This window comes from Yeosuana marina (assembly GCF_011762485.1).
GTDB classification, from domain to species: domain Bacteria; phylum Bacteroidota; class Bacteroidia; order Flavobacteriales; family Flavobacteriaceae; genus Yeosuana; species Yeosuana marina.
In genome coordinates this window covers 58,022-115,692 of the sequence record NZ_JAAKGI010000025.1, presented here as the reverse complement: position 1 = coordinate 115,692, position 57,671 = coordinate 58,022, and the positions used below count along the sequence as shown (strand labels likewise).

Genomic DNA, 57,671 nt, shown 5'->3' with positions numbered 1-57,671 from the left:
AGGTGAAGTAGCGCCCTCTAATACCAGAGAATACGGTAGAGCGAAGTTGTCTTTCATAAAAAAAGAAGAGCTATTTTTTAAAGGTATTCACGAAGGTAGTCAGGTTTGGATGAGTCATAGCGATACCATAAAACATTTACCAACCAATGGAGTCCTTTTAGCAAGTACACACGATGTAGAAAATGCCGCTTATAAAATTGAAGGTGAAGAAACCTATGCAATTCAATTTCATCCTGAAGTTTATCACACTACAGATGGTAAACAGTTATTAGAGAATTTTTTAGTTCATATAGCTGGAGTTCATCAGGATTGGACACCACAATCTTTTGTTGAAGAAACGGTTGAAGAACTTCAAAATAAAATCGGAAATGATAAAGTAGTTTTAGGCCTTTCAGGTGGTGTTGATTCTTCGGTAGCGGCAGTTTTACTTCATAAAGCCATAGGAAAAAATTTGTATTGCATCTTTGTAAACAACGGTTTACTTCGTAAAAATGAATTCGAAAGTGTTTTACAACAATACGAAGGCATGGGGCTTAATGTAAAAGGGGTTGATGCTTCCAAACGATTTTTAGATGCTTTGGCTGGAATTGAAGATCCTGAGAAAAAGCGAAAAGCCATTGGAAATTCTTTTATCGAGGTATTTGATGATGAAGCACACCAAATTGAAGATGTTACCTGGTTAGCACAAGGCACTATTTATCCCGATGTTATTGAAAGTGTGTCCGCTACCGGTGGACCATCAGCAACCATAAAAAGTCATCATAATGTTGGCGGATTGCCAGACTACATGAAACTTAAAATTGTAGAACCACTAAAATCGTTGTTTAAGGATGAGGTTAGACGAGTTGGAGCTACTTTGGGTATAGATCCTTTGCTTTTGGGTCGTCATCCGTTTCCTGGACCTGGTTTAGGGATTCGTATTTTAGGAGATATTACCGCTGAAAAAGTGCGTATTCTCCAAGAAGTTGATGATATTTTTATTAATGGTCTGCGAGAATGGGGCTTATATGATAAAGTATGGCAAGCAGGCGCCATGTTACTGCCAGTCAATAGTGTTGGTGTGATGGGCGATGAACGTACTTATGAAAAATGTGTCGCGCTAAGGGCTGTAGAAAGTACAGATGGTATGACTGCAGATTGGGTAAACTTACCGTATGAGTTTTTACAAAAAACATCAAACGACATAATAAATAAAGTAAAAGGCGTTAATAGAGTAGTGTATGATATAAGTTCAAAACCCCCTGCTACCATTGAGTGGGAATAAATTTTGGATACCAATACCATAATTTAAAACTATATTTATATTATTTTAGGTATCTAAATCAAGTAAAATTCACGTATATTATTATGATGAATTGAAAAATAGAAATAAGATGTGTTTACTTTTTTTGGCATGCTATATGCATGTATAGAAAAGAAAAACATTAGCATATTCTAAGTGTTTTTGTAAGGTTACACCCTAACACCATTAAAAAAATAGATTACATGATTAAATTCTTTTCCGTTGTATGTTTAGCATTTCTTTTTAGTATAAATACTGCTAACGCACAAAACTACAAGACCCATAAAGTTAAAGAAGGAGAGACTATTGAAAGTATTTCTAAACAGTATTTAGTGACCCCTTTCGATATTTATAAATTAAATCCAGATGCTAAAAAAGGATTAAAACCTAATACACTTTTAATAATTCCTAAGTCTAAAGTTCCTGAACCTAAAGTTACTATTACTAAAGAGTTGCAAGGGTTTAAAACGCATAAAACTAGAAGAAAAGAAACGCTTTATAGTTTAGCCAAAGAATATAATATCACAGAAGACGATATTAAAAAATACAATACGTATTTATACTCAAATACTTTAGGAAAAGGAGATAAACTTCAAATTCCGATATTTAAAACTACCAGAACTGTCGAAACTGTTGAGCTAACCATGCCTTATACTGTATTGCCAAAGGAAGGTAAATGGCGTATTGCTTATAAGTTTGGTATTTCGGTAGCTGAATTAGAAGCATTAAACCCAGAAATGAACGACGTTTTACAGGAAGGTGAAGTTATTAATGTGCCTAATATTCATAAAGATGAACAAAAGCAATTTGATGACCAATACAGTTATTATAAGGTATTGCCTAAAGAGGGGTTTTATCGCTTAAAACTTAAATTAGGTTTAGATCAAGATCAACTTGAAGCTTTAAATCCAGGGTTGAAAGAAAGTGGTTTAAAAATGGGTATGATTTTAAAAATCCCATATAATGAAGCAATTGGTTCTGGTGAAGAGCTTGCAAATGCTATTGATTTAACTGACAGTATCAGCGATTTTAAAACAAAGCATATTGCTGTCATGTTACCATTTCGTTTAAATCGTGTTAATTACGATTCTATTTCTGGTACCAAGCTAAGTATAAAAAATGACCCTTATTTAAATGTGTCTTTAGATTTTCATTCAGGAATTTTAATGGCCATTGATTCATTAAAAACATTAGGTATTTCGCTTAAGGTTGATGTATATGATACTAAATATCAAGTAAGTGAAGTAGCCGACATTATTAGAAATCATGATTTTGAACATATGGATGCTGTGATTGGGCCATTAACACCTAATAATTTTGAAAAAGCCTCGTCAGAATTGCGATTATATAATGTTCCAATTATTTCTCCAATTGGAGAAAATCTTCAATTGTATGATAATGTATTTGAATCGCGACCTTCTGCCTCCATATTAAAAGATAAAACGATAGCCTATATAAAAACAGTACCAGATGTGAATAATACCATTATTATTTCTGATAGTAAAAATGCTACGATAGCTAATGAACTTCAGCAAGATTTTCCTCATGCACGACACTTATATTCAAAACAAAACAAAGACGGTGTTGATGAAAATTATGTTTTGATTGATGACGTGGCTCATATGTTGAAACCAGGGCTAAATATGGTGTTTTTAGAAACTCAAGACAATGGTTTTGCTTCTAATGTAACTAGTATTTTAAATTCTTTAATTCAAAAGGAAGACTTAGAAGAGAAAAAGCCGGAGATTAAAATTATGCTAACGACAACTAATGAAAATCCAGCTTTTAAAGGCGATGAGGTGTCTAATGAGCATTTGTCAAATTTACAGTTTACATACGCTTCCATGTCAAAAACTCAAAATGCTGATGATAATAATTCATTTGTTGAAAAATATAAAAAACTATATAATACACCTCCTAACAAATACGCCATTCGTGGGTTTGATTTAACGATGGATGTTGTGTTACGTCTGGTATCCTCAGAGAATTTATATAAATCTGTAAACGAAAGTCCTTTAACAGAATATGTGGAAAACAAATTTGAATACAAAAAGAAATTATTTGGAGGGTATTATAATGATTCTGTGTATTTGGTAAAGTATCAAGATTTACGAATTGTTGAAGTTAACCCTGTTAATGAAAGTGTTTCAGCAGAAGCCATAGGAGGTTTTTAAGCAGGTGTTATTGAAACCATATGTTTTCGTGTGATTTTTTCAAATAAAATCACTTAAATAATTTTATTTTTTAAATCGATGCACGAACTAACTCCTGACAAAAATTTCTTGATTACTTTGGCGCATACCAAAATGCCTTTTGGTAAATATAAAGATAGATACTTAATTGATTTGCCTGAATACTATGTGGTTTGGTATCATAATAAAGGATTTCCTAAAGGTAAATTAGGAGATATGCTACAAATGGTTTACGAACTTAAACTAAATGGCTTAGAAGATTTAATTAGGAATATTAAAAAACGGTATCCTAAATAAGTGTTTTTTGATTTTTGTTTAACTTAATAATATGCAATCGGTTTATTAAGTTATATCATAGGTTAAAGAATTTAAAAAATATTCTTACAAAGTCAATATGCATCAATGATTTTAAATAAAATGAGTTGTTTATAAAACATTTTTAAATAACCAAAACAATACTTTAATTACTGGTTTAATTTTGTAAATTTGCCTGCGTTTATAGGCGCAATATGGTAAAAAAAACAAAATATATATTTGTAACAGGTGGGGTTACCTCATCTCTTGGAAAAGGGATTATAGGAGCATCTCTAGCAAAATTACTTCAAGCACAAGGTTACAGAGTAACCATTCAAAAATTAGACCCTTACATTAACGTCGATCCGGGAACTTTAAATCCTTACGAACATGGCGAATGCTATGTGACTGCTGATGGTGCTGAAACCGATTTAGATTTAGGTCATTATGAACGTTTTTTAAACGTCCCTACAAGTCAGGCAAATAATGTAACGACTGGAAGGATTTATCAAAGCGTAATTGAAAAAGAACGACGTGGTGAGTTTTTAGGTAAAACAGTACAGGTAGTGCCTCACATTACCGATGAGATAAAAGACAGAATTCAAATTTTAGGTAATTCTGGAGATTATGATATTGTAATTACCGAAATAGGTGGAACAGTTGGTGATATTGAGTCCTTGCCATATATTGAAGCAGTAAGACAATTGCGTTGGGATCTTGGTGAGCACAACGGTATTGTTATTCACTTAACATTAGTTCCATATTTGTCAGCTGCAGGAGAGCTTAAAACCAAACCAACACAACACAGTGTAAAAACATTGATGGAAAGCGGAATCCAAGCTGATGTATTAGTTTGTAGAACCGAACATGATTTACCTGTTGAGTTGAGAAAAAAATTAGCGCTGTTTTGTAATGTTCGTGAAGAAGCGGTCATTCAGTCTATTGATGCCTCTACAATTTACGATGTACCAAATTTAATGTTACAACAAGGCTTAGATAAGGTTGTTCTTAAAAAATTAGATTTACCAAGTGTAGAGCCAGAAATGACAAAATGGAATCAGTTTTTAAAGAAACTTAAAAATCCAAAAACTGAAGTTACTATTGGTTTAATTGGTAAATACGTAGAATTACAGGATTCGTATAAGTCAATTTTAGAATCCTTTATTCATGCCGGCGCAGAAAATGAAGTTAAAGTTAATTTAGAATCGATACATTCTGAATATTTAAATGATGATAATATCAAATTAAAATTATCTCATTTAGATGGTATTTTAGTTGCACCAGGTTTTGGTGAGCGAGGTATCGAGGGAAAAATTGTAGCTGTACGCTATGTTCGTGAAAATAATATGCCATTTTTCGGAATTTGTTTAGGAATGCAAATGGCAGTTATAGAATTTGCACGTCATGTATTACATATACCTGATGCAGATTCTACTGAAATGAATCCGAATACAAAAAATCCGGTCATTGATTTGATGGAAGAACAAAAGTCGATTACAGATAAAGGTGGAACTATGCGTTTAGGTGCTTGGGATTGCGATTTAAAACTAGGTAGTAAGGTTAGTGAAATTTATAAAGCAAAAACTATTAAGGAGCGCCATAGGCATCGTTACGAATTTAATAGTGATTATAAAGAGCAAATTGAAGCAGCAGGAATGCTCGCTACTGGATTAAATCCAGATACAGGATTAGTTGAAATTATTGAAATACCAACACATCCATTTTTTGTAGGTGTTCAATATCATCCAGAATATAGCAGTACTGTTGCAAATCCACATCCGTTGTTTGTGGCATTTGTAAAAGCAGCGTTAAAATTTAAAAATAATAAGTAAGGTGCCAGTGTGTCATAAAATGAAAATTGGATAGTTTTTTGATTAGAACAGTTCTCCTCGCTAGAAAGTAGGAATAATTTATAACAGATGGAAGAAAAAAAATTAGATATTAATTCGGTAATAGGCTTTGTGCTTATTTTCGGCATATTAATGTATATGCTTTGGCAAAATCAACCAACGCCAGAGGAACTTAAAGCGCAAGAAAAAGCTAAGCAAAAAGAGGTTGTTAAAGAACAAAAAGATACAGAAGAAGCTCAGACAAAAGAAACTACTGCTGAAGATTATTCGGCTGTTGCTGCCACAGATTCTGTTCAAGTGGCTGGTCTTAAAAACAAGCTAGGAGCTTTTGCATATTCATCTACGTTACCTTCAGCTTCAGATAAAGAAACAGTTGTTGAAAGTGATCTTTTAAAATTAACCTTCAGTAATAAAGGCGGTTTTTTATCAGAAATAAAACTGAAAAAATTTGTTGATTACGACTCCATTCCTATTTACTTGGTAAAAGATAATAACAGTGGTTTTAATATTAATTTTGGAACTACTGATAGTAGAATATTAAATACCAAAGATTTATATTTTGAGCCCACAGTTACTAAAAACGGCGATAATACCATAGTTTCAATGAAGCTAAAAGTATCTGAAACTAAGTTTTTAGAATATAGATATGAGATTAAGAAAGATGACTATATGCTTGGGTTTTCTATTAAATCTCAAGGCTTAAATGATGTAATTAATAGCTCGCAAGACATTAATTTAGATTGGAAAATAAAGACCTATCGTCATGCAAAAAGTATTTCGTATGAAAATAGGTATACCGATTTAATTTATGAATATGAAGGGGGCAAAGACAATAATCTTGGTCAGCGTTCTGATTCTGACAAAGAGGTTGATGATGTTACCTATATAGCTTTTAAACAACATTTTTTCACATCTATTTTACTAGCAGATACACCTTTTAAAACAGCGTCTTTAAAATCTAAAAATCTTGTTAAAGATGAGGAAGTAGATACAGTTTTTACCAAGTATTTTGAGGCGAAGTTGCCTTTAGAAATGACAGGTGGTGAGATTAATAAAAATATGAATTGGTATTTCGGACCAACAGATTATAAAGTATTAAATGCTTATGATAGAAATTTAGATGAGGTTGTTCCATTAGGTTGGGGTATTTTTGGTTGGATAAACCGATATGTATTTATTCCTTTATTCGGATTTTTGAGCTCATTCTTACCCTATGGATTTGCTATTGTTTTTATGACTATTATGGTGCGAATTGTAATGTCTCCAGTGACATACAAATCCTATGTATCTCAGGCTAAAATGAAGGTATTGAAACCAGAAATTGCTGAGATTAATGAAAAGTATAAAGACAATGCCATGAAAAAGCAACAGGAAACTATGGCACTGTATAGCAAAGCAGGTGCGAGCCCCATGGCTGGTTGTTTGCCGGCATTGGTGCAGTTGCCGGTGTTCTATGCGCTCTTTCAATTTTTTCCATCCGCATTTGATTTGCGTCAGAAAAGTTTCTTGTGGGCAGAAGATTTATCATCTTATGATGTCATAGCAAAATTGCCGTTTCATGTGCCGCTTTATGGTGATCATGTAAGCTTGTTCCCTATATTGGCATCTGTAGCTATTTTCTTTTATATGCAAATGACTACGGGGCAGCAAATGGCATCGCAACCTACACAAGAAGGAATGCCAGATATGAGTAAAATGATGAAATACATGATGTATTTTTCACCATTGATGATGTTATTCTTCTTTAATAATTATGCGTCAGGATTGAGTTTGTATTACTTTGTTTCAAACTTGATTACCATTGGTATTATGTTAGTTATTAAAAACTATATTATTGATGAAGATAAGATTCATGCCAAAATTCAAGAGAATAAAAAGAAACCTAAAAAACAAAATAAGTTTCAGAAAAAAATGAAAGAGATGATGGAAGAGGCTGAAAAACAAAAAAAGGCAAAAAAATAAATAAATATTAAAGTCACCGATTAAGGTGGCTTTTTTGTTACATGCAATTTCAAATTAAAGAATACGTTATTGCATTATCAAATGCCTAATGTTGATTTATTCTCAAAAAGAAAGCATGTATTGAAGGTATTGTTATATAAGATTTATAAAAAAAATTAATACTAAAATGAAAACAACTATAGTAACCCTTTTTATGTTTATAGCACATTTAGTTATCGCTCAAACTATAAATCAATTTGATGCTGACGGCAAGCGTGATGGTGTATGGAAAAAATATTTTGATGATACCAAGATATTACGGTATGAGGGAGCGTTTAGTCACGGGAAAGAAATTGGATTGTTTAAATTTTATAAAAATATTGATAATAAGGCATCATTAACAGCTACAAAACAATTTAACAGTACAGACAATAAAGCGTATGTAACCTTTTATACCTCTATGGGGAAAGTGATTAGCGAAGGTGAAATGGATGGAAAAACTCATATAGGGGGATGGAAATATTATCAAAAAAATTCTAAAAAATTATTAACTCTTGAGAATTATGATAACGCTGGCAATCTTGATGGTGATCGCTTTGTATATTATAATAATGGTCAAATTGCAGAAAAACAGCATTATGAACATGGAAAATTAAATGGTACATCTGTTTGGTATTCACCCAATAACACTATTTTAAAAGAATTTATATATGTTAATGGAGAATTGGATGGGGTTTCAAAGTATTACGATTCAAAAGGTAATTTAATTATCGAAGGAAGCTATAAAAATGGTAAAAAACACGGTATTTGGAACTATTATGAAGATGGTAAGCTAGTTGAAAAGAAAGACTTTACTCATATACAACGCGACTCCAAAAAAGATTAAATAAGCTAAAATTAAAAAAGGCTCTTTAAATTTTAAAGAGCCTTTTACTATTTAGACTATTATCGTCTAAACCAAACAAACCAAACTAAAACTAATTTATTATGATGAAGGTAGTAATACCTTATTTATTACATGAATAACACCGTTGCCAGCTTGAACATTAACTTTGATAATTCCAATATCAGTATTTCCAGCACCATCTGTCATGTCAGCAATGTTTCCACCTGTACCTGGTAAGGTAATTGTTATATTATCTCCTTGTAATGTTGGAACCGTTGTATCGCCAGATTGATTTAAATCACCTGATTGATAATTTCCAGATACTACATGATGTAACAACACTTGAGTTAATACTGGCTCTGCAGGAGGTGTGCCTAAGGCATCAAAAGCAGCATTAGTAGGAGCAAATACGGTAAAAGGACCAGTGCCGCTTAAAGTAGCTACAAAATCTGTATTAGGTGTAAGTGTTGTTAAGGCTGAAACCAGAGTTGAAAAATTAGGATCTGCCGTGGCAAAAGTAACGACTGTTGGAATTGGGATTACAGCATCAACAGCATGAATAATTCCGTTAGATGTTACAATATCTGCTTTACTCACTGACGATACGTCATTAAACTTAACACCATCAGTTGTGTTGTAGTATAAACTTAATTTATTATCATTAGGACCAACAGCAAGTGTATTCGTGTATCCTGCTTCCTCAGAAACTAAATCAGTAGAGGTTACAACACCACTAATAACATGATTTAGTAAAAGGTTAGCTAAGGCGTCTGTAGGAACATCTCCTAAAGCAGCACCATGTAAATATGTTGCAAAAGCATCATTATCTGGAGCCAATACAGTAAAAGGACCTTCACCACCTAATACAGTAACTAAATCTCCATCTGCTGCACCTAGGGCAGCAACAAGACTGCTAAAATTAGGATTAGCTACTGCTTGATCTACAACAGTTGGTAAACCAATTACTTTGTTAACTATGTGAATCACACCATTGGTAACTTCAATATCAGGAGTTGTTACTGATGAAATACCATTGAATTTAACGCCGTCTGATGTGTTAAAGTATATACTCATTGGATTACCGCCTGCACCAGTTGCACTTGTAGAGGCATAACCTGCACCTGCATCTACTAAATCAGTTGACATAACTTTTCCTGAAATAACGTGATTTAATAGTATTTGAGATAATACATCTGTAGGAACATCAGCCAAACTTGCAAATCCATTGTCAGATAAAAAGGCGGTAAAAGCATCATTGTCTGGAGCTAGTACGGTAAATGGTCCAGGTCCATTAAGAACGTCAACTAAATTTCCATCAGCAGCTTGTAACGCTTCAACTAATATACTAAGAGAAGGTGTGTCTAGTGCTTTACCTACTATATTTGGAGGTAATTTTGGAAGTAAAACTTTATCAATAACATGTATAACACCATTAGCCGCTTGAACGTCAGTAAATGTAATGTTACTAACTCTACCATTAGAATCTGTTAAAGTAGCACCACCTGTTACATTGGCTGTAATATCACCTCCAAGAGTAGTAACAGTCATATCATCAGAAAGACCTGCGGCAAGAACATTGGCTCCAGCTACAGCGTGCAGATCTAATGCAGCTTTCAAAGTAGGTTCATCAATATCATCTAATGAAGTAACTCCTAGTTCAGTAAGTAAACTAGCAAATGCATCGTTGGTAGGTGCAAACACTGTGAATGGAGCTGGATCAGTTCCGTTAGGAGTGCTTAAAGCAGATACATAATCAAATGTTAAATCAGCTCTTGTTAAAGCAGATGTTAATGTTGAAAAATTACTATCGGCCAAAGCGAAGTCAACAACAGTAGGAAGTCCTATTACTGCATCCACTATATGTATAACACCATTTGTAGCATTTATATCTGGTGTCGTAACATCAGAGATACCATTAATTTTAACTCCAGAAGATGCATCTAAGTACATACTTAACTTAGAACCATCCACAGGACCGTCTGCTAAAGTCTTAACGTAACCAGTTTGAATTTGGTTAGATTTTACTTCACCTAAAATAACATGATTTAGAAGTATCTGTGTCAAAACATCTACAGGTACGTCGTCTACCGAACTAAAACCGTTATCAGCTAAAAAGGTGGTAAAAGCTGCGTTTGTTGGAGCAAATACAGTGAAAGGACCTGCACCGTTTAATGTAGTTGCTAAATCTGCTTTTTGTAAAGCCGCAACAAGATTACTTAAATCTGGAGTAGCTACAGCTAATTCAGTAATTGTTTCTGGATAATCAATCGGTTTAGGATCGTCATCCTTGTTACACGAGAAAGCAACGAATGCAATTAACGCTAAAATTGTAAGTTTTTTTAAATGTGACATAATTTTTTGTATTGAGTTATTTAATTCTGTTTAACAAATATACAAAATAATTAAACAAAATAAAATAAATGTTTAATAGATTTATTAAATAGTTAAACAGTAATTTCTTATGGAGAGTAATTTATGTATGTATCTTTTTAAAACATTACTATCATTAATTGTATCTTTGTGCCCTATAAAATATATTATGAAACGTGTTATTGTTGGACTCTCAGGAGGTGTTGATTCTAGTGTTGCTGCTTATTTGTTAAAGCAACAAGGCTACGAGGTTATTGGTTTGTTTATGAAAAACTGGCATGATGATTCTGTGACAATTTCAGATGAATGTCCTTGGTTAGATGATAGTAATGATGCTATGTTGGTTGCAGATAAGCTTGGTATTCCTTTTCAAACGGTTGATTTAAGCGAACAATATAAGGAGCGTATTGTTGATTATATGTTTAAAGAATATGAAAACGGAAGAACACCAAATCCAGATGTCCTTTGTAATAGAGAGATAAAGTTCGATGTGTTTATGAAAATAGCTATGGAACTTGGTGCGGATTATGTTGCTACTGGGCATTATTGTAGAAAAAGTATAATTAATAAAGACGGCAAAGAGATTTATCAATTGCTTGCAGGAGTAGACCCTAATAAAGATCAATCATACTTTTTATGTCAATTATCACAATCACAATTGGCAAAATCTTTGTTTCCTATTGGTGAACTAACGAAACCTGAAGTCAGAAAAATAGCTTTAGAATTAGATTTAGTAACAGCAGAAAAGAAAGATTCTCAAGGATTATGTTTTATAGGAAAAGTTAAGTTGCCAGATTTTTTACAGCAACAATTAAAACCTAAGGAAGGTCACATAGTTGAAGTTTGTAAAGAGAATGAAATGTATGACAGGCAAGCACCTAATTTTACAAACGATGAGGAGCGCCTAGAATTTTTATCCAGAAAATTAGATTATCATTTAGAAGACGGTAAAATTATTGGCAAGCACCAAGGTGCTCATTATTTTACAAAAGGACAGCGCAAAGGCTTGGCTGTAGGTGGTCATGTAGAACCTTTATTTGTTATTGATACCGATGTGGTTGAGAATATAATTTATACAGGTGAAGGAAAACAACATCCAGGCTTATACAAAAGGGCATTGTTTGTAAAAAATGATGAATTGCACTGGATTCGTGAAGATTTAGCCTTATCTACCAATGAAACCATGGAGGTTATGGCTAGAATTAGATATCGTCAACCATTACAAAAGGCAACGCTTTATAAAGTAGTTTCCGGACTTTATGTTGAGTTTGAAAACCCGCAGTCTGCTATTACAGAAGGTCAGTTTGTTGCGTGGTATATTAAAGATGAATTAGTAGGTTCAGGAGTAATTTGCTAAATTGCAATACCTTATTGTGTTGCTATGAAACTAAATCTGTTACTATTTATTGGTCTCTGCCTCTCACTTTCTTGTTTTTCTCAAGATCAAGATGCATGGGTATATTTTACAGACAAACAAACTAATGTCTATTCAGTAACAAATCCCACAACATTTCTTTCGCAAAAAGCTATTGATAGAAAAATTGCCCATGGTGTTAGTGTAGATGAGAGCGATATACCTGTTAACGAAACCTATATTTCTCAGTTAAAAACAGAAACAGGGATTACTGTATTGGCAAAATCTAAGTGGTTTAATGCAGTTCATGTAAGGGGAACTGAAACTAATATCAACTTCCTTTCAGTATTATCCTTTGTAAGTTCTATAGAATTTGCGGATAAAAGTTTAAATACTTTAAAGACAAAACAGACGAAGAGGAGTTCAAAATTTCAAGAAACGTTTACAACATATAATTATGGTAGTGCAGCGAATCAAATTCAAATGTTTAAGGGAGACCAATTACATTTGGCAGGCTATACAGGTACAGGTATGACAGTGGCTGTTCTTGATGCCGGATTTCCAAACGTTAATACGATGTCATCATTTCAGCATTTAAGAGTAACAGGACAAATTTTGGGTAATTACGATTTTGTAAATAGAAATGAAGATGTTTATACCAATACACCCAGTAATCATGGAACTTTAGTGTTGAGCACGATGGCTGGTTATGTTGAAAATCAATATGTCGGTACGGCACCTGATGCGTCTTATTATTTGTTTATTACAGAAGATACTAGGCTAACTGGAGGAATAGAAAATGAGAATCCTTTAGAAGAAAGTTTATGGGTAGAAGCAGCAGAAAGAGCCGATAGTTTAGGGGTTGATGTTATTAATACCTCACTAGGTTATAAAGATTTTAATAATACAAATTATAGCTATTCAAATTCAGATTTAGATGGTTATACAGCCTACATAACAAAAGGAGCCAATATTGCTTTTCAAAAAGGGATGCTTTTAGTAAATTCAGCCGGTAATGAGGGGAATAATGGTGTAAATGCACCAGCAGATTCACCTAACGTTTTTTCAATTGGAGCAGTTGCTTCAAATGGTGATTATGCCTATTTTAGTTCTATAGGAAGTGTTTATCAGCCTACTCAGAAGCCAGATGTTGTAGCACAAGGCTTAGCAAGTGCCGTTATTAATCAATTTGATACTATAGGAACGTCCGATGGAACGTCTTTTAGTTCTCCCATTATGGCTGGAGGGCTAGTTTGTTTATGGCAAGCGTTGCCAAACAAAACAAATGCAGAAATTATGCAATTAGTAAGAGAATCGGCATCTCAATATACCAATCCAGATTATAAATTAGGTTATGGTATTCCTGATTTGCAACTTGCACTTAATAAAGCTTTATCAACTGATACTTTTCAAGTTGACAATTTAGATTTAAAAATATATCCAAACCCCGCAAGGAGTATGATATATTTTGATTTACCTTCAACAGAAACAGAACTAACCATTCAACTGTATACAATTTTAGGAAAACATGTCAATGATTTTTACGTAAATCATACGAACAAAGGAATTGATATTTCACATCTTTCAACTGGCATGTATATTGCCAAGTTTCAATCAAAAGGAGTTTCAAAATCATTTAAAATTATAAAAGCCTAAATGCAAAATAAAATAACATCACTTTTTAAAATCGAATACCCTATCATACAAGCGGGTATGGTTTGGAATAGTGGTTGGAAATTGGCTTCAGCTTGTAGCAATTCAGGAATTTTAGGATTAATTGGTGCGGGGTCTATGTATCCTGAGGTGTTGCGTGAACATATTCAGAAATGCAAAAAAGCCACCGATAAACCGTTCGGAGTAAACGTTCCTATGTTGTATCCTAACATTCAAGAAATTATGCATATTATAGTTGAGGAGGATGTAAAAATTGTATTTACCTCTGCAGGTAACCCAAAAACATGGACGTCATGGTTAAAAGAACAAGGTGTTACTGTTGTTCATGTTGTTAGTAGTTTAAAGTTTGCGCTCAAAGCTCAAGAAGCTGGAGTAGATGCTATTGTTGCCGAAGGTTTCGAAGCTGGTGGACATAATGGTAGAGATGAAACTACTACGTTAACACTCATTCCAATGGTTAAAGAGCACATTAAAATTCCGTTAATAGCAGCTGGCGGTATTGCCACAGGTAATGCTATGTTAGCGGCTATGGTTTTAGGAGCCGATGGTGTTCAAGTGGGAAGTCGTTTTGTCGCCAGTGAGGAGTCCTCTGCTCATGAAGCATTTAAAAAAGCCGTGGTTAATGCTAATGAAGGAGATACTCAATTAACCTTAAAAGAGTTAGCTCCAGTTCGATTGATTAAGAATAAATTTTATGCAGAGGTTCAAGAGTTATATAAAACAACACCAACAATTGAAGAACTAAAAGCATTATTAGGAAGAGGAAGAGCTAAAAAAGGGATGTTTGAAGGTGATTTATATGAAGGCGAATTGGAAATAGGACAAATTTCTGGATTAATTCATGATATAAAACCAGTCCATCAAATTGTAAACGATATGATTTTGGAGTTTGAAGAAGCTAAGACACAAGTTTCTAATTACAACATATAAGAATAAGAAATATAGAGTATAAAAAAAGGGGAAATGCTATTTCCCCTTTTTAATATTGAAACCTTATGCTTGTAATTATTTTTAATCCCTTAAAATAACAGCTAAATGTTTCTATAATATCTTGATGCTATTAAAATAAATTCTAAGGGTCAATCAAAAATAATGAAAATTGATTTCCAGAGCTTTAAAAGTTATTTTTACTTATTAACAATTAATTATTTAGCTTTTAAATAGTTGTTAATTCTATATTCTAAAATTCGTAAAAACAATAGCTAAAGATTACTTTTGCCTGATGCAATTAAAAAATTATACTAAAGAATTTAAATATAACTGGCAATTAGCAGCACCAGTGATGTTAGGTATGTTGGGGCATTCTTTTGTGGGGTTTGCCGATAATGTTATGGTTGGCCAGTTGGGAACTGCTGAGTTGGCAGCCGTGTCTTTAGGAAACAGTTTTATGTTTATAGCAATGTCTCTCGGGATAGGGTTTTCAACAGCTATTACACCTTTAACAGCAGAAGCTGATGCTGAACAAAATTTTGTTAAAGGGAAATCTGCATTTAAACATGGTCTATTTTTATGTACGGTTTTAGGTATCTCGCTCTTTTTACTGGTGTTTTTCGCAAAACCATTGATGCATTTAATGAAACAACCTACTGAAGTAGTTGATTTAGCGTCTCCTTATTTGGACTTGGTTGCATTTTCATTAATTCCTCTAATTGTTTTTCAAGCGTTCAAACAATTTAGTGATGGGTTGTCAATGACCAGATTTCCTATGTATGCGACGTTATTAGGAAATGTTGTTAATGTTGGTTTAAACTATTTGCTGATTTTTGGAAAATTTGGATTTCCTGAATTAGGTATTGTTGGTGCAGCTTATGGCACGTTAGCTTCCAGGTTTATCATGGTAGCTTATCTTTGGTATTTGCTTAAAGGAAAAGAAAAATCAAAAGCCTTTGTAACTAATATCAAGTTTTTTGTTTTAGATACTTTCATGCTTAGGAAAATAATGAATTTAGGCACTCCAAGTGCGATGCAAATGTTTTTTGAAGTCGCTATTTTTACAGTAGCTATTTGGTTAAGCGGTACTCTAGGTAAAAACCCTCAAGCAGCCAATCAAATTGCGCTTAACTTGTCGTCAATGACTTTTATGGTAGCAACGGGATTAAGTGTTGCAGCGATGGTGAGGGTGGGAAATCAAAAAGGACAACAAAATTATTTTGAATTAAGACGTATAGCCTTTTCAATATTTTTATTTGGCCTTTTATTTGCTGTAAGTTTTGCCTTTATTTTCTTTGTATTTAATAATCAGTTGCCAAAATTATATGTAGACTTTAATGATACCAAAAACCTATTAGATAATACAGAGGTTATTGACATAGCATCGAAACTTTTAATAGCTGCTGCAATATTTCAAATAAGTGATAGTATACAAGTTATCTTTTTAGGAGCCTTGCGAGGCCTTCAAGATGTTAAAATTCCAACATTAATAACTTTTGTGTCTTACTGGATAGTGGGCTTTCCAGTAAGTTGGTTTTTAGGAAAAGAAACTGCTTATGGTAGTTTTGGTATCTGGTTGGGTTTGCTTGCTGGATTATCAACAGCGGCAATTTTATTGTATCTTAGATTTAATTATCTAACTAAAAGGTTAATTTTGTCTAACAATTAAAGAAGACATATAATGCAACTACCAAAGTTTATATTGGGTGATAATACAGATTATCCGAATGCTATTTTTGTAATTCACACAGAGTTTCCCAGATTTATTATTAATCTTGAAGATGATGAGGTAGAATGGTTTGAAGATTTTGATGAGGAAGATGAAAAAGAATTAAAGGCTGAGACAGAGACCATGATAAAGCTAGCCACCGAATTTTACGATAGAGAAGTTTCTTTATACGAAGAATAATGATTGAACAGTTATTACAATACGATACCTCCCTTTTTTTATTTTTAAATAATTTAGGATCTCCTACCTGGGATTGGTTATGGTTACTCATAACAAACAAGTTAACTTTTATCCCATTATATGCACTTTTACTTTTCTTACTGTATAAAAAATACGGTTGGAAGACTCTTTTAATTTTAGTAGTAATTGTGGCTTTAATGATCACATTTACAGATCAAATTACCAATATGTTTAAAAGAGGTTTTGAAAGAACAAGACCTTGTGGAGAAGATGCTCTGGTTAATCAGATGCGATTTATTGCAGTTCGTTGTGGCAAGTATGGTTTTTTCTCCGGACATGCAGCAAACTCAATGGCAGCAGCTATTTTTTCAGGACTATTACTTCGACCTTTTTATAAGAATTTAATATTTTTGTTAATATTCTGGAGTGTTATTGTAGGTTTTAGTAGAATTTATGTAGGTGTTCACTACCCTTTAGATGTTATCTGCGGAATGACTTTTGGAGCAGTTTCTGGGTTTTTATTTTATAAATTAACAACCTATATCATTAAACGATACGTTAAATAACCACACATTTAAGTGCTTAAGATATTATTCTTAAAGTTTTCTCCTTAATGGAAAATTCAATTTTTGAGTGGTTTACTATTCTGTGTTCTCCATCAATTTGCATGTCATAATGGTTACTTTCTTTTTGATAGATAGATAGATTTTTAGTTTGATAACTTTTGACCTCTTTTAACAGATAGTGTTTTTTAAATAGCATTAACAAGCAAAATAAAACAACTTTAAAGAAATTTAATTTTGAAACAATAAGAACGTCTAGCAGACCATCTTGTAAAGAAGCCTTTGGTGTTAAACTTACCTTATAGCCCAATACATTAGAGTTTGAAACAAAAATCATGAATGGTTTTAAAACTAAATTTTCCTCATTTATGGTAATGTTATATTCGTTATCATATTTTATGTCTTTTAACGATTTAAGTGTCGCTTTAATGTAACTTAAAAGTTTACGATTGTTGGATTCTTCGTAGTTTTTAATAACCATAGCGTCAAATCCAATTCCAGAATTACTAAAAAAATAGTTGTTATTAAAGGATCCAACATCGATTGTTTTTACATCTTGTTTTTTTATTATTGAAATGGCCTGTTCAATATTTTTAGATATTTTAAGATTCGAGGCTAAACCATTTCCAGATCCTAATGGGATAACTCCAAAAAGAATGGGTGTGTCAATTATACAAGAGGCTACTTCATTAATTGTACCGTCACCACCACAAGCAACAATAACATGAGCCTTTTCTTTAATAGATTCTTTTGTAAGTTCGACAGCATGTTTTTTATAGACTGAGTGTTTTACAACCAGAACATATGTGTCTTTACTAAAATACCTTTGAAGGAATTTAATATTGATTTTATTATCGCCAGATCCGGCAATAGGATTAACTATAAAATGTATATGTATCAATATTATTCCTTTATTTTAAGACCGTTATTTCTGTATAAATAATCTGCGACCTGATAATATGAAATGGTTTCGTCTAAAAAGTTAACGTTATTAGGGATTTCTTTTAAGCTATTATCATCTTTATTCCATTGATAAAAATCAGAGCCATTTTGTTCGTTTAATACCATTAGTTTATCATCTTTTAGCAAACCAAGTTTTCTATAATTTCCTATAAGAGCTCTTTCATCTGAGGCGTTCATTTTTAAAATATCTTTGCCAAAAAAGTTTGAAGTGTAATCCCAATTCATCAAACCAAATATAGTAGGGAATAAATCTATTTGAGAGCAAAGTTTATTAACACTTTGCGGCGCAATCAGTTTTGGGTTATATACTATAGCCGGAATATGGTAGTTTTGTACATCTAGTTCCCAGCGGCCTGCGCTGCTGGCACAGTGGTCTGCCATAATTATAAATATGGTGTTGTCAAACCATGGTTTCGATTTTGCATTTTCTAAAAATTCACCGATGGCGTAATCCGTGTATTGTACAGCGCCTTCTCGTCCTGTTCCTGACGGAATTTCCACCTTTCCTTCTGGATATGTATACGGGCGATGATTTGAGGTTGTCATCACAAAATCAAAAAACGGTTTATCTTCTTGGTAGGTTTCATCGGCCTCTTTAAGCACTTTGTTATATATATCTTCATCACAAACACCCCAAGCGTTTTCAAAAGTGACTTCATTATCTTCAATATTGGTTCGTTTGGTTGTAATGCTAGCATCTAATAAAAACCCACGTCCTCTATCAACTATGTCAAAACCATTACCTCCAAAATACGTGTTCATATTATCAAAATAACCATCACCTCCGTAAAAAAATGTTTTATTATAGCCTTCTTTTTTAAAAACTTCGCCAATAGTTAACAACCCTTGATTGTTTTTACGTTTAACGATACTTCTGCCAGGAGTTGGAGAAATAGATAATGTTATGGCCTCCATACCTCTTACGGTTCTGGTACCTGTAGCAAACAAATTATTAAAAAATAATCCGTTTTGGGCTAGTGAGTCAAGATGAGGTGTAATATTTAAGGTGCTGCCCAATGAGTTTAAATATTTACCACTTAAACTTTCTACACAGATAAATATAATATTCGGTTTTATTGGTTTTTTAATAGAATCGGAATTAACAACCGTTCTTAAAATTTCATTTTTATCAGGATGGATAAAGTGTTCTCCATCAGATTTTAGTTTATTTTTTAAAATTGAAAAAGCTTTGTCTTCATCAATGCTTTTGTAAAATTTTAAATAGGACAATTCATTATTTCTGAAGGCTGCAAAAAACGAATAAATACCGGTTTTTGATAGTTCGTTATTATATCTGTTATTGAATTGCTCTGAATCTTGGTTTTGGACAAATAGTGTAAAAATCGCAACAATACAACCAATTATTAATGTAGGAACAAGTTTGTCTTTAAAGGGGGTTGTACTTTTAAAGGTGTCCTTAAAAGCGCCACGTTTTTTGGTGATAAATAATATAATTAAAAAGGCAATTAAAATAATGCTGACAAGTAATGGAATAGGATAGGATTCATTAATATTTTGAACGACTTCATTCGTGTAAATTAAATAATCGACTGCTATAAAATTAAAACGACGTTTAAATTCTTCCCAAAATGTGATTTCAGCAAAAAACGAAAATAGAAAAATTATAAGTCCCAATGAGTACCCAAAAAATGTAAAAACTCTATCGATAATACTACCATAAAACCTTTTAGGAAACAGCAATAAATAGATAGCGTAGGGTAGAGCAAAAAATGATACCGTGCCTATATCAAACAGAAATCCCAATAAGAATGTGAAAAGTAAATTTAAAACAGATGTATCTGTTTCTGAAAAACTCCAAATAAATAAAATAAGCCTTACTGCAAATGAAAGTATTAAGAAAATTAAAACAAATGTTTTTAGCAATGAAAATCGGCTTGGAAATAATTTACGCCACATAAGATTAACTATTTTTTTATTGAGTGTACAAATGTAAGTTGAATTGTTAAACTATAAATGCCTTGCTTCTTAATTTTATCTAAATTATAACCTTTAGAAGCATTTAAGGCTTGTTACAAAGTGTGTTAAAAATCAAAAAAGAGTTTTAGGTTAATAACAAAGTAATTCTAATACAAGTTAAGAATCAAATAGGTGTTAAATCTAATACTGATTTTGATATACTTTAGCCAAAAAAAATAAAGTTTGCAGAAATTTTTTATTGACTCTTTTTATGTAAAAAAATAGATGTGGTGCGATTAGAATCTAAAAGCACAAGTTGATTTTTAATTGTTTTTGGGATTTCTTTGAGTCTTTTTTTCAAAATGATGAAATAGAATTTGTTATCAGAATTCATTAACGTTTCTAATTCAATTGTTGTTGTTATTTCTTTTACATGACCTTTAGAATAAAATTCACCTGAATAAGAAACATTATGCCAATAATAAATAGGAGTAGAACCTTCTGTAGGTTTATTGATATGGTTTTGGATAAGATATTTATCAGAATTTAACTGTTGATACCAATCCTTATTAAAGTTTAAGCCAATAAATATAATAATAGCTGCAACTGGAAAAAAGGAACTTAAAATAAGTGCCGTTTTTTTATTTTTATATTGAGGCCACCAATGTACCATCAAAAACGCCATAGGAATTGTAACTGGTAAAATATAAGTATGTAGAATATTTTTGGACATGGTGAAAAAAAACGGTATCCAAAACAACCATAACACTAAAAAAGACACCCAATTATCTTTAAGTATTGTGGTTCTATTTTTCCATAATTTTATTAAAACTATTTGAAACCAAGGAAATGTAAATAGCAATAAAAACACCCAAATCATGCCCAAAGGTTGTGAATGCCCACTACCATAAAGATCGCCATTCCATTCTGGTTTTAAAAACCTGTTAAAGTGTTCGCCAACAATAAAATAATTTAAAAAACCAGGAGATTTTTTTTCAGCTAAAATGTACCAAGGTATTGAGATGAGACACGTTATGATGATGCCTTTAATCCAAGGCAATCTGGAATAAAGATCTTTAATTTTAATTTTTTGAAGAAGCAGCCATATAAAAATTGGAGGTCCAGTTAATACTAAAATAATGGGGCCTTTAGATATCAACCCTAAGCCAACTGCTATAAAAAACAAATAATCCCAAATTGTATGGTCGTTTGTTTGAATGGCTTTCCAAAAAGAAAGCATGAGCAACGTAACGCTAAAGGTTAAAGCAACATCTGTAGAAACAACTCCTGTATGAATTAAAAATTCAGGCATGGTTAACAGAATAAATGCAGGTAAGAAAAATGATATTTTTAACCTTTTTATCCAATAGCCTAACATGATAAGGATTGTAACATTTAATACATAAAACGGAAGTCTGGCTGAAATTTCATTGACACCAAAAACACTGAAACTAATAGCAGAAAGCCAAGTAGATAGAGGAGGTTTAGCCCAAAACGGAACACCGTAATCTATTTGTAATACAACCCATTCTTTAGTTTCATACATCAAGCGAGCAATTTCGGCATATCTTGATTCGGTTTTATCTAATAAAGGAATAGCTCCTAAAAGAATAAATCTAAAAACCAGAATTATAATTACTGAAACAGCTATATATTTTGAATATGTTATGGTCCTTTTGTCAGTCATTTTACGGAAGCAATTTTAGTTTTTCGAAGGCTTTGCTCTTTTCTTTTATAGGTTCTGTGAATCAGGTAAAGGTCAACCCATAATCTTAAGAAAAAGCTAATTTTTACTTTAGATTTCCCAACATCAATCCATCTTTTTAGTGGAATTTCGAGCATTCTGTTTAATACCTTATCTCTTCCATAAACGAGAATAATGCGATAAAATATTTCTACATCAAATAACCATTTTGATATAAAGGGCTTCTTAAAAACGTGAGCAGATAATTCTTTTGTAAAAATCTTACATCCGCATTGGGTATCGTAAACTTTTAGTTTTAAAATTAAAGAAATTATTGTCGCAATAATTCGTCCAGTTAAAAACCTATAAGGGCGTCTCTCAATAACGGAGCCAATTTTCATGATTCGGGAGCCGAAAGCAAAGGTTATAGAATCTTTCAAATATTTTGTTAATGAGGCACACTCCTCTAAAGATGTAGATAAATCTGCGTCTAAATAAGCTACAAAGTTAAAATCGAAATTTTCATTGCAAAAGAGCATTCCATTTCGAACAGATTCAGCTTTGCCTAGATTTTTTGGATTAGATATGATAACAACATTACCCGTAAATTCAGTTTGTAGAGTTTCAAGTACGCCGATAGTATTGTCTGAAGAACCATCATTTACAAAGCAAATTAAAGTTTCAGAATTTAATCTCAAGAAATTTTCATACGCTAATTGTGGTAATCTTTTTTCTTCGTTATAACACGGGATAACAATGCAAATATTTTTTTTCAATTCTAAAAAAAGTTTGGTTAAAACATGTTTTTAAACCAAAACAGATTTAAATTATTCTTTTTTATGTAAACTTAAAGGGACAGCAATTTTAGTTTGATCCCAAGCCATGGTAAAATCTACTTCATCAGATTTGTCATCAAACCCAATAGTAAACTGCTCAACAACAGAATCTAGTTTTTTAACAGGCACATCAATTTCTAAAAGATCATAATTAGGATCCCACATTGGTCTCATTTCGGCATCTACACCCCAAGGATATTTTTTGGTGTTAAACATAACTTGCCAAACACTATCTTTTGGTACGGTCCAGATAGTATATTCTCCAATAGGTATTTTAAAACCTTTTATGTATAGAGGCTCGTTGGTAGAAAATGTGGTAGCCTCATTAGCTCCTGTTCTCCATACTTTGTTAAAAGGCACTAATCCGCCAAAAATTTCACGTCCTTTTTTATAGGGTCTATTGTAAGTAACTTTAAGTTTTAAATTATTTGATTCATATTCAACCGTGTCTTTCGGACTTAATCTTGTTTCAAATATGTTTTCAACAAAATAGGAGTATAAAAAAAGGCCTAACGCAATAATTGATAGTACTATAAGTAATCGTTTTAAAAACGTATTCATAAGTTAAAAAATGTTTTTTAATTGGTGTAAAGATAATTTAAATGCATAGATAAGGAAAATACTTAACGTTGTTTTATTAAATTTTGGTATGAATTGAAAAAATAAATTAAATTTTGCAACACATCATTTTTTTTATCGTCTTTTAAAAAGAACTAACTAAAACCAAAAGTACCAGTAGCATGTTTCAAGTTGACATTATTGAACAATGTAAACAAAACAATCGTAAAGCACAATTGCAGTTATACAACCAGTACTGCGACGGGATGTATATTGTTGCTAAACGGTTTTTAAAAGATGCTCATGATGCTGAAGATGTAGTACAAGAAGCCTTTATAAAAGCATTCACTAAACTACACCAATATAAAGCAGAAGTCACTTTTGGAGCTTGGTTAAAACGTATTGTTGTTAATAAAAGTATCGATTTCTTAAAATCTCAAAAACAACGTTTAGTTGATTTAGAGGAGGTGCACCTAAAAGTAATTGATACGCCAACTGATGACAAATGGTTAGTAGATGATGCAATTACAATAAATGATGTAAAAAATGCAATTGAATCCTTACCAGATAAATATCAATATGTTTTGATGTTATATTTAATTGAGGGTTATGATCATCAGGAAATTTCTGAAATTTTAAATATTTCAGAAATAGCATCACGAACACAATTATCACGAGGAAAAGTAAAATTACAAGAACTGTTAACCCTTAAAAAAGATGGCACAAGATATTAGAGAGTTATTTAAATCAGAACATAAAACAATAACTCAAGAAAAGATGCCTGCTAATCATCAAGATAGGTTTCTAGAAAAGTTAGAGCATGAATTGCCTGTTAAACGTAAATCAGATTTCAATTGGTTGCGCATTGCAGCAAGCCTAGTTTTGATGCTGGGATTAAGTTATGGAGGCTATAAATATTTTGAACCTACGACTCTTGTTAAACCAGTAAATACTGTAGCTACAACAAAACCAGAAACTACGAAAACCTTGGGTGATGTATCTCCCGGACTTAAAAAAGTTGAAGATTATTATTTAGCAAGTATTAATTTGGAGTTGTCTAAAATAACGTATACACCAGAAACCAAAGATTTGTTTGATGGTTATGTAGATCAGTTAAGTGTACTCAATAAAGAGTATCAAAAATTATCAGTTGAATTAACAGAAAATGGCCCGAGTGAATTAACAGTAAATGCTTTAATCGATAATTTAAAATTTCGATTAAATCTTTTATATCGATTACGAGAACAATTAAAAGAATTTAATGCTTCAGATACTCAAAATAATGAAGCGTCACAATCAATCTAAAAAAATCAAAAAATGAAACAGTTTTCTATATTAAAACAAAAACTATTGATGCTTATAGTTTTAATAGCCACAAGTGTATCAGCACAGCAAAAATTAACCAAAGTATCTCAAAGTATCAATGTGGATAAGGATGTAACAATCGATTTAAACACAAGTCATTGCAATATTGTATTTGATACTTGGAACAAAGATGTTATAGAAGTAGAAGCCTATATTGAAGGAGATAACCTTTCAAATGAAGAATTGCAAAAGGCTTTAAAAAACTGGAATGTAGATGTTGATGCAACAAAAAGTACGGTTTCTATTTCTACTAAAGGAAATTCTCCAGTTGCATGGTCCTACTCGTATAATGATGGAGATAATAGTGCAATTACGGCAGTTTTAGAAGAATTGAAATTTGAACTAGCAGATATTGAAGTACCAGAAATTGATATTGAGATACCAGAAATGCCAGAAATGCCCGAGATGCCAGAATTACCTGAATTGCCAGATGGATTACACCAAATGCAGTTTGATTATGACGCTTATAAAAAAGATGGTGATGCCTATATGGAAAAATGGACCAAAAAATTTGATTCAAAATTTGGAAAAGATTACCAAAAAAAGATAGAAGAATGGGGAGAAAAGTTTGGTAAAGAATGGGGAGAGAAGTATGGTAAACAAATGGAAGAATGGGGCGAAAAATTTGCTAAAGAATGGGAAGAAAAACATGGTGAAGAGATGACACAATGGGGAGAAGAATATGCCAAACAAATGGAAGAAAGAGCAAAACGAATTGAGGAACTGCATAAGAGACGCGAAGAGATTTATAAAAAACGAGCCGACGCAAGAGAAAAACTTAGTGAGAAAAGAGAAAAGCAACGAGAAGAAATATTAAAGAGACGCGAAGAACTAGCAGATGAAAGACGGGTTAAAATTGAAAAAATGATTCATAATAATACGGATTCCAAAGTTAAGAAAACAATAAAAATAAAAATGCCTAAAGATGCTAAATTGAAGGTTAATGTTAGATACGGCGAACTTAAATTTGCCAGTAATATTGATAATTTAAAAGCAGACTTATCGCATACTAAGCTTATAGCACCTAGCATTAATGGAAGTAAAACTTCCATTAATGCTTCTTATTCGCCAGTTTATGTTGCTAATTGGAATTTAGGAACTCTTAATTTAAACTATGTAAAACAAGCTGAATTGGATAACGTAAAACGCCTAATGTTAACTTCTAATGCATCCAATATTGTAATTAAAAATTTAATTAATAGCGCCATTATTGATGGTAGTATTGGTGATTTAAAAGTTTTGAAAATTGATGATGTTTTTACAAATTTAAATGTAACCCTTCAAAATACTGATGCCTTTATAACATTACCTAAATCAGATTATAGTCTACAGTACAAAGGAACGCGTTCTCGTTTTTCTCATCCTAAAATGACATCAAAAGAAAATGAAAATATTTCAAATTTTTCTGTTGGCGATTTAACGAGCGCTAAAACCATTGTTGTAAATGCCAAGTACAGTAACATTATAATGAAATAACAGGTATCAATTCAATAGATAGACCTATTTTCTTAGGTAAAATTTATAAATAATTTATCTTTAAATATCTTCGGCTAACTAAAAGTTAGCACCTTTTTTTTCTCAAAAATTATTATTCAGAACTTTTTATAAGTTCTTTTTTTAGTTTTAAGCTTAAAGTTTTATAAAAAAAAGTTAATGACATTTTGACATTTTTATAATAATGGCAGTACTTTTGCCAACTACAATATGTATTTGTAAAATTTAAGTACGACAATGAGCAAAAAAGACAAACAAAAAGATATAGAAAAAGAGCAGGTTGAAAATGTTCAGAATGAAACTGAAACTGTTGAATCTGATAAGCAACAAGAAGAAGAGTTAACCGCTGAAGAAAAATTGCAGAACGAATTGAAGCAAGAAAAAGATAAGTTTTTAAGGTTATTTGCAGAGTTTGAAAATTATAAAAGACGTACAGCAAAAGAACGAATAGACTTGTTTAAAACTGCAAATCAAGATCTTATGGTAGCTTTGTTACCCGTTCTAGATGATTTTGATAGAGCCTATGTAGAAATATCAAAAACAGCAGATAAAGATCTTTTAAAAGGTGTTGAGTTGATTAGTAATAAATTAAAATCAACTTTAGAGCAAAAAGGCTTATCTCCTATTAAAATAGAGAGTGGTGATGCGTTTAACGCAGATAATCATGAAGCTATTACACAAATTCCTGCTCCTTCAGAAGATTTAAAAGGTAAAATTATCGATGTAGTAGAAAAGGGATACGCTTTAGGAGATAAAGTAATTCGTTTTCCTAAAGTTGTTATCGGACAATAAAAATATTAATATAAAAAACTCCTTTCTTTAAGAAAGGTTTTGGATGGGAATATGGCAAAAAGAGACTATTACGAAATTTTAGGAATAAGTAAAGGAGCGACAGCTGAAGAAGTAAAAAAGGCCTATCGTAAAATGGCTATTAAATATCATCCTGATAAAAATCCTGATGATAAAGAGGCGGAAGCTAAATTTAAAGAAGCAGCTGAAGCTTATGAAGTTTTAAGTAACGCAGATAAAAAGGCACGCTATGATCAATATGGTCATCAAGCATTTGAAGGCGGTGGGGGATTCGGTGGTCATAGTATGAATATGGATGATATCTTCAGTCAGTTTGGAGATATATTTGGAGGAGCTTTTGGCGGAGGCGGTTTTTCCGGCTTTGGTGGCGGTGGCGGTCAACGTCGCGTTAAAGGAAGTAATCTTCGTATAAGAGTTAAGCTAACTTTAGAAGAAGTTGCTAATGGTGTAGAGAAAAAAATTAAAGTAAGACGTAAAATACAAGCCAAAGGGACAACTTATAAAACGTGTTCAACGTGTCATGGAAGCGGACAAGTAACTAGAATTACCAATACTATTTTGGGAAGAATGCAAACAGCCACAACCTGTAATATGTGTGGTGGAGCAGGCCAAATTATAGATAAAAAGCCTGCTGATGCTGATGCTCAAGGATTAAAAGTAGCAGAAGAAACAGTTTCAATAAAAATTCCAGCTGGAGTTGTTGATGGTATGCAACTTAAAGTAGCAGGCAAAGGAAATGATGCTCCAGGAAATGGTATTGCTGGAGATCTTTTAGTGGCTATTGAAGAGGAACCGCATCAAACATTACAACGAGAAGGAGATAATTTGCATTATGATTTATATGTAAGTTTACCAGATGCTATTTTAGGAAATTCTAAAGAAATTGATACCGTTACAGGTAAAGTAAGAATTAAAATAGAGCCCGGTGTTCAATCTGGAAAAATATTAAGATTACGTGGAAAAGGAATTCCAAGTATTAATGGGTATGGTAAAGGAGATTTGTTAGTTCATGTAAATGTATGGACACCAAAGACTTTGAGTAAACAGCAAAAAGATTTTTTTGAGTCCATGCGAGAAGATGAACATTTCACGCCCAAACCAGAAAGTACAGATAAGTCCTTTTTTGAGAAAGTCAAAGACATGTTTTCTTAGATCATGATTTTTTAAGAAGCATTTTTGTTGTTCTTTAATTCTTATTTATATAAAAGTTATAGTATTCTTTTATTAATTATTTAATAAAAAATACTATATTTGAATATCACTAATATATTAGTGATATTTTCTTTTTCATAGCAATTTTTTTCCCATCCTTAATTTTTTTAAGGGTGGGTTTTGTTTTTTAGCATACTTATTATAATTCCATATTAAATAATGGAGCGATTTTTTTAAAAACATTTATCATTTTATTATAAATGTTACTTAGTAACATTTAATATCTTTACGCAACCAACAATAAAAAATAAGAATGAGTAATATTTTAGAAGTCCAAAATGTTTCTAAAAATTTTGGATCGTTTACTGCTCTAAACAGCGTGTCTATAGCTGTCCCAAAAGGAAGTATATTTGGTTTATTAGGGCCTAATGGCGCTGGTAAAACAACACTTATTAGAGTTATAAATCAAATAACCATGCCCGATTCGGGTCACGTAATTTTAGATGGCGAACCCTTAAATCCAATGCATATAAAGGATATTGGTTACCTGCCAGAAGAGCGCGGGTTATACAAATCTATGAAGGTTGGAGAGCAAGCATTGTACTTAGCCCAATTAAAAGGATTAAGCCATAAAGAAGCAAAAAAGCGTTTAAAATATTGGTTTGATAGGCTAGAGATAGGGGATTGGTGGAACAAAAAAATTCAGGAGTTATCAAAAGGGATGGCACAAAAAATACAGTTTGTTGTAACAGTATTGCATGAGCCTAAATTGTTAATTTTTGATGAACCATTCTCTGGATTTGATCCTATAAACGCCAATTTAATAAAAGATGAAATTTTAAAGTTACGAGACGATGGTGCTACGGTTATTTTTTCAACACACCGTATGGAATCTGTAGAAGAACTATGTGATGAAATTACGTTAATTCACAAATCAAATAAGATACTTGAAGGAACACTAATTGATATAAAAAAGCAGTTTAAAACTAATACGTTTGAAATTGGTATTGATACAAAGCAGCATCTTATTTTGGAAAAGGAGTTGTCTGAAAAATTTGAAGTATCTCCTGCAAATTTTAAATCGCTAGGCGATGAGTTGAAGCTTAACGTTAAATTGTCTGAAAGTGATAATCCAAACGATTTATTAAGTTATTTATGTAATTATGGAATGGTATCTCATTTCGTTGAGCTTATACCTAGTGTTAACGATATTTTTATCCAATCAGTAAAGAATAATTGATTATGAATCATTTACCGCTTATAATAAAACGTGAATACTTAACGAAGGTTAAAAACAAATCATTCATAGTTATGACTTTTTTAAGTCCAATTATTATGATTGGTCTGGCATCTTTAGTTGCTTATTTGTCACAAATAAATAATGATAAAGAACGAACCATTTTAGTTTTAGATGAATCTAATGTGGTACAAGATGTCTTTAAAAATGAAGATCATGTTACCTATAATATATTAGAGAATATGTCTTTAAAAGATGCTGAAGAATTGGCAAAACAGTCAGAGTCATATGGGTTGTTATATATTGATAAATTAACTGATATTGATTCTATTTCAGGACAAATTAAGTTTCTTTCAGAAGAATCTCCTTCTCTATCAGTTATCTCAAATTTAGAGGCTAAAATTGATAAAAAAATAGAGTACTTAAAACTTCAGAAAAAGGGTGTTGATGTTAAAATGATTGATGCCGCAAAAACAAACGTAAGCATTTTGCAGGAAACTTTTAAGGGAGAAAAAACGTCTAAAACAGATAGTGTTGTTAAACTTGTTTTTGGAGGATTAGCAGGCTATTTGTTATTTATGTTTATCATTATTTATGGAAACATGATTATGCGAAGCGTTATCGAAGAGAAAACTAGCAGAATTATTGAAGTTATTATATCCTCTGTTAAACCTATTCAATTAATGTTAGGTAAAATTATAGGCACCTCTTTAGCGGGTATTACACAGTTTGTGGCTTGGCTCTTAATAGGAGGGGTATTACTTTTTGTTATTTCTACCGTTTTTGGTTTTGATGTGGGACAAATGCAATCTGCAAATCAAGAAATGATGCATAGTGCGATGAATAATTCAGAAATGACTATGCAAATACATGATTTATTAACGTCCTTCTATCATTTACCTATAACTAATTTAATTATTGCATTTATATTGTTTTTTATTGGCGGCTATTTATTGTATAGTTCATTATATGCAGCCATTGGTGCCGCTGTTGATAACGAGACAGACACACAACAATTTATTTTTCCAATTTTAATGCCTTTAATGTTGGCGGTATATGTCGGCTTTTTTACGGTTATTGAAGATCCTCATGGTACCGTATCAACGGTATTTTCATTCATACCATTTACATCTCCTATTGTGATGCTTATGCGCATACCTTTTGGGGTTCCTTTGTGGCAGCAAATAGTGTCTTTATTAATATTATTGGGTACATTTATGCTTACTGTTTGGTTTGCAGCTAAAATTTATAGAGTGGGTATTTTAATGTATGGAAAAAAACCAACCTATAAAGAGATAATAAAATGGATAAAATATTAACATGGATCAGAATCTAGATAAAATTGAAAAGGTTATCTCAAAAAGTTCTATTTGGGAAAAGTTTGTTGATTTTCTAGATCTTATAATCTATCAAAATAACAAGCATACTATAGAAATCACAATTGGTTATGTGCTTTTAATTTGTATTATATTATTAGCTACATCAGTTCTTTTAAGGTGGGGAAGAAAACTGCTAACACGAAATATGCCTCAAGAAGACAAGGTTAAATTCGTTACAGTTTTTTCATTTGCAAGGTGGCTTATTTATGCCATTGTTTTGTTAATAGTATTAAATTCTATAGGTATTGATGTAACAGCTGTGTTTGCTGCATCCGCAGCCTTATTAATAGGTATTGGTTTAGCACTTCAAACCTTATTTCAAGATATTATTTCAGGAGTTTTTATTCTGGTAGACCAAACGGTTCATGTAGGTGATATTATTGAACTGGATGGTAAGGTTGGTCGGGTTGAAGAAATAAAACTTAGAACGACAAGAGCCGTTACCATTGATAATAGAGTTTTGGTTATTCCAAATCATTTATATCTTACTAATAGTTTATTTAACTGGACACAAAATGGCACAACCACAAGAGAGAGTGTTACTGTAGGAGTTGCATATGGAAGCGATGTACAATTAGTAAAAAAGTTATTGTTAGAAGCTGCCAATTCACATCCAGAAGTTATAGATGTATCAGCGACTATTGTTCAGTTTACAGATTTTGGAGATAGTTCATTAAATTTTAAAGTTATATTTACCTTAGGGGATAGTTTTAATGCTAACAACCCAAAAAGTGATGTGCGTTTTGAGATAGATAGATTGTTTAGAGAAAACAATATAACTATTCCGTTTCCCCAAAGAGATGTTCACATTTTTCAAAATAAAAGTTAAAAAAATATGCCTAAAATTTTAATAGTAGAAGATGAAGCTGCCATAAGACGCGTACTTGTAAAAATTCTTTCCGAAGAAAATGACACGTATGATGTTGAAGAGGCTGGTGATGGATTAGAAGGAATTGAAAAAATAAAAAAAGACGATTACGATTTAGTGCTTTGTGATATTAAAATGCCTAAAATGGATGGGGTTGAAGTATTGGAAGCTGTAAAAAAAATTAAACCAGAAATACCAATTGTAATGATTTCTGGACACGGAGATTTAGATACTGCGGTAAATACCATGCGTTTAGGTGCTTTTGATTATATATCAAAACCACCAGATTTAAATAGACTTCTTAATACTGTTAGGAATGCTTTAGATAGAAAAGAACTGGTTGTAGAAAATAAACTGCTTAAAAAGAAAGTCAGTAAAAATTTTGAAATGATAGGGGAGAGCAGTGCTATTTCCCATATTAAAGATATTATTGAAAAAGTTGCTCCAACCGATGCCAGAGTGCTTATAACTGGTTCTAATGGAACAGGAAAAGAACTGGTTGCACATTGGTTACATCAAAAGAGTGATCGTTCTAGTGGCCCAATGATAGAAGTAAACTGTGCTGCTATACCAAGTGAGCTTATTGAAAGCGAATTATTTGGTCATGTAAAGGGAGCGTTTACAAGTGCCGTTAAAGATCGAGCAGGAAAATTTGAAGCGGCTAATGGAGGAACGATTTTTCTTGATGAAATAGGAGATATGAGTTTGTCTGCACAAGCAAAAGTGCTTCGTGCTCTTCAAGAAAGTAGAATTTCGCGGGTAGGTAGTGATAAAGATATTAAAGTAAATGTTCGTGTTATTGCAGCTACTAATAAGGATTTAAAAAAGGAAATTGAAGACGGTAAATTCAGAGAAGATTTATATCATAGATTAGCTGTTATTTTAATTCAAGTGCCTGCTTTAAACGATAGACGTGACGATATTCCATTACTCATAAATCATTTTGCTGATAAAATAGCAAGTGAGCATGGAACTGCACAAAAAGTTTTTACCAATAAAGCTATTAAGTTATTACAAGATTATGATTGGACAGGCAATATAAGGGAATTGAGAAATGTAGTTGAACGATTAATTATTTTAGGTGACAAAGAAGTTACAGAAAATGATGTTAAAATGTTCGCATCAAAATAGTAACATTTTAAAATTTAAAAGGCCGGAACTGCATTTACATGAGTTCTGGCCTTTTTTATATATAATTAAAATTAGTCTTCGCAGTCATTTAAATAGGACATATAGGTTGAAGCTAATCCTTTAAGACTTTTTAAATAATGGTTTTTTATTTCATCAATACTTTTGGTATTTAAAGAATCTGCACTTTCATTAGGAACCGAGATTGTATTCTTACTATCGCTAATTTTTAAAATATCATTATAGTTTTTGACGCTTACAGAAATTGCAGACTTGTATTCAGTAATCATCTGTTCTTTTTTAAGCATTAAGGCTTTTTCTTTTTGAGCGGCCAATTTCATTCTAATCTCTTTCTCTTTTTGTTGGAGTTCAAGTTGTTGCTGTTTAAGCGTTTCTTGCTCATCTTTTAGTTGAGAAAGGCTATTATCTTTTTGGTCTGCAGCTGTACACTTATCTAATTCAATAATACTTTCTTTAGCAATGTCTCTTGCTCTTTTAACAAAAAAGCGTCCGTCTTCATAAGTTTCAGCGGGCTCAACTTTTTCTAATAAATCTATAGCGTCAAAAGCATGATTGTAAGACGTTTCGCAACCACAATCTTTTAATTTTGGTAAAGCACGCTTAAAAGCCATTAAGGATTTGTATGCGTATTCCTTTAAATGCGAAATGTTATTAGCCTCATAAGAGGTCTTTACATCTGAGTAAGCATATATGACATCAGAGTCTGCTTCAGAGCAATTAGTTTGCCCCTGAAATTTTAAGCATATAAGAATAAATAGAAAAAATAAGTAGTTCTTTTTCATGGTATTTGGTTTTAAATTTAATAAGTAGGTGCTCAAAAATATTAAAAACATACCAAAGTAGTGTGCATTTCATCGAATTTATTCTTTTACTATCTTTATGAAGAATTTAAAAAAATGAATTAATGAAAAATATATCTCCAAAAGACTTCCTTGTAGAATCATCAATTAATCTAAAAGAAAACTCAACAACTTATGATTTAGATACTTCGGAAAAAAAAATAGAAAAAGAGTTAAAGTCCGTTAGAAAAAAACTAGGTAAACTTCAAGATACTATGTATGCCCATGGTAAATATGCTGTTTTGGTATGTTTACAAGGTATGGATACAGCGGGCAAAGACAGTTTAATTAGAGAGGTTTTTAAAGATTTTAATACACGAGGTATTGTAGTGCATAGCTTTAAAGTTCCTACAGAATTGGAGTTAAAGCATGATTATTTATGGAGGCATTATTTAGAACTACCTGCCAGAGGTAAATTTGGGGTTTTTAACAGAACGCATTACGAAAATGTATTAGTAACAAGGGTACATCCTGGTTATATTCTTTCTGAGAATATTCCTGGAATAAATTCGGTTAATGATATTGATAATGCCTTTTGGAGTAAACGTTTTGAGCAGATAAATAATTTTGAAAAGCACATTTCAGATAATGGTACCATCATTTTTAAATTCTTTTTAAATCTATCAAAAGAAGAACAAAAATACAGATTACTTCGCAGGTTAGAGAAACAAGAAAAAAACTGGAAATTTTCACCAGGCGATTTAAAAGAGCGTGAACTATGGGATGCTTATCAAGAATGTTATCAAGACGCCATTAATAAAACTTCAAAACCGCATGCACCATGGTATAATATTCCAGCAGACGATAAAGCAACAGCACGCTATATTGTTGCTAAAATTATGTACGATACCTTAAAAACCTATACTGATATTCAAGAACCAGAACTGGATGACGATATTAAAGCAAATTTGGATATGTATAAAAAACAATTAGAAAGCGAATAATTAAATGTTTTTGTATGTCAACTTTTATGATTTACTTCACATAAAAGTGTGTATAGAATGATATCTTTAAAATCTAAAATTAGCCTTATGAATGTATTAAAAAAAGTCATTTTTATTATATCATTTTTAATGATCCTTCCTGTAAATGCTCAATCAGACGAAGAAGTTATTAAGGATATATACAAACAGTCATTAACAAATGGCAAGAGTTATGATTGGCTGAATTATTTATCTAATCAAATAGGAAGCAGATTGTCTGGATCATTAGGTGCAGAAAGAGCAGTTGCTTGGACCAAAGAAGAATTAGATAAGTTAGGATTAGATAAAGTTTGGTTACAACCTGTTATGGTCCCAAAATGGGTGCGTGGTGCCAAAGAATATGCTTATATAAAAAGTTCAGATGGAAAATCCATAACAGTTAATATTTGTGCATTAGGCGGGTCTGTTGCAACACCAGCGTTAGGTATTAAAGCTTCTATTGTTGAAGTTCATGATTTTGAAGAATTGGCTACCTTAGGAAAAGAGGCTATTGAAGGTAAAATTGTGTTTTATAATAGACCTATGCAGCCAGATTTAATAAATACTTTTGAGGCTTATAGCAAAGCAAATAATCAACGTACAAAGGGAGCAATGGAGGCATCAAAGTATGGTGCCGTTGGGGTTATTGTAAGATCTTTAAATTTAAGATTAGACGATTTACCGCATGCAGGAAACATGACTTATGGAGATTTACCAGATGATAAACGTATTCCTGCTGCAGCCATAAGTACTAATGATGCTGAGTTATTGAGTACGATGCTTAAACTAGACAAGACCATCCAATTTTATTTTAAACAAAACTGTAGACAACTTAAAGATGTTCAATCTTATAATGTGATTGGAGAAATTAAGGGAAGTCAATATCCTAATCAATATATGGTTGTTGGTGGACATTTAGATTCTTGGGATTTAGGAGATGGCGCTCAAGATGATGGTGCAGGTGTGGTACAGTCCATGGACGTGTTAAGGTTACTTAAAGAATCTGGCATTAAACCTAAGCATACTATTAGAGTAGTGTTGTTTATGAATGAAGAAAACGGATCAAGAGGGGGCGCAAAGTATGCAGAAGAGGCTAAACTCAAAAACGAAAATCATGTATTCGCTTTAGAGAGTGATTCTGGAGGTTTTACACCCAGAGGATTTTCATTTGACTGCGATGATGATCAGTTAAATCATATAACCCAATGGAAGCCTCTTTTCAAACCCTATCTGATACATTATTTTGAAAAAGGACATAGTGGATCTGATATTGGTCATTTAAAAGGAATTGCTCCTGTTTTAGTGGGTTTAGCTCCAGATTCGCAACGTTATTTTGATTATCATCATGCAAGTAATGATACGTTTGATGCCGTTAATAAACGTGAGCTCGAATTAGGAGCAGCTACCATGACAGCTTTAGTATATTTAGTTGACAAATACGGAATTTAAATAGTTTTATATGAAACGTTTTCTTGTAGTCATCTTTTTAATGACGTATCAAATACAATCTCAAAATAGTATGGAATCTAAATTGCCTTATTACGAAATTCCCGACACTCCAGAATCTTACACAGCAGGAACCGTTGCCGCAAGAATGCTTGATGGTTTAGGATTTAGATATTACTGGGCTACTGAAGGGTTACAACCAGAAGATTTAAGTTTTAAACCTAGTGATGATGCTCGAACGAGTGCAGAAACCATTGACCATATTTATATCTTATCAAAAGTGATTCTAAATGCAACGTTGCAACAATCAAATGAAGGAGTGAATGATATACCTGATTTGACATTTAACGAGAAAAGACAACAAACTCTGGAAAATATAAAAACCGCTGCGGATATTTTAAGAGCTTCAGATGATATATCTCAGTTCAAATTAATTTTTAGTGAGCGTGAATTTCCGTTTAGGAATAGTATTAACGGTCCCATAGAAGATGCCGTTTGGCATTGTGGTCAAATTGTATCATTCAGACGGAGCTCTGGAAACCCTTACAATTCAAAAGCTAACGTTTTTACAGGAAAAGTAAGAGAATAATTTATTGCTTAGACTGTTTGTCTGAAAACTGTAATAATATCTCTTTTGTTTTTTCCTGAATGCCATTCAATTGTCCAATGGCGTAAATATTGGTTACATTTCTAATTGCCAGTAGGCCATTTAAATAAGTGCCTAGTTCCTCAAATTGTGCTTTTTCCCATATAGCTTCTGCTAGTTTTGAGTGAGGCGAAATATTGCCATAATCTCCCAAAGGGTATTTACGCTCGAAGGATATTACCTGATCTACATAGGTTCTAAGATTAAGTTGAGTGCGGGAAATGTTATCTTCATGCATCACATCAAGTTGAAGTATTTCATCTTGTAGCCATTTATCTAAAATATTCAAATTTCCTGTCGACAATAAACTTTTTAAAGTATTGTTGTTAAAAGAGACTGCTACATGGACTTTAGGGTCAAACTTAAATCGAGCAATGTTAATGAGTGTATCAATAGTAACATGATCGTTAGACATTTGTTTTATAAAACCAAAAACCTGTGTGGTATCTTGCTTGAGAATATTTAAGGTTTGATCTATCATCAGCGTATCCATTTTCAGATCTCTAATAAGCGATTGAACAATCAAATCCTTTTGAATGTTCTGTTTTCGTATTTCATTCCAGTTATTAACTTGCAACGCAATCAAAATCCCAATAACCACCAGGAAAATTTCGCCAATGGCATATTTTAGGTAGTTGGTGGTTTTACCTTCGGCTACTAGTTTTTTGCGAATGTTTCTGAAGAATTTAATCATATTTATCAAATATCATATTACCATTAGTACAGCATAATAAATTGTTGTTATTAATAGTATGATAATTCCAAAAGCCAGAAACCGAAGTGCTTTGTTTACATTTTTGAATTTCTTGTTGGTAATTTTGGAAATGATAAAAATCTGTTGTCCTAGCTGATCGAATAATTTATCTTCATCCTTACTTACTTTATAAAAGGTTTTGGAAAACTCTTTGATACCGCCAAATTTGGAAATAACATCTCCGAAGAAAAACATGTTTTTGTCATATTTCGCTTCAATTCTTGGGATAAAACAGCGGATACAGAAATAGATTGAAACAACTGTGCAGCCAAACCAAAGACCTATGAGTACGTATAAGGGTATATTATTTGGAAAAGCTATAAATATATTTTCTGTTTTTTGGTACATAAAATTTAATAGAATTCCATAAAAAGAGAGAAGAAGACCTGCCTTAAGTTCGGAAGCTTGAATAAGTGCAGTGATATAATTGATAGTCCCCCAATAATGGTCTACCATGTCTTCTGCATGGGCATTATGTAGTCTATTTTTTTCTAAATCAATTTGTGATTTTGATTGTTCTTTTTTTTGTTTGTCTTCGGCTGGTTTCATAAAAAAGTTTTAAATAAAATAAAAAGATGTTTTTTTAGTCACATTATTTTTTATTCTAGAACCTCGTAAACTGTTAAAGGTTCTGATTTGTTTTTTACGGTTATACTTCCTAGTTTTTTACACTGAAAGGCTTCTTTGACAGCATTGTAACACTTCTCACTAATAATTATCTGGTTTGGTTTTGCGGCATCCTGCAAACGCGCTGCAGTATTTACGGTGTCTCCTATTACCGTGTAATCCAAACGTTTTAAGCTGGACGACCCAATGTTTCCGGAAATCATTTCACCACTTTTAATACCAATGGAGACTTTGGGTTCAAAACCTTGCAATTCACTAATTTTAGGAATTTCATTAATTTTATGTCTTACAGACAATGCAGCATCTATGGCACGATCTAGATGGTAATCTCCTCTAAAAACAGCCATAATAGCATCGCCTATAAATTTGTCAATAAAACCTTTCTGTGCCATAATTTCTTTAACCATGACGTCAAAATAGCTATTAATCATATTAACCACCGTATCTGCAGGCGCCGTTTCACTTATTTTTGTAAACCCACAGAGGTCAATAAACATTACCGTAGCTTCTATAGTTTCATTGGCCATAATGGTAGTTTCATAATCACGACTTCCCATAAAGTTTAGTACGTTTTCATCTACATACATTTTTAAGATATTATTTTCTTTGATGGCCTGTAAGGTTTGTTTAATATGTTCAGCGTGTTTTATAGTTTTTTCTATGGTAATGATAAGATCTTCAAAATCAATGGGTTTGGTTATAAAATCAAAGGCACCCCGATTCATGGCGGTGCGTATATTTTCCATATCGCCATATGCTGAAACTATAACGGATTTTAGTAGCGGATTGAGTTCATTGAGTTTAGACAATAACGTGAGCCCATCCATTTCTGGCATGTTAATGTCGCTCAAGACCAAATCCATATTGGGGTCTTCAAGAAGCTTTTCTAAGGCATCCTTTCCGTTGATTGCAAATACAAATTCGTACTCATTTTGCCGAATTTGTTTTCGGAATTTTTGTTTAATGAGAACCTGTAAATCGGTTTCATCATCTACTACGAGTATCTTTGCCATTATTTTAATGTGGTTAGTTTATTTTTTAAAAGTGTAAAATCTAAAGGTTTCGTTAGAAAATCGTCGGCACCTAAGTTTATAGCCATGTTTCTGTTTTCCTCGTCACCATAAGCTGTAATCATCATGACTAATGGTGGTGGTTTTACATACTGTTTCTTTATATATTCTAATAGTTCAAGTCCGCTCATCCCTGGCATATTAATGTCAGACAAAATCAATACGGCTTCCTGCTCCATGGTTTTCATTGTATTTACAGCCTCTTCTCCAGAAAAAGCAAATACAAAGTTCATTTCACCTGTTTTTATTTCTTTTCGAAAGCGTTGTTGAAAAAGTAATTTTACATCTGGCTCATCGTCTACAACTAAAATTTTCATATTGTTTTCTTTTTTTATTCATTATTTGTATCCTGTGGATACTTGTTTTTTGTGTTATTTTATTGGTAATGATATGGTAAAAGTGGTTCCCTTACCTGATTCTGATTCCACATCTAATTTCCCACCGTGTACTTTTACAATATCATAACTTAATGATAAACCTAGTCCAGTTCCTTTACCTGATGGTTTGGTGGTAAAGAAAGGTTGGAAGATTTTTTCTTTGATGGCATCAGGAATTCCATTGCCGTTGTCTTTTACACAAATAAAAACGTTATTATCCACTTTTTTGGTGCTAACCGAAACGGTTGGTTCATAGGACACTTGTTCGCCCGAGCTTGAAAAAGCCTTCTTTTTTTCGTCAACAACGTAAAAGGCATTGGTAATAAGATTTAACACCACTCGGCCAATATCTTGTGGCACAACGCTTATCTTACCAATTGATGTGTCAAAATCTGTCTGCATTGTTGCATTGAATGATTTGTCTTTAGCTCTTAAACCATGGTAGGCTAACCGCAAATATTCATCGGCTAACATATTGATGTCTGTAGGTTCTTTTTCGCTACTGCTACTGCGACTGTGTTGAAGCATACCTTTAACAATGCTATCCGCACGTTTGCCATGAAAGATTATTTTATCCTCATTATCAACAACATCTTTTGCCAGGGCTTTCACTTCATCATAATTTCCGTTTTCAATTTCCTCATTCATTTCTTGCAGTAATTCCTTATTTACCTCCGAAAAATTATTGACAAAGTTCAATGGGTTTTGAATTTCATGAGCAATACCTGCTGTTAACTCCCCTAAACTTGCCATTTTTTCTGCTTGAATTAATTGAGATTGCGTTGCTTTTAATTCTAAATAGGCTTTCTCTATTTCTTTAGCTTGTGCTAATTCTTTTTCTCGAGTTTTTTCTCGTTCTTTACGTATGGTATTTCGTTTTTGAAAGCGATGTAATTGAAATCCTATTATTGCTAAAAGCATGACATAAATTAAATAGGCCCACCACGTTTGCCACCAAGGTGATAAAATAGTAAATTTAAACTCTGCCGGTTTACTCCAACTACCATCTAAACCTTTAGATACTACTTTAAAATTATAATCACCTGCCGGTAAATCTCGATAATTTTCACTAATGGTTTTAGAGGATACTGGGCTCCAATTTCTATCAATACCTTCTAAAAAATAACTATAAACTAATTTGTCTGGATTATTTAATTGAAACCCATTATAATTAAAACTTAAATAATTTTGATTAGATGGCAATGTTAATCCAACTGGCATGTTGTATGGGCCTTCAACTGTTTTCCAATGCATTTGGTTTTTTTTATTTTCAATATCATTTTTTGCAACAATGGAATCTTTATTTATGACTCCTAAAGAATCTATAGCTTTTCTGCTTTTTTGAAGGCGTACTTCATCTTTAAATTCTTGTTTTTTATCTAAAATGTTTAATCCTGTAACGTATGTTGTATTGTTATAATTTGAATTTTGAAGAGGATCCATAACAGTGAGCATAGCGCCGTTAACGCCTGCCCAAAACCTTCCATTTTCATCAAAGGAAAAACTGTTTTCAGAAAAATCGACTTCATTTAACCCTTGTCTTCTGTCAATTGTTTTTGCAGTCCAATAGGGGTGTTCCTCTTGTTCTTCCTCATTAGGTTTAAGTATAGTCAATCCTTTGGAGGTTCCAGTAAATATGTCACCGTCATGTTCTATTATGGCATAGACATCATTTGCTGCTAAACCTTCATTGGTGGTAAAAGTGGTGATTTCTTTATTTTTTGGATTAATAAGTTGTACGCCATCTTGAGTAGCTGCCCAAATATTTTGATGGGCATCTAAACATAATGAGAATACTGTATTTGAAACCAAACCATCATCTTTTATTAACAACTTACGCGTATTATTTTTAGGGTTAATTATTTGAATACCTGCACCTATAGTCCCTATCCAAATATTATTTGAAGCGTCATTCAAAAATATGTTAATAATTATATTAGTTTCTTCAGCAGTTGATTCGAAATATTTAAAGACTGAATGGTCCAGATCGACCGTTTGTATTTCGCCTGTTTCGGAACCCATCCAAATAAGCCCGTTTTCATCTTCAAAAACAGTTTTAATAGTATTTGCTTTTAAACCTTGTTCCGTAGTAAGTTGCTGTATAGTTTCTTTTTTTGGATTAATGATACTTACCCCAAATCCAGAACCACTAGCCCAAATTCTACCTTTGGAATCTTCTATTAATGACGGGTTTCTTGCATGCACGAGCCCTTGCTCAATGCCTAAATGTTTAATGGTTTTTGTTTTTGGGTTATAAATATCTATACCATTATAGGTGCCAATCCAAGTGTTGCCATCTGCTGTTTGTACAGTACTCCATACTTCATTACTGGTTAGCCCGTCATTGACACCATAATTTCCAGGTCTCCCAGTTTTATAATCTAGTTTGTATAATCCATTTCTATAATCGCCTGCCCATATTTGGCCTTGCTTATCTTCTAAAAGATTACGTAGGATATGATTTCCTTTTTTTACTTCAAATTCTTCTAATAGTTTGTTGGCTTCATCGTATGCATATAGTAAACCATCAGAACAACCCAACCATATTTTACCGGATGTATCTTCATAAATATTAGCCACACCAACACCTTCTTTTAAACCTTGCTCCCCGGTTAGTCGTGATATTTTTGTTTTGTCGGCATTAATAATTTGAACACCACCAGCGCCATCACCCCCACCAATTCCAATCCAAATGTTATTCTTGGTATCTTGATAAATATGGGGGACAAAAGGATTAGATAAACCGTTTTGAGGGGTGAGAGCCCTGTTTGTTTTATTTTTTAAATCAATAATATTAACGCCTTTATCGGTAGAAAGCCAAATAAGGCCCTCTTTATCTTGTAATGCAGTAATACTAAAATTGCCAAGTAAACCTTCCTTCTCAGTAAATTGCCAGACGCTTCTTTTCTCTAAATCAAGAATAAGATAACCAGATCGATTATTATTATTCATCCACATTTTACCATCATTGGCTTCCATCATATAGTATTGGCCATTAAAAACATCAAGTGGACAGCTTAATTCATATACAAGTTGTGCTTGAAAATCGATAACAGAAATTGTTTTTGTATCGTGTCCTATCCAAAGGCGTCCTTTAGAATCTATATAAACTACAGCAGCTCTATTTGAACTTAAACCTTGTTCAACAGTATAAATCTCTAAATTTTGTGAATCGTATTTGGCTATCCCACCATCTGTACCAATCCAAATCATACCGCTATTGTCCGTTGCAACACAACCAGGTGTTCCGGGAAGTCCAAAGTCCGTATTAAATTCCATAATACCTCTACTGGCATTTGGTATGTTCATGGGGTTTCCTGCTTTTACTATTTTAGGGCTTCGAAGTTTCGTTACTTTAATAATAATTTCTGTCTTTGGTAGACTATCAAAGCTAAAATTAGTTTTAGGTAAATTATTCCAATCTAATGGTTTGGCAGCTAAAGGGGCTTTTAATTTATAAGGAATGTCAATATTAAAAGGTTTTGAGGGTAATTTATCCCAACTAAAATGTTTGGTTGGTAAGGGTTTAATTTTTGATTTGTCTTCAGTGACCCACTGAATGGTATCTGTTTTAGAAAACTCAAATTGTTTTGTTTGGGGTTGCGCATATTCACTGCTTAATTCTGGAAAAGGAGGTGCTTTTTTAGAATTTTTACAAGCCCCAAAAACCAGTACTGACAAAACCAATACTATAGATTTTAAATTGATTTGATACGGTTGTTTCATGTGTTTACATTTATTGTTTTTTATAGGACACATGCTGTTCGCTATTAATCATTCCAATGAATGATAAAGTTTTTAGCACGTTCGTTTCATGTTTTTTTTAAATTTTCAATGTTATTGCTTCATGGTAGGAGTAACTTATTAGTTGGTTTAAAATTTACTACACTATTGAATGTCTTTAAATTACGTTTTATCCTATGGTAATATAATTAAAAATTTAGTTCTTTTTTTTCTTTCTAATCTACTTTTATTCTAATAACTAATGATCCTTAAATTGGCAAAACAATTGTAAATTCTGTTCCTTCATTTTCTTTAGTATTTAAGGTTATTTCTCCACCATGGGCTTTTATAATATCATAACTTAAACTCAAGCCTAATCCAGTACCTTGCCCTGTGGGCTTGGTGGTAAAGAATGGCTGAAATATTTTATCCAGCACTTTTTGTGGAATGCCGTTGCCATTATCTTTCACCGAAATCAAAACGTTACCTTTCAACTTTTTTGTACTGACTGACACGGTTGGTTCATAAGATATTTGTTTGGTTACGTTTGTAGAGCTCTTCTTTTTTTCATCAACCACATAAAAGGCATTCGTAATTAAATTTAAAATTACTCGGCCAATATCTTGAGAAATAATATTGATGGTATCAATAGATTCATCAAAATCAGTATCCAAAGTAGCGTTAAATGATTTGTCTTTGGCGCGTAAACCATGGTAGGCGAGACGAAGATATTCGTCTGCCAGGGCATTAATATCGGTAGGCTCTTTTACACCGCTACTGCTTCGACTATGTTGGAGCATACCTTTTACAATGCCATCGGCACGTTTGCCATGATGATTTATTTTTTCGAGGTTTTGAATGATGTCATTAGCAATTTCTTTTACCTCTTCGGTGTCACCATTAGCTAATTCTTCCATCATTTCTTCCAATAATTCTTTACTGACCTCTGAGAAGTTATTGACAAAGTTTAAGGGGTTTTGAATTTCATGAGCTATACCAGCTGTAAGTTCACCCAATGAAGCCATCTTTTCGGCTTGAATAAGTTGTTTTTGGGTTTCCTGCAATTCACTTAAAGTATCTTCTGCTTTTTTCTTTGCTTTTTGCAGATTGATTAAATCCTCTTCTGCTTGAAAGGCTTGTGCTTCTGCCTTTTGTAAATCTAGAAAACGGGTGTAGGTTTGTTCGAATACGCGACCAAAGCGTTTAAAAATATCGTGTGCATGAGGAACAGGTTCGTAGGTGATAAATAAGAGGAAGCCGTTAGTAAACCTCACCAAATGATTGATTTGATGCACTGGTAGTGAGATATCGGCATCTTTGAATTGCTGGAACACTTGCTCAAGTCCTGGAATTGTGGCCATATAGTTATAATGCTCCACTAATTCGTCCCCGCCTTGCTCATATACAAAAAAATCAAGGCCTTTTTTAATGGCTTTATACCAAGGTAACAGACTTGAATGTTCTGTTAGAGGTAATTCAAATGGCACCTGAATTTCACCTTCACTACTCATAATGCAAGTGCTCGATTTTTTATCGGCTGCCAGAATATTGTATCCAGCACTCCAAGCTGGAATACCTAATGATTGTACTTGATGAAATAAAACATTAGCGGCATCTGGAAGTTCTTCACTTTTTTGCATGGCCATAGTACGACTCCGTACTTTTTCCAATGCTGCTTCTATTTGCGCTTCTCTTGTTTGTGCTTCTGCTTTTTGAAGATCGAGAAAACGGGTATAAGTTTGTTCGAACACTTTAGAGAAGCGTATACTTAACTCTTTTAACTCCTCATTCTGTTTTTTAGTAATAATTAATAGGTAACCATATTTAAAAAAACCTACATTATAGCATTGATAAGTAGGAAGTTCCAACTTAGCCTCTTTTAACACATCAAAAGCAGCCTTAATGGAAGGGAAGTTCTGCATATAATCATAATGTGCTTTAAGTTCCTCGCCTTCCCAAACCCTTTCATGAGATGAATCTCCATTTAAGAATGATTTATAAATTTCGTTATGAGTTTTTTCTTCTTTGTAGGGTAGGAGCATAGGAGGTAATAGTTTTCCTGAATCAGCTCCCATCCATGCTTCTACCTGATCTTGTTCAGACCAAATACAAAACCCACAGCTCCAAGTATCAAAACCTAGATTTTTAATCTGTTGAAAAAGCACGGATGCTGTTTCGGCAAGTTCTTCACTTTTTTGCATCGCCATGGTTCTTGCTCGGACTCTTTCCAAAGCCAATTCAATTTCTGATTCCCGCGCTTGCGCTTCTGATTTTTGAAGATCGAGGAAACGGGTATAAGTTTGTTCGAATACTTTAGTAAACCTGGCAAGCAAAGTCTCTTCTTCATGAGTCATATGAGAACCTGCGACGAGATGCAAATAACCATGTGAAAAATTAAAGCAGTAAAAGACTGTTGGGTCAGGAAACTGTTGCATTACCATCTCTTCAGCCTCTTTAGAATTAAATGTTGTTATAGCGTATTCAAGATGCTTTTTTCTTATTTCCCCCGCTACAGATTGATGAAACACCGGCTGCTGATTCTTCCAAGCTTTATAGCGTTCGTCAAATATATCATCACCTGTAAGCGGAAGATGAAATAATCCAAGCGAGTCACCACCAGGATTTGTAACCCATGTTGCCTGTCTGTTTGTTGCCTCATTTATTTCAACATAGCCACATGTTGCAAAGTTAGTTACACCAAGTTTAATGAGCTCCTTATATAAAAGTACAACGACATCTTTTACTTCTTCGCCTTTTTGCATCGCCATTGTTCTGCTTCTTACTTTCTCCAATGCAGCTTCAATTTTTGCCTCTTTGGCTTGGGCTTCGGCTTTTTTCAAATCTAGAAAACGGGTATAGGTTTGTTGGAATACTTTGGCAAAGCGTTTGAAAATATCGTAGGCATCTTTGGCTGGCTCAAATGAAATAAACATGAGATAACCATGAGAAAAAAAGGCACAATGCATTATTTGAAAGTCAGGAAGCGTAAGGCCGCTTGCGGCCATTTTTTCTGCTACTTCCTTAAATTCAGGAATGGAAGCCATATATTTATAGTGAGACTCCAATGCTTTACCAGACTGTTCTTCTACAAATAAAGTTTCTCCCTTTTGTGCAGCTTTGTGAATTCTGCTAAAAATATCTTTAGAACTTGATGTTTTAAAAGAAGGCTGGAGCCTGTCTTTCCCTGCCATCCATGAGGTAGCTGCTTTTCTACCTTCGTCCCAGATATTAAAACCACAACCAAATACTGATATACCGAGGTTTTCAACCTGCTTAAACAGCAAAATAGCTGCTTCTTGCAACTCATCACTATGTTGCATCGCCATCGTGCGGGCTCGAACTCTTTCTAAGGCCAGTTCAATTTCAGATTCCCGTGCTTGTGCTTCTGCTTTTTGAAGATCTAGGAAACGGGTATAGGTTTGTTGGAATACCTTTCCAAAACGCATGAGTGTGGCATTCTCATCATCTGAATAAGGAATACAATCGAAATTCTCGATGTAGAGGCCAACATTATCAAGTAATACTGTTGATCCGGCGAGACCAGGGCAACTAAAATAAAAATCCTTTGCTTCCTCTGGTAAGTCAGGAATCAGGTTTAAAAGAACCTTATAAAATTTATTTTTTTCCTCAAAATTTAAATTGATTGCAAAAAAATCTCTTCCTTTCTCCTTGGCTTCATCGAATTGATTCGCCCATACTGAATCAAAATATGGGTGTGTTATTTTAGATGGTATTTCCTGCTTGTCAGCTATCCAAAAATGCCAATCTCCCTTTGGTTTATAATCAACAATAAAACCAGCATGATCTATATGTATGTTTAAGTTAAGAAATTGATCGTATACTAGTTTGATTACTTCTTTGAGCTCTTCACTTTTTTGCATACCCATACTTCGGGCGCGCACTCTTTCCAAGGCTAATTCTATTTCTGATTCTCGCGCTTGGGCTTCTGCTTTTTGAAGATCTAGAAAACGGGTGTAGGTTTGTTGGAATACTCTTGTAAAACGCATCATCATAGCAATCTGTTCTTTATCCAAGCGGATGCCGCCTACAATCAAAAGATAGCCTTGTTCAAAGTTGAAGTTATGAAGTTTTAGTTCAGTTGGTGAAACTGCAATCAATTCTTTGGCAGATATAGGAAAATTAATACTCTCCTCAGCAACGAATGTTTGATGTGAGATTGTTTCCTCTTTATTAAGTTCTATAACTAAAAGTGGCTCTTGGTTTTTCCATCCATTTAAAATTGAATTCATTACCACTGTTTTGGTATGGGGAATACCTACTGCTTGAGACATAATTTTACCAGTCGATGGGTCTGGAGTATAGTTCCACCCGATTTGCTCTTCGTCCATTATGACATATCCACTTGTAATGCTTTCGATTCCAAGTTTTGTAATTTCATTGAATAGCAATGCGCCAGCCTCCCTTAACTCATCACTTTTTTGCATGCCCATACTTCGGGAGCGCACTCTCTCCAAAGCCAATTCTATTTCAGATTCTCTTGCCTGCGCTTCTGCTTTTTGAAGGTCTAGAAAGCGCGTGTAGGTCTGTTCAAAGACTTTAGTGAAGCGTTTGAAAATATCATGTGCTTCTGGCACAGGTTCTAAGGTAATGAATAACAAATACCCATATTTAAAATAGGTGACATGGTCTATCTGACTTGTTGGGAATGAGCCTCCATTTTCTATCATGTCCTTTAAAGCGTCCCCCATAACGGGAAGAGTACAGAGATATTCGTAGTGTGCAGTGCAGGCTTCATCTTCAAACTCTTCAATATGCATGATTTCACCTCTCTGGCCTGCTTGATAATAGCGAAGAAATAAAGATTCACGGGGTGTTTTATAAACTGGCAAGGTGCCCTGTTCAGAACTAAACCATTCAGAAGATTCATTATCACCATAAATATTAAAGGCACATCCTCTTGTCTCAATCCCCAATGCTCTCACTTCGCTATCTAATAAAAAAGAAATTTCTGCCAGTTCCTCGCTTTTTTGCATAGCCATAGAACGACTTCGAACTTTTTCTAACGCAGCTTCAATAGCCAGTTCTCTGTTTTTTTCTTCGAGTTCTATAGTTCGGCGCTGCACTGCCTCGCGAAGCATTTGATTTTCAGCACTGACCTGATTATATCCAATGGTTTCACCTTCCTGTGCTTTTGAATCTGGCACAGAATAGTGTTGGTAAACAAATCGCCAACCAGCGTTGTCTTTCTTAAGAATATTACTAAATCGAAACCGCCCATAAAATGTCCAATCTACTCCGCCAAGAAACCAGGCATCAAACAAGTGGGTAATAAATACCAGTTCGCCAAATTGTTCTATGATTTTGGTTTCATTACGGAGCTGGGTTTTGCCTGCAAATTGTTCTCCCGTTGCTTCAAAAAAGTCGGTAGTATGCTTACGGTCCAGAAATTCTTCATTATGGGTAGACCCTATAAAATGAAAAGCATCATCAAAAAAAGAATCGTATGTTTTTACATCGCCATTGAGATAGCTTTGCAACCAGGTATCATACACTTTAAGTGTTTCTTTTTCTAATTGTTTGGTCGGTTTCATGGTTTATTAATTTTTTAGAATACAAATATTTTAAATTTGATTGCCATTTTATGATTTGCAATCGCTATTGATATTCTTTCAACTTATCTTTCTCATTTTTATTTAAACTTACGCATAGAATGTAATGTCCATATTGCTAACAATATACGATTCTAATCTGAAATTCTGTAGAATTTTCTCATAATCAACTTGAAGTTTTCTAAGGTCTTTAGTTTTTATAAAATGTTATTGTCATTTCAAATATTAATACTTAAAGCAATCAAAATTCCAGTAACCACTAGGAAAATTTCTCCAAAGGCATATTTTAAGTAGTTGGTGGTTTTGCCTTCTTTAAGAAGGTTTTTGCGGATGTTTCTAAAGAGTTTAATCACAACTTAAAGTTTACTTATAAATAGCTTAGCCACCACTTATCTCGATTATTACTTTTATAGTTCCAATACCATTTACAAACTGGATATAAAGCCAGTATCAATAAAAACCATATAGCATACACCACCCATAAACTATAACCATATCCTTTAAGTTCAGGTGTTCGTGTAACAAACAACTCTATAACCATAAGTTTTGGTGATAAGCCAGATAGCGTTACAGCTATTAAAGCCAAAAGATGTATAATATACACATGGATGATGTAAAAAAACATGGGAACTCTTCCAATAGTTACTACTGCATTATATAATTTTCCTTTCCAATTCTCGGCAAACGACAGCAATAATATTGTGGGGCCTAGTGTTACTAATAAATATAATAATGATGGTGGATATTTTGCGAAATTTATAAACGATAATACGGTAAAAGCAAATGATTTTTGTGGCTCCCAGATAGTTGGGTTACCGTATACATTAAAGTATCGAATGATAATAAAAAGTAAAATTGCTGAAACACCAATATATCTTAACCATTTTATTCTTATTTCTGGTTTAAAATCTTGTTTATACAATAAGCCGAAATGATAACCTAGAGTCATTACAAAAATCCATGGAATTAGCGGGTAGGCAACAAAGATTGTTGTAAAGCTGATTTTAATAGGAGCTTGCACATGCAAAAGTATCCATAGATCTTTCGAGTATTCTGGCATATAACCGTCTAACATATTATGGCCAAAAATAACTATCAAACTTATTGCAATCATCAGTTTTTTTGGAACATGAATAAAGGCTGCTAGAAACAGCATAGAAGCACCAAGTGCCCAGATTACCTGAAACACAGTCACAGTATAATTTAAATTGAAATTCCAGCCAAATTTCATAATGGTAACTTCCACTATTATGAGCCAAAATCCGCGTTTTAATAGCCAAATACTCAAATCTTTTTTACTGCATTTTTGTCCTACAAAAAAGGCTGAAGTCCCAGCTAAAAACATGAAAACAGGCGCACAATAATGTGTGATGAAGCGGGTGATGAATAGAGCTATATTGGTTTTGGATAAATCTGTTGGATCGAAAAAGAAAGCATCATAATGAAAATAATCTCTTGTATGATCTAAAGCCATAAAGATCATGACCATACCTCTTAATAAATCTATAGATGCTATACGCGGTGATTTTACTTGAACCATAGTGTAACTGATTATTAAGTATTACTTAATTAAAAACTAATTTTAAAACTGAAAATAAATAAATTGTTCACCGCTGCCTTGAGCGATAACAATCAAGAAAAACATGGAAGCCCATACAACACCAAGAGCCCAAGGGTGTATTTTTTTAGAAACAGCTTCAACCGATGTGTTTCTCATAAACCAATGGCAAATAAAAAGAAGTCCTATAACGATACCGACTTTTAAAATATCGAAATTGGCTAAAACTTTTTCGCCATCAGGATTCAAATAAAACATAGAGGTTATCATATTCCAAGCCGTTTTAAACTCTCTTGCTCTAAAAAATACCCAAGTAATGTTAACACAGGTAAAGGTTGTAAAAGCCAGAAACATGCCATTCCATTTCGTTATTTTAAATGGCAGATATTGACGTTGTAAACGTTCTAATATTAAATAAGTACCATGTAAACCGCCCCAAACTATAAAGGTCCATGCAGCACCATGCCATAAACCACCTAAGAGCATGGTTATCATTAAAGCGGCATACATTCTTACTACACCATGGCGATTTCCTCCTAAAGGAATGTATAAATAATCTCTTAACCACGAAGATAAGGTAATGTGCCAGCGTTTCCATAAATCTGAAAAGCCTAAAGATGCATACGGATATCTGAAGTTATCAGGTAAAATAATTCCAAGCATCAAAGCAATTCCAATGGCACAGGTTGAATACCCTGCGAAATCAAAAAATATCTGTCCTGAAAAAGCTAATGTTCCCATCCAGGCATCCCAAAAATTTAAAATTTTACCTGAACCATAAACGGTGTCAACAGTATCAGATAGCAGCGTATCTGCCATTACTACTTTTTGAAAAAGTCCTAAAGTCAATAAAAATAAACCCCAAATAAATTGGTTGACCGTAGCTCTTTTTTCTTCATAAAATTGTGAAATTAGATCTTGAGCTCTAACAATTGGTCCTGCTACTAATTGCGGGAAGAAGGTTACGTATAAAGCAAAATCTAAAAATGTTTTAGCACGTTCGGTTCGCTTTAAATACATGTCAATGGTATAAGACATGGTTTGAAACGTATAAAACGAGATACCCATTGGTAAAATAATATCCATATGTGTAGTTTGATAACCGTAACCATAAGAGTTGACCACCGTGGTAAAGTTGTCTAAAAGAAAATCGCGGTATTTAAAAAAGGTAAGAAAACCCAAATTGACAAACATACTCAATAATAACCAGTATAGTCTTTTGCGTTTATTTTCTTCTGTTGCTAATTTCTTTCCAGTAATCCAATCAACAACTGTTGATATCCAAAGTAAAATGACCAAAGGCGGATTCCACAGCCCATAAAATATGTAACTGGCAAATAGCAACATGCGCTTTTTGCCGGTCCAACTAAATATTTTTGAATAGTAGAGTGCGAGTACTATGACTAAAAATACGACGAAACTTAATGAATTGAATAACATGGTTAGTTGGTTTTAAGATTAGTTAAAGCACCATCGGCTTTCATAATTTTAATAAGTTCTTTTGTGAAAAACTGTGCATCTTTTGCTGCTAAATGTGACCATTCAGGACAAAAGAGGTCTTTAAATTGGCTATAATCTTGATAATTATATGCCTTAGCTTTAGTTTTAGCTACTAGCTCGTCCCAGAAGAGGTTTTTTGAAAAGGCCTTACTTTCTACTTCCTTAAATAGACCAGAGGATGGACATCTTACCAATATTAAATTACCGCCTCGTTTTTTAAATTTTTTAGCTAAATCTACAAAAGCATTAATAGTGGATTCTTTGTCTGGCGGAGGGAAATCACCAGATAAAATGGAAGTCCAAACTTTTTTTACAGTATTGGCATAAGCTGTATCTGTTACCATTCTTTCAGGCATTTTCATATGTCTGTCAAGTGAAATATCTTCAAAATTATTGAATGGAGGATAAGCAGGACCTTCTCTTGTTCCAATATGAATTTGCTTAAGTAGTGTTTTTAAATCAACATCTGAATCCCAACTTTCGTCACCATCTCGAATAAAGGCTAAGTTTTGCTGTAATGGGACTGATAATTTATGATTTATGATTTGCGCATAGGTTCTTTTTTTATAGTAATCAACTAATGATTGTGAACGTCTTATAAATTCAGCTTTAGGATTGGTAGTTGCAAAAAAAAGAGGAGGTGTTATTCCCACTATAAGCGTTCCATTAAACGTAGTGTTTTTCACAATATCCCTAAAAACAGGGGTTGGGGAAGCACCTTGAGTGGCTAACTCAATAGAATTGGTACCGGTTTCTTTTTCCCAGATGTCCAATTGTATGTCATACAGAATTCTCGAAGACCCAATAAAAACGACGGTTTTATTGTTAAAATTTTCAAGTTTTGCCCGCTGATTGGCCCATAAGTTTTTGTTGTCATCAATATTTGGCTGAAGGCCTTGAGAACGCCAGTAAAGTTCCCATGCAGAAATGCTTATGATACTTAGTGCAAAAGCAATAATGAGGGTTTGTTTTAGTTGCATAATGGTTGGTTTAATTTATTTTAATTTTTATGGGAATGAAGATGACCATCTTCAATAAGTTTGTTAACCATATCTTTGGTATATTTTAAAGCATCTGTATAATACATATGAGACCAATCCGGTAATGTGTATTTAGACATAAATTCATAATCTTCAAAATGATATGATGGGCATTGAATCATTTTCATAAATGGATCATAAACTTTGTCTCGTGGCAACATTCTTTTAGTGTTTTTATTCCATTCTTCTTCTGATTTGTGGCGAATAAAAATAATTTTACCACCACGAGCCTTAAAAATATCAATGACTTTTCGGTAGTATTCAAACACTTCAGGCATATCATCTTTTACCACATCATATTCAGGTAAATAAGGAAGAAAACCACTCCATACATATTGAATTTTTTCTGCAAAACCAGGTTCGTCAATCATCGCAGGAAACATGATAAGGTTTCTGTCTTCATCGTGATAGCTGAAATTATACAGCATACGCTCTTCTTCAATTCTTCCTGGTATGGAAATTCTATTTATTAGCGATTTCAAATCCAGATCATTATAGAATTTAAGTTCAGAGGAGGTTAACATTACTAAATGACGTTGTAATGGCTTTGAGAAGAAATAACCAAGTTTTTGGGCATACGTTTCGTCATGGTAATGATCTACCCATTTTTGTGCACCATTCCACCACGGATTTTTGGCCTTGTCAAACCAAAACACAGGTGTTACTCCAATAACAATAGTTCCATTAAAGGAGGTATTATGAACTATATCATCGAGAAAGGAACCAGGTGGTTTTCCATCTGTAGAAAGATTTATAGGTTTTATGCCTTGTGTCTCTTCCCAAACATGGGTGTTAAAATTAAAACCTGTTCTTGAAGACCCAATGAGGACAATATCTTGAGCAGTAGCCATCTCAATTTTTGCTCTTTATTTGGCCCATAGATAGCGATCATCTTCTAAACCTGCTTTGTAGTGATCTGTTTGAGTGCGCCAATATAATTCCCAAATACTCAAACTTAACACGCTTAAAGTAAGAGCAATAATTAAGGTTTGTTTTAGATTCATTTGGTTGGTTGGTTGGTTTTTGTTGGTTATCTAAATTTAATTAGAACGTTTTATTATCTACATCTTTTATGAATTTTATTAGTCCATTGAAATAGGTTATCGGGTCGTCGTATTGTGCCACATGGCCTGCATTACATGTCAAGCTTCTACCGTGTTGTACTTGTGTGCTCATCCATTCCATATATTTTGGATCCATGGTATCATATTTTCCACCAATCATTAATGTTGGAACCTTAATTTCTTTAAGTCTTTGTGAAACGTCCCAACCTTTCAGCGTAGCGTTACCTGTGACACCAAATTCACTATAGCCTTGCATATAGATATAAATGTTCGGGTTGAGATGTTTAAAAGCTCTATTGATAAACTCTGGCCATTCGTTCAAAGGTTTTCTTAAGACATGTTGTGTGTAATAATATTCTTGAACTAATTCAGCATATTTTGGATTAGCAAAATCACCTTTGTCTTCAAAGGCTTTTATTTCTTTATAAATTTCTGGAGGAAGTTGAGGTCCCAAGACTTCTGCGGCATATTTTTCATAAGCAGGGATACTGGCCATCATATTTGAGATGATAAGTCCTTTTATGTTATCCTGATATTTAAGTGCATATTCCATAGCAAGAATACCTCCCCAAGATTGCCCCAACAAATAAAAATTGTCCTTGTTGAGGTTTAAAGCTTTTCTAACTTGTTCTACTTCTTCTACAAAATGATCTGTTGTCCAAAGAGTAGAGTCATTGGGTTTATCGCTATAATAAGAATCAAGTTGGTCATAATAGATATATTCAATACCTTCTTTAGGAAGGAAACCATCAAAATTTTCAAAAAACTCATGAGTACCACCAGGGCCACCATGAAGTAATAAAACTTTCATTTTAGGGTTATTGCCCTCGCGTTTTGTCCAAACATTAAAAGTGCCTTTTGGAGTTGTGATAGGAATCATTTTAATACCGCCTGTAAATTGGTCATCACTATTTGAATAATCCATGTAGGTTGATGCACAATCTGCCTCTTTTTTTGATTGATTATTCGTATTGCAACTAACAAAAAGTGTTAATGATAATAGAAGATAAAAAAAAGTGTTTTTCATTGTGTCTTTGGTTTTATAGTTATTGTATTTCATTAGCTTTTAAAACTCTTAAAAAGTTTTCGCCTAAAATTTTATTAATATCTTTTTCATTGTAACCTCTTTCTAATAGTGCTTTGGTGATAAGGGGATAGGTGGAAACATCATCTAATCCTTGAGGCGTCAGGTTGATACCATCGAAGTCTGAGCCAATGCCTACATAATCAACGCCGACTAATTTTATTACATACTCAATATGGTCTATGAGCATGGACAGTGGCGGACGCATAGCTTCTGCTTCTTCTGAATGTTTATGATATAAGTAATCTAATGCATACCAACCATCCATCCCAGTTTTTGTGAGAGAATCATGTTCTATCTTATGGTTTTGTAAAAATGACGCTTCTTTTTGATCGAAACTTGGGTCAATAAAACCTGGATGAAAGTTAACCTGAATGACGCCGCCATTTTTGGCAATCGCTTTTATTTGCTCGTCTTTTAAATTACGGAGATGTGGCACCAAACTATATACAGAACTGTGGGAAGCAATAATGGGTTTTGTAGATATATTGATGACATCCCAAAAGGTCTGTTCACCAGAATGACTTACATCTATCATCATGCCGAGTTGGTTCATTCGTTTTACCACTTGCTTACCAAAATCAGTGAGTCCTTTATGTTGTAAATTTGGATTGTTTGTTTCATCCACGGCACTAGTAGCCCAAGATGGCGCCACATTGTGCGTTAAACTTAAATACCGAGCTCCTCTTTTATAGAGCGTTTCTAATTTATTAAGATCATCTTCTATCATATGGCCACCTTCTACACCAGCCATGGCAGCAATTTTGTGTTGCTTAACTACATTGATGAGTTCTTTGTAATTGGCAACTTTTACAATTTTATCTGGGTTACGTGCTATTACAGCATCTAAACTATCCATCTCTCTATTCGCCATGGCATAAGCATTTTTAGATGCACCATCACAATACACAGAGAATAGTTGCACATCTAACCCACCTTGTTTCCAGCGTGCTAAATCTGTGTGCGTTTTTCCTTTTAAATTGCTATCAATAGAAAAACCATCATCCACAGTTTTCATCAGGATATCGTTATGGGTATCTACTAAAATGACTCTATTATGAATATCTTGATACTGTTGTGCCTGCAATTGTAAAGTAAGAAGACTAATGATTATTGCTGCTTTTGTTGTATTCATAACGCTCTTGTTATAATTAATTAGATTGTAATATATGATTTTTTGATGTTTTAATTTGTAATTATTTTATTCTGCAAGCCAGTTAGGTTGATCTAATGAAATTAATGAAAACCATTTTTCATTGCTATTTACTTGAATCCAGTAGCCATCAGGATCTTGCAAATAAATTTCTTGAACACCATTTTTTCTTCTGTCTGCTCTGTTTTTTTTTCCTTTCCAATCATAAAATTGAATATTAGATTGTTTTAGGTTTTCAATAAATGTTTCTAAATGAGATGTTGATAAAGCTAAATGTATGGCTTTATTTGTTTTTACAGTTCTTTTTACGCTGGAAATAAGGTGTAATTCTCTTCCATCTCCAAAGCTAAAGCAGCGTACATCTTTTGTTTTTTCAGCATTTATAATTTCTCTTAAGTTGAAGATGTTTTGGTAAAATTGAGCCGATTGATTGACATCTTTTACTGATAATGCTAGGTGGTTTACAGTAAATTGGGATATTTCTTGTGCGTGACACATTCCAAAGACTAGTAAGGCAACAATGATTATGGTTGGTTTTTTCATGATTTTGATATTTAAAATTAAGTCTTCATAGTAATGATAGTTTTAAAGGGAAACCCCAAGCAGAGTTTTAAGATTTTTTTCAATTATCTTTAAATGTTATTGTTTTTCTGATTTATGAGCTTCCATATCAATCTCAATTAGCTGGCCAGGCAATGCTAATCCTTTTACTTCTAGCCACGTGCCTGTTGGAAATTGTTTTTTGTAAATAGAATTTCGAAAACCAGATACATTGATGAATTCTTGCATATTAGTGGTGAAAACATTTTCAACTATCACGTCATCAAATGTGTAGCCATAATGCTTTAAGATTTTCTCAAGATCTGAATAGCAATTTTTCATTTGTTCTTCCATGCTGCCAGCACCGATAAGATTTCCTTCATTATCCATACTCACGGCGCCAGAAATTTTAATATCGTTTCCAATTTTTACAGCGTGTGAGTAGCCATACATTTTTTCCAATTCAGGACGTAAAAGGAAATAATCTGGTGTTTCATCTATGACTTTGGTTTCTGTAGACTCTGTTTTTTCTGATTTTACTTTTTCATAACAACTAATAGTTGTACTTAAAAGGAATATTGTGAGGATTGCTATGGTACTAAATTTTGTTGCTTTCATAATTTTGTTTTAATTGTTAATAGTATTATTCAATAGTACCCACGAAAAGCGTTACGCCACCAGTAGCAAAATTAGCAAGGTCGCCTGATGTGGCTTGTCCCTCAGGAGATTCCATAGCTTTCTGTAATGCTTCAGGACTTTTATACCAGAATTCTGCCATACGATAATAGTCTGGTTTAGTGCTATCAGGAGCATTCAAGAACTTAGTAAGTTCTAACTTCTCATGTCCTGTCATCTTTGAGGCTATAGGCAAATGCGTGTTTGCATAATAATTTTCAAAGGCTTTAGTATCTGTTGGATGTTTGTAAAGTACTGTAAGTTTAATCATAATATTTATTTTTAATGTTCTTGAGAAACTAAAGGGTCATTACCACTCCACATGCCGTAAATTGATATCCATTTTCCTTCTTTGTTGCGTTTTAATAACTCTGTATACTTTCCAA

The 57,671-nt window shown here is 33.1% G+C and carries 47 protein-coding genes (2 of these 47 running past the window's edge); 24 read left to right on the top strand and 23 right to left on the bottom strand.

Annotation, left to right across the window (positions count from 1 at the left end; all coding sequences use genetic code 11):
* The 6 genes from guaA to G5V56_RS12815 form a co-directional block, all read left to right on the top strand.
* On the top strand, window positions 1–1,264 hold the 3' portion of the coding sequence (gene guaA, locus G5V56_RS12840) for a glutamine-hydrolyzing GMP synthase (RefSeq protein ID WP_166965630.1). Its footprint begins 272 nt before the window's first position; the window shows 1,264 of its 1,536 coding nt (coding positions 273–1,536); the start codon falls outside the window, past its left edge; its stop codon occupies window positions 1,262–1,264.
* Window positions 1,265–1,485: 221 nt separating this feature from the next.
* Window positions 1,486–3,456, top strand: coding sequence for a LysM peptidoglycan-binding domain-containing protein (locus G5V56_RS12835; RefSeq protein ID WP_166965628.1), 1,971 nt, complete (start codon window positions 1,486–1,488; stop codon window positions 3,454–3,456).
* Window positions 3,457–3,534: 78 nt separating this feature from the next.
* Window positions 3,535–3,771, top strand: coding sequence for a DUF3820 family protein (locus G5V56_RS12830; protein ID WP_166965626.1), 237 nt, complete (start codon window positions 3,535–3,537; stop codon window positions 3,769–3,771).
* Between the two features lie 212 nt (window positions 3,772–3,983).
* Window positions 3,984–5,600 (top strand): CTP synthase, encoded by a 1,617-nt coding sequence (locus G5V56_RS12825; RefSeq protein ID WP_166965624.1) that lies wholly within the window; start codon window positions 3,984–3,986, stop codon window positions 5,598–5,600.
* A gap of 87 nt (window positions 5,601–5,687) precedes the next feature.
* The gene (yidC, locus tag G5V56_RS12820; protein ID WP_166965622.1) at window positions 5,688–7,580 is read left to right on the top strand and encodes a membrane protein insertase YidC; all 1,893 of its coding nucleotides are present in this window, start codon (window positions 5,688–5,690) and stop codon (window positions 7,578–7,580) included.
* Between the two features lie 166 nt (window positions 7,581–7,746).
* The gene (locus G5V56_RS12815; RefSeq protein WP_166965621.1) at window positions 7,747–8,445 is read left to right on the top strand and encodes a toxin-antitoxin system YwqK family antitoxin; all 699 of its coding nucleotides are present in this window, start codon (window positions 7,747–7,749) and stop codon (window positions 8,443–8,445) included.
* Window positions 8,446–8,544: 99 nt separating this feature from the next.
* On the opposite strand, the gene G5V56_RS12810 is transcribed toward G5V56_RS12815, so the two are convergent.
* On the bottom strand, window positions 8,545–10,797 hold the full coding sequence (locus tag G5V56_RS12810; protein WP_166965620.1) for a fasciclin domain-containing protein: 2,253 nt from the start codon (window positions 10,795–10,797) through the stop codon (window positions 8,545–8,547).
* A gap of 187 nt (window positions 10,798–10,984) precedes the next feature.
* Here G5V56_RS12810 and mnmA point away from each other — a divergent pair, with 187 nt between their 5' ends.
* The 6 genes from mnmA to G5V56_RS12780 all read left to right on the top strand — a co-directional run bounded on the left by mnmA (window position 10,985) and on the right by G5V56_RS12780 (window position 17,248).
* A complete protein-coding gene (gene mnmA / locus G5V56_RS12805; protein ID WP_166966141.1) occupies window positions 10,985–12,172 on the top strand; it encodes a tRNA 2-thiouridine(34) synthase MnmA in 1,188 nt (395 codons plus the stop codon).
* Window positions 12,173–12,196: 24 nt separating this feature from the next.
* Window positions 12,197–13,825: a S8 family serine peptidase gene (locus G5V56_RS12800; RefSeq protein ID WP_166965618.1), complete on the top strand. Its 1,629-nt coding sequence runs from the start codon at window positions 12,197–12,199 to the stop codon at window positions 13,823–13,825.
* Window positions 13,826–14,773: an NAD(P)H-dependent flavin oxidoreductase gene (locus G5V56_RS12795; RefSeq protein ID WP_166965616.1), complete on the top strand. Its 948-nt coding sequence runs from the start codon at window positions 13,826–13,828 to the stop codon at window positions 14,771–14,773.
* Between the two features lie 292 nt (window positions 14,774–15,065).
* Window positions 15,066–16,442, top strand: coding sequence for an MATE family efflux transporter (locus tag G5V56_RS12790; RefSeq protein WP_166965614.1), 1,377 nt, complete (start codon window positions 15,066–15,068; stop codon window positions 16,440–16,442).
* Window positions 16,443–16,454: 12 nt separating this feature from the next.
* Window positions 16,455–16,682, top strand: coding sequence for a hypothetical protein (locus tag G5V56_RS12785; protein ID WP_166965612.1), 228 nt, complete (start codon window positions 16,455–16,457; stop codon window positions 16,680–16,682).
* Window positions 16,682–17,248 carry a phosphatase PAP2 family protein gene (locus G5V56_RS12780; RefSeq protein ID WP_166965609.1) on the top strand — a complete coding sequence of 189 codons (567 nt, stop codon included), beginning with the start codon at window positions 16,682–16,684 and terminating at the stop codon, window positions 17,246–17,248. Before G5V56_RS12785 ends, G5V56_RS12780 begins: the two co-directional genes overlap by 1 nt.
* Window positions 17,249–17,264: 16 nt before the next feature.
* Here G5V56_RS12780 and G5V56_RS12775 read toward each other — a convergent pair whose 3' ends face one another.
* The 5 genes from G5V56_RS12775 to G5V56_RS12755 all read right to left on the bottom strand — a co-directional run bounded on the left by G5V56_RS12775 (window position 17,265) and on the right by G5V56_RS12755 (window position 23,206).
* Window positions 17,265–18,146 (bottom strand): diacylglycerol/lipid kinase family protein, encoded by an 882-nt coding sequence (locus G5V56_RS12775; RefSeq protein WP_166965607.1) that lies wholly within the window; start codon window positions 18,144–18,146, stop codon window positions 17,265–17,267.
* A gap of 2 nt (window positions 18,147–18,148) precedes the next feature.
* Window positions 18,149–20,125, bottom strand: a complete 1,977-nt coding sequence (locus G5V56_RS12770; RefSeq protein WP_166965605.1) for an LTA synthase family protein — start codon at window positions 20,123–20,125, stop codon at window positions 18,149–18,151.
* A 256-nt stretch (window positions 20,126–20,381) separates the two neighbouring features.
* Complete coding sequence (locus G5V56_RS12765) at window positions 20,382–21,812, bottom strand: ArnT family glycosyltransferase (protein WP_166965603.1); 1,431 nt, start codon at window positions 21,810–21,812, stop codon at window positions 20,382–20,384.
* Window positions 21,809–22,585: a glycosyltransferase gene (locus tag G5V56_RS12760; RefSeq protein ID WP_166965601.1), complete on the bottom strand. Its 777-nt coding sequence runs from the start codon at window positions 22,583–22,585 to the stop codon at window positions 21,809–21,811. The genes G5V56_RS12765 and G5V56_RS12760 overlap by 4 nt, the downstream gene beginning before the upstream one ends.
* Before the next feature lie 51 nt (window positions 22,586–22,636).
* A complete protein-coding gene (locus tag G5V56_RS12755) occupies window positions 22,637–23,206 on the bottom strand; it encodes a DUF2911 domain-containing protein (protein ID WP_166965599.1) in 570 nt (189 codons plus the stop codon).
* Between the two features lie 179 nt (window positions 23,207–23,385).
* On the opposite strand from G5V56_RS12755, the gene G5V56_RS12750 reads away from it, so the two are divergent.
* The 9 genes from G5V56_RS12750 (at window position 23,386) to G5V56_RS12710 (ending at window position 32,639) form a co-directional block, all read left to right on the top strand.
* A complete protein-coding gene (locus G5V56_RS12750) occupies window positions 23,386–23,937 on the top strand; it encodes an RNA polymerase sigma factor (protein ID WP_166965597.1) in 552 nt (183 codons plus the stop codon).
* Window positions 23,921–24,508 carry a hypothetical protein gene (locus tag G5V56_RS12745; protein ID WP_166965595.1) on the top strand — a complete coding sequence of 196 codons (588 nt, stop codon included), beginning with the start codon at window positions 23,921–23,923 and terminating at the stop codon, window positions 24,506–24,508. The genes G5V56_RS12750 and G5V56_RS12745 overlap by 17 nt, the downstream gene beginning before the upstream one ends.
* Window positions 24,509–24,520: 12 nt before the next feature.
* The gene (locus G5V56_RS12740) at window positions 24,521–26,044 is read left to right on the top strand and encodes a hypothetical protein (RefSeq protein WP_166965593.1); all 1,524 of its coding nucleotides are present in this window, start codon (window positions 24,521–24,523) and stop codon (window positions 26,042–26,044) included.
* Window positions 26,045–26,299: 255 nt separating this feature from the next.
* The gene (locus tag G5V56_RS12735; protein ID WP_166965591.1) at window positions 26,300–26,854 is read left to right on the top strand and encodes a nucleotide exchange factor GrpE; all 555 of its coding nucleotides are present in this window, start codon (window positions 26,300–26,302) and stop codon (window positions 26,852–26,854) included.
* A gap of 51 nt (window positions 26,855–26,905) precedes the next feature.
* Window positions 26,906–28,024 carry a molecular chaperone DnaJ gene (dnaJ, locus tag G5V56_RS12730; RefSeq protein WP_166965589.1) on the top strand — a complete coding sequence of 373 codons (1,119 nt, stop codon included), beginning with the start codon at window positions 26,906–26,908 and terminating at the stop codon, window positions 28,022–28,024.
* A 313-nt stretch (window positions 28,025–28,337) separates the two neighbouring features.
* On the top strand, window positions 28,338–29,264 hold the full coding sequence (locus G5V56_RS12725) for an ABC transporter ATP-binding protein (protein ID WP_166965587.1): 927 nt from the start codon (window positions 28,338–28,340) through the stop codon (window positions 29,262–29,264).
* 2 nt (window positions 29,265–29,266) lie between these two features.
* Window positions 29,267–30,580, top strand: coding sequence for an ABC transporter permease (locus G5V56_RS12720; RefSeq protein ID WP_166965585.1), 1,314 nt, complete (start codon window positions 29,267–29,269; stop codon window positions 30,578–30,580).
* 1 nt (window position 30,581) lies between these two features.
* Window positions 30,582–31,469 carry a mechanosensitive ion channel family protein gene (locus G5V56_RS12715; protein WP_166965583.1) on the top strand — a complete coding sequence of 296 codons (888 nt, stop codon included), beginning with the start codon at window positions 30,582–30,584 and terminating at the stop codon, window positions 31,467–31,469.
* Window positions 31,470–31,475: 6 nt separating this feature from the next.
* Window positions 31,476–32,639 carry a sigma-54-dependent transcriptional regulator gene (locus tag G5V56_RS12710; RefSeq protein ID WP_166965581.1) on the top strand — a complete coding sequence of 388 codons (1,164 nt, stop codon included), beginning with the start codon at window positions 31,476–31,478 and terminating at the stop codon, window positions 32,637–32,639.
* Window positions 32,640–32,710: 71 nt separating this feature from the next.
* Here G5V56_RS12710 and G5V56_RS12705 read toward each other — a convergent pair whose 3' ends face one another.
* Window positions 32,711–33,439: a hypothetical protein gene (locus G5V56_RS12705; protein ID WP_166965579.1), complete on the bottom strand. Its 729-nt coding sequence runs from the start codon at window positions 33,437–33,439 to the stop codon at window positions 32,711–32,713.
* 122 nt (window positions 33,440–33,561) lie between these two features.
* On the opposite strand from G5V56_RS12705, the gene G5V56_RS12700 reads away from it, so the two are divergent.
* The 3 genes from G5V56_RS12700 (at window position 33,562) to G5V56_RS12690 (ending at window position 36,493) form a co-directional block, all read left to right on the top strand.
* Window positions 33,562–34,440 carry a PPK2 family polyphosphate kinase gene (locus G5V56_RS12700; protein WP_166965577.1) on the top strand — a complete coding sequence of 293 codons (879 nt, stop codon included), beginning with the start codon at window positions 33,562–33,564 and terminating at the stop codon, window positions 34,438–34,440.
* 87 nt (window positions 34,441–34,527) lie between these two features.
* Entirely contained in the window at window positions 34,528–35,907 is a 1,380-nt protein-coding gene (locus G5V56_RS12695; RefSeq protein WP_166965575.1) for a M20/M25/M40 family metallo-hydrolase, read from the top strand.
* A gap of 10 nt (window positions 35,908–35,917) precedes the next feature.
* A complete protein-coding gene (locus G5V56_RS12690) occupies window positions 35,918–36,493 on the top strand; it encodes a hypothetical protein (protein WP_166965573.1) in 576 nt (191 codons plus the stop codon).
* A 1-nt stretch (window position 36,494) separates the two neighbouring features.
* Here G5V56_RS12690 and G5V56_RS12685 read toward each other — a convergent pair whose 3' ends face one another.
* From G5V56_RS12685 to G5V56_RS12610, 16 genes are all read right to left on the bottom strand, one after another.
* Entirely contained in the window at window positions 36,495–37,244 is a 750-nt protein-coding gene (locus tag G5V56_RS12685; RefSeq protein ID WP_166965428.1) for a DUF6090 family protein, read from the bottom strand.
* Between the two features lie 12 nt (window positions 37,245–37,256).
* On the bottom strand, window positions 37,257–37,853 hold the full coding sequence (locus G5V56_RS12680) for a Pycsar system effector family protein (RefSeq protein WP_240911311.1): 597 nt from the start codon (window positions 37,851–37,853) through the stop codon (window positions 37,257–37,259).
* Window positions 37,854–37,903: 50 nt separating this feature from the next.
* Window positions 37,904–38,944 (bottom strand): adenylate/guanylate cyclase domain-containing response regulator, encoded by a 1,041-nt coding sequence (locus G5V56_RS12675; protein WP_206285906.1) that lies wholly within the window; start codon window positions 38,942–38,944, stop codon window positions 37,904–37,906.
* Window positions 38,944–39,318 (bottom strand): response regulator, encoded by a 375-nt coding sequence (locus tag G5V56_RS12670; protein ID WP_166965571.1) that lies wholly within the window; start codon window positions 39,316–39,318, stop codon window positions 38,944–38,946. The genes G5V56_RS12675 and G5V56_RS12670 overlap by 1 nt, the downstream gene beginning before the upstream one ends.
* 54 nt (window positions 39,319–39,372) lie before the next feature.
* The gene (locus G5V56_RS12665; protein WP_166965569.1) at window positions 39,373–43,104 is read right to left on the bottom strand and encodes a sensor histidine kinase; all 3,732 of its coding nucleotides are present in this window, start codon (window positions 43,102–43,104) and stop codon (window positions 39,373–39,375) included.
* Between the two features lie 266 nt (window positions 43,105–43,370).
* Window positions 43,371–48,653 carry an ATP-binding protein gene (locus G5V56_RS12660; protein WP_166965567.1) on the bottom strand — a complete coding sequence of 1,761 codons (5,283 nt, stop codon included), beginning with the start codon at window positions 48,651–48,653 and terminating at the stop codon, window positions 43,371–43,373.
* Between the two features lie 385 nt (window positions 48,654–49,038).
* On the bottom strand, window positions 49,039–50,211 hold the full coding sequence (locus G5V56_RS12655) for a DUF1624 domain-containing protein (protein ID WP_166965565.1): 1,173 nt from the start codon (window positions 50,209–50,211) through the stop codon (window positions 49,039–49,041).
* A gap of 42 nt (window positions 50,212–50,253) precedes the next feature.
* Window positions 50,254–51,669, bottom strand: coding sequence for an MBOAT family O-acyltransferase (locus G5V56_RS12650; protein WP_166965563.1), 1,416 nt, complete (start codon window positions 51,667–51,669; stop codon window positions 50,254–50,256).
* Between the two features lie 2 nt (window positions 51,670–51,671).
* A complete protein-coding gene (locus tag G5V56_RS12645; RefSeq protein WP_166965561.1) occupies window positions 51,672–52,709 on the bottom strand; it encodes a hypothetical protein in 1,038 nt (345 codons plus the stop codon).
* A gap of 20 nt (window positions 52,710–52,729) precedes the next feature.
* Window positions 52,730–53,620: a hypothetical protein gene (locus tag G5V56_RS12640; protein ID WP_166965559.1), complete on the bottom strand. Its 891-nt coding sequence runs from the start codon at window positions 53,618–53,620 to the stop codon at window positions 52,730–52,732.
* A 193-nt stretch (window positions 53,621–53,813) separates the two neighbouring features.
* On the bottom strand, window positions 53,814–54,860 hold the full coding sequence (locus G5V56_RS12635; RefSeq protein ID WP_166965557.1) for a proline iminopeptidase-family hydrolase: 1,047 nt from the start codon (window positions 54,858–54,860) through the stop codon (window positions 53,814–53,816).
* A 19-nt stretch (window positions 54,861–54,879) separates the two neighbouring features.
* A complete protein-coding gene (locus G5V56_RS12630; RefSeq protein ID WP_166965555.1) occupies window positions 54,880–56,052 on the bottom strand; it encodes a dipeptidase in 1,173 nt (390 codons plus the stop codon).
* Between the two features lie 66 nt (window positions 56,053–56,118).
* Window positions 56,119–56,613: a VOC family protein gene (locus G5V56_RS12625; RefSeq protein ID WP_166965553.1), complete on the bottom strand. Its 495-nt coding sequence runs from the start codon at window positions 56,611–56,613 to the stop codon at window positions 56,119–56,121.
* Window positions 56,614–56,709: 96 nt separating this feature from the next.
* A complete protein-coding gene (locus tag G5V56_RS12620; RefSeq protein ID WP_166965551.1) occupies window positions 56,710–57,228 on the bottom strand; it encodes a RidA family protein in 519 nt (172 codons plus the stop codon).
* A 25-nt stretch (window positions 57,229–57,253) separates the two neighbouring features.
* A complete protein-coding gene (locus G5V56_RS12615) occupies window positions 57,254–57,556 on the bottom strand; it encodes an EthD family reductase (protein ID WP_166965549.1) in 303 nt (100 codons plus the stop codon).
* An 11-nt stretch (window positions 57,557–57,567) separates the two neighbouring features.
* On the bottom strand, window positions 57,568–57,671 hold the end of the coding sequence (locus G5V56_RS12610) for a YybH family protein (protein ID WP_166965547.1). It continues 409 nt past the right edge of the window; 104 of the gene's 513 nt are visible here — the last part of the coding sequence; its start codon lies off the right edge, out of view; the stop codon is at window positions 57,568–57,570.

What these genes read in the sequence shown, in the direction of transcription:
- G5V56_RS12835 (WP_166965628.1), top strand. Translation starts at nt 1,486, where the DNA reads ATGATTAAATTCTTTTCCGTTGTATGTTTAGCATTTCTTTTTAGTATA.
- G5V56_RS12830 (WP_166965626.1), top strand. Translation starts at nt 3,535, where the DNA reads ATGCACGAACTAACTCCTGACAAAAATTTCTTGATTACTTTGGCGCAT.
- G5V56_RS12825 (WP_166965624.1), top strand. Translation starts at nt 3,984, where the DNA reads ATGGTAAAAAAAACAAAATATATATTTGTAACAGGTGGGGTTACCTCA.
- yidC (WP_166965622.1), top strand. Translation starts at nt 5,688, where the DNA reads ATGGAAGAAAAAAAATTAGATATTAATTCGGTAATAGGCTTTGTGCTT.
- G5V56_RS12815 (WP_166965621.1), top strand. Translation starts at nt 7,747, where the DNA reads ATGAAAACAACTATAGTAACCCTTTTTATGTTTATAGCACATTTAGTT.
- G5V56_RS12810 (WP_166965620.1), bottom strand. Translation starts at nt 10,797, where the DNA reads ATGTCACATTTAAAAAAACTTACAATTTTAGCGTTAATTGCATTCGTT.
- mnmA (WP_166966141.1), top strand. Translation starts at nt 10,985, where the DNA reads ATGAAACGTGTTATTGTTGGACTCTCAGGAGGTGTTGATTCTAGTGTT.
- G5V56_RS12800 (WP_166965618.1), top strand. Translation starts at nt 12,197, where the DNA reads ATGAAACTAAATCTGTTACTATTTATTGGTCTCTGCCTCTCACTTTCT.
- G5V56_RS12795 (WP_166965616.1), top strand. Translation starts at nt 13,826, where the DNA reads ATGCAAAATAAAATAACATCACTTTTTAAAATCGAATACCCTATCATA.
- G5V56_RS12790 (WP_166965614.1), top strand. Translation starts at nt 15,066, where the DNA reads ATGCAATTAAAAAATTATACTAAAGAATTTAAATATAACTGGCAATTA.
- G5V56_RS12785 (WP_166965612.1), top strand. Translation starts at nt 16,455, where the DNA reads ATGCAACTACCAAAGTTTATATTGGGTGATAATACAGATTATCCGAAT.
- G5V56_RS12780 (WP_166965609.1), top strand. Translation starts at nt 16,682, where the DNA reads ATGATTGAACAGTTATTACAATACGATACCTCCCTTTTTTTATTTTTA.
- G5V56_RS12770 (WP_166965605.1), bottom strand. Translation starts at nt 20,125, where the DNA reads ATGTGGCGTAAATTATTTCCAAGCCGATTTTCATTGCTAAAAACATTT.
- G5V56_RS12765 (WP_166965603.1), bottom strand. Translation starts at nt 21,812, where the DNA reads ATGACTGACAAAAGGACCATAACATATTCAAAATATATAGCTGTTTCA.
- G5V56_RS12755 (WP_166965599.1), bottom strand. Translation starts at nt 23,206, where the DNA reads ATGAATACGTTTTTAAAACGATTACTTATAGTACTATCAATTATTGCG.
- G5V56_RS12750 (WP_166965597.1), top strand. Translation starts at nt 23,386, where the DNA reads ATGTTTCAAGTTGACATTATTGAACAATGTAAACAAAACAATCGTAAA.
- G5V56_RS12745 (WP_166965595.1), top strand. Translation starts at nt 23,921, where the DNA reads ATGGCACAAGATATTAGAGAGTTATTTAAATCAGAACATAAAACAATA.
- G5V56_RS12740 (WP_166965593.1), top strand. Translation starts at nt 24,521, where the DNA reads ATGAAACAGTTTTCTATATTAAAACAAAAACTATTGATGCTTATAGTT.
- G5V56_RS12735 (WP_166965591.1), top strand. Translation starts at nt 26,300, where the DNA reads ATGAGCAAAAAAGACAAACAAAAAGATATAGAAAAAGAGCAGGTTGAA.
- dnaJ (WP_166965589.1), top strand. Translation starts at nt 26,906, where the DNA reads ATGGCAAAAAGAGACTATTACGAAATTTTAGGAATAAGTAAAGGAGCG.
- G5V56_RS12725 (WP_166965587.1), top strand. Translation starts at nt 28,338, where the DNA reads ATGAGTAATATTTTAGAAGTCCAAAATGTTTCTAAAAATTTTGGATCG.
- G5V56_RS12720 (WP_166965585.1), top strand. Translation starts at nt 29,267, where the DNA reads ATGAATCATTTACCGCTTATAATAAAACGTGAATACTTAACGAAGGTT.
- G5V56_RS12715 (WP_166965583.1), top strand. Translation starts at nt 30,582, where the DNA reads ATGGATCAGAATCTAGATAAAATTGAAAAGGTTATCTCAAAAAGTTCT.
- G5V56_RS12710 (WP_166965581.1), top strand. Translation starts at nt 31,476, where the DNA reads ATGCCTAAAATTTTAATAGTAGAAGATGAAGCTGCCATAAGACGCGTA.
- G5V56_RS12705 (WP_166965579.1), bottom strand. Translation starts at nt 33,439, where the DNA reads ATGAAAAAGAACTACTTATTTTTTCTATTTATTCTTATATGCTTAAAA.
- G5V56_RS12700 (WP_166965577.1), top strand. Translation starts at nt 33,562, where the DNA reads ATGAAAAATATATCTCCAAAAGACTTCCTTGTAGAATCATCAATTAAT.
- G5V56_RS12695 (WP_166965575.1), top strand. Translation starts at nt 34,528, where the DNA reads ATGAATGTATTAAAAAAAGTCATTTTTATTATATCATTTTTAATGATC.
- G5V56_RS12690 (WP_166965573.1), top strand. Translation starts at nt 35,918, where the DNA reads ATGAAACGTTTTCTTGTAGTCATCTTTTTAATGACGTATCAAATACAA.
- G5V56_RS12685 (WP_166965428.1), bottom strand. Translation starts at nt 37,244, where the DNA reads ATGATTAAATTCTTCAGAAACATTCGCAAAAAACTAGTAGCCGAAGGT.
- G5V56_RS12680 (WP_240911311.1), bottom strand. Translation starts at nt 37,853, where the DNA reads ATGAAACCAGCCGAAGACAAACAAAAAAAAGAACAATCAAAATCACAA.
- G5V56_RS12675 (WP_206285906.1), bottom strand. Translation starts at nt 38,944, where the DNA reads ATGGCAAAGATACTCGTAGTAGATGATGAAACCGATTTACAGGTTCTC.
- G5V56_RS12670 (WP_166965571.1), bottom strand. Translation starts at nt 39,318, where the DNA reads ATGAAAATTTTAGTTGTAGACGATGAGCCAGATGTAAAATTACTTTTT.
- G5V56_RS12665 (WP_166965569.1), bottom strand. Translation starts at nt 43,104, where the DNA reads ATGAAACAACCGTATCAAATCAATTTAAAATCTATAGTATTGGTTTTG.
- G5V56_RS12660 (WP_166965567.1), bottom strand. Translation starts at nt 48,653, where the DNA reads ATGAAACCGACCAAACAATTAGAAAAAGAAACACTTAAAGTGTATGAT.
- G5V56_RS12655 (WP_166965565.1), bottom strand. Translation starts at nt 50,211, where the DNA reads ATGGTTCAAGTAAAATCACCGCGTATAGCATCTATAGATTTATTAAGA.
- G5V56_RS12650 (WP_166965563.1), bottom strand. Translation starts at nt 51,669, where the DNA reads ATGTTATTCAATTCATTAAGTTTCGTCGTATTTTTAGTCATAGTACTC.
- G5V56_RS12645 (WP_166965561.1), bottom strand. Translation starts at nt 52,709, where the DNA reads ATGCAACTAAAACAAACCCTCATTATTGCTTTTGCACTAAGTATCATA.
- G5V56_RS12640 (WP_166965559.1), bottom strand. Translation starts at nt 53,620, where the DNA reads ATGGCTACTGCTCAAGATATTGTCCTCATTGGGTCTTCAAGAACAGGT.
- G5V56_RS12635 (WP_166965557.1), bottom strand. Translation starts at nt 54,860, where the DNA reads ATGAAAAACACTTTTTTTTATCTTCTATTATCATTAACACTTTTTGTT.
- G5V56_RS12630 (WP_166965555.1), bottom strand. Translation starts at nt 56,052, where the DNA reads ATGAATACAACAAAAGCAGCAATAATCATTAGTCTTCTTACTTTACAA.
- G5V56_RS12625 (WP_166965553.1), bottom strand. Translation starts at nt 56,613, where the DNA reads ATGAAAAAACCAACCATAATCATTGTTGCCTTACTAGTCTTTGGAATG.
- G5V56_RS12620 (WP_166965551.1), bottom strand. Translation starts at nt 57,228, where the DNA reads ATGAAAGCAACAAAATTTAGTACCATAGCAATCCTCACAATATTCCTT.
- G5V56_RS12615 (WP_166965549.1), bottom strand. Translation starts at nt 57,556, where the DNA reads ATGATTAAACTTACAGTACTTTACAAACATCCAACAGATACTAAAGCC.